Origin of the sequence: Streptomyces sp. NPDC052020 (genome assembly GCF_040680575.1) — a bacterium.
GTDB lineage: Bacteria > Actinomycetota > Actinomycetes > Streptomycetales > Streptomycetaceae > Streptomyces.
This window is the reverse complement of record NZ_JBFAWY010000043.1, coordinates 1-53,862: the sequence shown is the minus strand read 5'-3', so window position 1 is coordinate 53,862 and position 53,862 is coordinate 1. Positions and strand designations below refer to the sequence as shown.

General features: G+C 71.6%; 48 protein-coding genes and 4 pseudogenes. 29 read left to right on the top strand and 23 right to left on the bottom strand.

Translation table 11 applies throughout. The features are described 5' to 3' along the window. From AB0L74_RS30455 to AB0L74_RS30440, 4 genes and pseudogenes are all read left to right on the top strand, one after another. A pseudogene (locus AB0L74_RS30455) lies at window positions 1-242 on the top strand (AMP-dependent synthetase); the annotation flags it as partial. Next, a pseudogene (locus AB0L74_RS30450) lies at window positions 239-952 on the top strand (AMP-binding protein); the annotation flags it as partial. The pseudogenes AB0L74_RS30455 and AB0L74_RS30450, both read left to right, overlap by 4 nt. 122 nt (window positions 953-1,074) lie before the next feature. Beyond that, window positions 1,075-1,506: pseudogene (locus AB0L74_RS30445) on the top strand (protein kinase); the annotation flags it as partial. A gap of 380 nt (window positions 1,507-1,886) precedes the next feature. Beyond that, window positions 1,887-2,150, top strand: a complete 264-nt coding sequence (locus AB0L74_RS30440) for a hypothetical protein (RefSeq protein WP_365659414.1) — start codon at window positions 1,887-1,889, stop codon at window positions 2,148-2,150. Here the strand turns inward: AB0L74_RS30440 and AB0L74_RS30435 are convergent, their stop codons facing one another. The 6 genes from AB0L74_RS30435 to AB0L74_RS30410 form a co-directional block, all read right to left on the bottom strand. After that, window positions 2,151-2,297 (bottom strand): hypothetical protein, encoded by a 147-nt coding sequence (locus AB0L74_RS30435; RefSeq protein ID WP_365659412.1) that lies wholly within the window; start codon window positions 2,295-2,297, stop codon window positions 2,151-2,153. A 133-nt stretch (window positions 2,298-2,430) separates the two neighbouring features. Further along, entirely contained in the window at window positions 2,431-2,646 is a 216-nt protein-coding gene (locus AB0L74_RS30430) for a hypothetical protein (RefSeq protein ID WP_365659409.1), read from the bottom strand. A gap of 299 nt (window positions 2,647-2,945) precedes the next feature. Next, window positions 2,946-3,779, bottom strand: coding sequence for a helix-turn-helix transcriptional regulator (locus AB0L74_RS30425; protein ID WP_365659406.1), 834 nt, complete (start codon window positions 3,777-3,779; stop codon window positions 2,946-2,948). Continuing rightward, window positions 3,776-4,291 carry a DUF6879 family protein gene (locus AB0L74_RS30420; protein ID WP_365659403.1) on the bottom strand — a complete coding sequence of 172 codons (516 nt, stop codon included), beginning with the start codon at window positions 4,289-4,291 and terminating at the stop codon, window positions 3,776-3,778. The genes AB0L74_RS30425 and AB0L74_RS30420 overlap by 4 nt, the downstream gene beginning before the upstream one ends. Beyond that, window positions 4,275-4,481 (bottom strand): hypothetical protein, encoded by a 207-nt coding sequence (locus AB0L74_RS30415; protein WP_326755621.1) that lies wholly within the window; start codon window positions 4,479-4,481, stop codon window positions 4,275-4,277. The genes AB0L74_RS30420 and AB0L74_RS30415 overlap by 17 nt, the downstream gene beginning before the upstream one ends. Window positions 4,482-4,909: 428 nt before the next feature. Continuing rightward, window positions 4,910-5,641, bottom strand: a complete 732-nt coding sequence (locus AB0L74_RS30410) for a restriction endonuclease (protein ID WP_365659399.1) — start codon at window positions 5,639-5,641, stop codon at window positions 4,910-4,912. 178 nt (window positions 5,642-5,819) lie between these two features. Here AB0L74_RS30410 and AB0L74_RS30405 point away from each other — a divergent pair, with 178 nt between their 5' ends. The 5 genes from AB0L74_RS30405 (at window position 5,820) to AB0L74_RS30385 (ending at window position 9,394) form a co-directional block, all read left to right on the top strand. Beyond that, window positions 5,820-6,134 carry a hypothetical protein gene (locus AB0L74_RS30405; RefSeq protein WP_365659396.1) on the top strand — a complete coding sequence of 105 codons (315 nt, stop codon included), beginning with the start codon at window positions 5,820-5,822 and terminating at the stop codon, window positions 6,132-6,134. Between the two features lie 64 nt (window positions 6,135-6,198). Then, window positions 6,199-6,759, top strand: coding sequence for a helix-turn-helix domain-containing protein (locus AB0L74_RS30400; protein WP_365659393.1), 561 nt, complete (start codon window positions 6,199-6,201; stop codon window positions 6,757-6,759). A 226-nt stretch (window positions 6,760-6,985) separates the two neighbouring features. Next, on the top strand, window positions 6,986-7,450 hold the full coding sequence (locus AB0L74_RS30395; RefSeq protein WP_365659390.1) for a hypothetical protein: 465 nt from the start codon (window positions 6,986-6,988) through the stop codon (window positions 7,448-7,450). 596 nt (window positions 7,451-8,046) lie between these two features. Then, window positions 8,047-8,643 carry a hypothetical protein gene (locus tag AB0L74_RS30390; protein ID WP_365659387.1) on the top strand — a complete coding sequence of 199 codons (597 nt, stop codon included), beginning with the start codon at window positions 8,047-8,049 and terminating at the stop codon, window positions 8,641-8,643. Between the two features lie 82 nt (window positions 8,644-8,725). Then, a complete protein-coding gene (locus AB0L74_RS30385) occupies window positions 8,726-9,394 on the top strand; it encodes a hypothetical protein (protein WP_365659384.1) in 669 nt (222 codons plus the stop codon). A gap of 336 nt (window positions 9,395-9,730) precedes the next feature. Here AB0L74_RS30385 and AB0L74_RS30380 read toward each other — a convergent pair whose 3' ends face one another. Continuing rightward, entirely contained in the window at window positions 9,731-11,152 is a 1,422-nt protein-coding gene (locus AB0L74_RS30380) for a recombinase family protein (RefSeq protein ID WP_365659381.1), read from the bottom strand. A gap of 33 nt (window positions 11,153-11,185) precedes the next feature. Between AB0L74_RS30380 and AB0L74_RS30375 the strand changes: the two are divergent. After that, window positions 11,186-12,106: pseudogene (locus tag AB0L74_RS30375) on the top strand (AMP-binding protein); the annotation flags it as partial. A 354-nt stretch (window positions 12,107-12,460) separates the two neighbouring features. Beyond that, entirely contained in the window at window positions 12,461-14,245 is a 1,785-nt protein-coding gene (gcl, locus tag AB0L74_RS30370; protein WP_365659379.1) for a glyoxylate carboligase, read from the top strand. A 192-nt stretch (window positions 14,246-14,437) separates the two neighbouring features. Here the strand turns inward: gcl and AB0L74_RS30365 are convergent, their stop codons facing one another. The 4 genes from AB0L74_RS30365 to AB0L74_RS30350 form a co-directional block, all read right to left on the bottom strand. Then, window positions 14,438-15,091: a TIGR04222 domain-containing membrane protein gene (locus tag AB0L74_RS30365; RefSeq protein WP_365659376.1), complete on the bottom strand. Its 654-nt coding sequence runs from the start codon at window positions 15,089-15,091 to the stop codon at window positions 14,438-14,440. A 577-nt stretch (window positions 15,092-15,668) separates the two neighbouring features. After that, window positions 15,669-17,132, bottom strand: coding sequence for a catalase (locus AB0L74_RS30360; RefSeq protein WP_365659373.1), 1,464 nt, complete (start codon window positions 17,130-17,132; stop codon window positions 15,669-15,671). A gap of 208 nt (window positions 17,133-17,340) precedes the next feature. Further along, complete coding sequence (locus AB0L74_RS30355; protein ID WP_365659371.1) at window positions 17,341-18,234, bottom strand: 2-hydroxy-3-oxopropionate reductase; 894 nt, start codon at window positions 18,232-18,234, stop codon at window positions 17,341-17,343. Between the two features lie 38 nt (window positions 18,235-18,272). Further along, entirely contained in the window at window positions 18,273-19,112 is an 840-nt protein-coding gene (locus AB0L74_RS30350) for a TIM barrel protein (RefSeq protein ID WP_365659368.1), read from the bottom strand. 136 nt (window positions 19,113-19,248) lie between these two features. Between AB0L74_RS30350 and AB0L74_RS30345 the strand changes: the two genes are divergently transcribed. From AB0L74_RS30345 to AB0L74_RS30290, 12 genes are all read left to right on the top strand, one after another. Continuing rightward, entirely contained in the window at window positions 19,249-19,500 is a 252-nt protein-coding gene (locus AB0L74_RS30345; protein ID WP_164393097.1) for a hypothetical protein, read from the top strand. After that, window positions 19,497-19,865: a helix-turn-helix domain-containing protein gene (locus AB0L74_RS30340; RefSeq protein WP_365659364.1), complete on the top strand. Its 369-nt coding sequence runs from the start codon at window positions 19,497-19,499 to the stop codon at window positions 19,863-19,865. Before AB0L74_RS30345 ends, AB0L74_RS30340 begins: the two co-directional genes overlap by 4 nt. Before the next feature lie 234 nt (window positions 19,866-20,099). Beyond that, on the top strand, window positions 20,100-20,618 hold the full coding sequence (gene uraD / locus AB0L74_RS30335; protein WP_365659361.1) for a 2-oxo-4-hydroxy-4-carboxy-5-ureidoimidazoline decarboxylase: 519 nt from the start codon (window positions 20,100-20,102) through the stop codon (window positions 20,616-20,618). Next, on the top strand, window positions 20,615-21,004 hold the full coding sequence (gene uraH / locus AB0L74_RS30330; protein ID WP_365659358.1) for a hydroxyisourate hydrolase: 390 nt from the start codon (window positions 20,615-20,617) through the stop codon (window positions 21,002-21,004). Before uraD ends, uraH begins: the two co-directional genes overlap by 4 nt. Window positions 21,005-21,008: 4 nt before the next feature. After that, on the top strand, window positions 21,009-21,932 hold the full coding sequence (gene pucL / locus AB0L74_RS30325) for a factor-independent urate hydroxylase (RefSeq protein ID WP_365659355.1): 924 nt from the start codon (window positions 21,009-21,011) through the stop codon (window positions 21,930-21,932). Between the two features lie 63 nt (window positions 21,933-21,995). Beyond that, window positions 21,996-23,405: a nucleobase:cation symporter-2 family protein gene (locus AB0L74_RS30320; protein ID WP_365659352.1), complete on the top strand. Its 1,410-nt coding sequence runs from the start codon at window positions 21,996-21,998 to the stop codon at window positions 23,403-23,405. A gap of 68 nt (window positions 23,406-23,473) precedes the next feature. Further along, on the top strand, window positions 23,474-24,859 hold the full coding sequence (locus AB0L74_RS30315) for an 8-oxoguanine deaminase (protein WP_365659350.1): 1,386 nt from the start codon (window positions 23,474-23,476) through the stop codon (window positions 24,857-24,859). A gap of 277 nt (window positions 24,860-25,136) precedes the next feature. Then, complete coding sequence (locus AB0L74_RS30310; RefSeq protein WP_365659347.1) at window positions 25,137-26,519, top strand: nucleobase:cation symporter-2 family protein; 1,383 nt, start codon at window positions 25,137-25,139, stop codon at window positions 26,517-26,519. Between the two features lie 1,263 nt (window positions 26,520-27,782). Further along, window positions 27,783-28,295 carry a hypothetical protein gene (locus tag AB0L74_RS30305; RefSeq protein WP_365659344.1) on the top strand — a complete coding sequence of 171 codons (513 nt, stop codon included), beginning with the start codon at window positions 27,783-27,785 and terminating at the stop codon, window positions 28,293-28,295. An 80-nt stretch (window positions 28,296-28,375) separates the two neighbouring features. Next, window positions 28,376-29,224 carry a DUF4097 family beta strand repeat-containing protein gene (locus AB0L74_RS30300; protein WP_365659341.1) on the top strand — a complete coding sequence of 283 codons (849 nt, stop codon included), beginning with the start codon at window positions 28,376-28,378 and terminating at the stop codon, window positions 29,222-29,224. Between the two features lie 66 nt (window positions 29,225-29,290). After that, window positions 29,291-30,271, top strand: coding sequence for an ATP-binding cassette domain-containing protein (locus AB0L74_RS30295; protein WP_365659338.1), 981 nt, complete (start codon window positions 29,291-29,293; stop codon window positions 30,269-30,271). After that, window positions 30,268-31,059 (top strand): ABC transporter permease, encoded by a 792-nt coding sequence (locus AB0L74_RS30290; protein WP_365659335.1) that lies wholly within the window; start codon window positions 30,268-30,270, stop codon window positions 31,057-31,059. The genes AB0L74_RS30295 and AB0L74_RS30290 overlap by 4 nt, the downstream gene beginning before the upstream one ends. Window positions 31,060-31,130: 71 nt before the next feature. Here AB0L74_RS30290 and AB0L74_RS30285 read toward each other — a convergent pair whose 3' ends face one another. The 4 genes from AB0L74_RS30285 to AB0L74_RS30270 form a co-directional block, all read right to left on the bottom strand. Then, window positions 31,131-31,760 carry a hypothetical protein gene (locus AB0L74_RS30285; RefSeq protein ID WP_365659332.1) on the bottom strand — a complete coding sequence of 210 codons (630 nt, stop codon included), beginning with the start codon at window positions 31,758-31,760 and terminating at the stop codon, window positions 31,131-31,133. Window positions 31,761-31,816: 56 nt separating this feature from the next. After that, window positions 31,817-32,416, bottom strand: coding sequence for a histidine phosphatase family protein (locus tag AB0L74_RS30280; protein WP_365659329.1), 600 nt, complete (start codon window positions 32,414-32,416; stop codon window positions 31,817-31,819). A 138-nt stretch (window positions 32,417-32,554) separates the two neighbouring features. Next, complete coding sequence (locus AB0L74_RS30275; protein WP_365659326.1) at window positions 32,555-33,406, bottom strand: maleylpyruvate isomerase family mycothiol-dependent enzyme; 852 nt, start codon at window positions 33,404-33,406, stop codon at window positions 32,555-32,557. An 83-nt stretch (window positions 33,407-33,489) separates the two neighbouring features. Beyond that, window positions 33,490-34,698 carry a pyridoxal phosphate-dependent aminotransferase gene (locus AB0L74_RS30270; RefSeq protein WP_365659323.1) on the bottom strand — a complete coding sequence of 403 codons (1,209 nt, stop codon included), beginning with the start codon at window positions 34,696-34,698 and terminating at the stop codon, window positions 33,490-33,492. Between the two features lie 87 nt (window positions 34,699-34,785). Between AB0L74_RS30270 and AB0L74_RS30265 the strand changes: the two genes are divergently transcribed. Continuing rightward, window positions 34,786-35,424 (top strand): helix-turn-helix domain-containing protein, encoded by a 639-nt coding sequence (locus AB0L74_RS30265; protein WP_365659320.1) that lies wholly within the window; start codon window positions 34,786-34,788, stop codon window positions 35,422-35,424. Between the two features lie 76 nt (window positions 35,425-35,500). On the opposite strand, the gene AB0L74_RS30260 is transcribed toward AB0L74_RS30265, so the two are convergent. The 3 genes from AB0L74_RS30260 to AB0L74_RS30250 are packed head-to-tail and all read right to left on the bottom strand — an operon-like array spanning window position 35,501 to window position 39,123. Further along, on the bottom strand, window positions 35,501-36,289 hold the full coding sequence (locus AB0L74_RS30260; protein ID WP_365659317.1) for a hypothetical protein: 789 nt from the start codon (window positions 36,287-36,289) through the stop codon (window positions 35,501-35,503). Next, the gene (locus AB0L74_RS30255; protein WP_365659314.1) at window positions 36,289-37,563 is read right to left on the bottom strand and encodes a VWA domain-containing protein; all 1,275 of its coding nucleotides are present in this window, start codon (window positions 37,561-37,563) and stop codon (window positions 36,289-36,291) included. Before AB0L74_RS30255 ends, AB0L74_RS30260 begins: the two co-directional genes overlap by 1 nt. A 45-nt stretch (window positions 37,564-37,608) precedes the next feature. Next, window positions 37,609-39,123 (bottom strand): IucA/IucC family protein, encoded by a 1,515-nt coding sequence (locus AB0L74_RS30250; protein ID WP_365659311.1) that lies wholly within the window; start codon window positions 39,121-39,123, stop codon window positions 37,609-37,611. A 96-nt stretch (window positions 39,124-39,219) separates the two neighbouring features. Here AB0L74_RS30250 and AB0L74_RS30245 point away from each other — a divergent pair, with 96 nt between their 5' ends. Both AB0L74_RS30245 and AB0L74_RS30240 read left to right on the top strand, forming a co-directional pair. Continuing rightward, a complete protein-coding gene (locus AB0L74_RS30245) occupies window positions 39,220-40,794 on the top strand; it encodes an IucA/IucC family protein (protein WP_365659308.1) in 1,575 nt (524 codons plus the stop codon). A gap of 182 nt (window positions 40,795-40,976) precedes the next feature. Further along, window positions 40,977-41,816 (top strand): RNA polymerase sigma factor SigF, encoded by an 840-nt coding sequence (locus AB0L74_RS30240; protein WP_365659305.1) that lies wholly within the window; start codon window positions 40,977-40,979, stop codon window positions 41,814-41,816. 81 nt (window positions 41,817-41,897) lie between these two features. Here AB0L74_RS30240 and AB0L74_RS30235 read toward each other — a convergent pair whose 3' ends face one another. From AB0L74_RS30235 to AB0L74_RS30220, 4 genes are all read right to left on the bottom strand, one after another. Further along, on the bottom strand, window positions 41,898-43,067 hold the full coding sequence (locus AB0L74_RS30235) for a PP2C family protein-serine/threonine phosphatase (protein ID WP_365659303.1): 1,170 nt from the start codon (window positions 43,065-43,067) through the stop codon (window positions 41,898-41,900). A 204-nt stretch (window positions 43,068-43,271) separates the two neighbouring features. Next, complete coding sequence (locus AB0L74_RS30230) at window positions 43,272-44,030, bottom strand: alpha/beta fold hydrolase (RefSeq protein WP_365659300.1); 759 nt, start codon at window positions 44,028-44,030, stop codon at window positions 43,272-43,274. 249 nt (window positions 44,031-44,279) lie between these two features. Next, window positions 44,280-46,826 (bottom strand): FtsX-like permease family protein, encoded by a 2,547-nt coding sequence (locus tag AB0L74_RS30225; protein ID WP_365659297.1) that lies wholly within the window; start codon window positions 46,824-46,826, stop codon window positions 44,280-44,282. Next, entirely contained in the window at window positions 46,826-47,629 is an 804-nt protein-coding gene (locus tag AB0L74_RS30220) for an ABC transporter ATP-binding protein (protein ID WP_365659294.1), read from the bottom strand. The genes AB0L74_RS30225 and AB0L74_RS30220 overlap by 1 nt, the downstream gene beginning before the upstream one ends. Window positions 47,630-47,838: 209 nt before the next feature. On the opposite strand from AB0L74_RS30220, the gene AB0L74_RS30215 reads away from it, so the two are divergent. From AB0L74_RS30215 to AB0L74_RS30205, 3 genes are read left to right on the top strand one after another with little or no spacing between them, the layout of a single operon-like run. Next, window positions 47,839-49,125: a sensor histidine kinase gene (locus AB0L74_RS30215; RefSeq protein ID WP_365659291.1), complete on the top strand. Its 1,287-nt coding sequence runs from the start codon at window positions 47,839-47,841 to the stop codon at window positions 49,123-49,125. Further along, window positions 49,113-49,802, top strand: coding sequence for a response regulator transcription factor (locus tag AB0L74_RS30210; RefSeq protein WP_365659288.1), 690 nt, complete (start codon window positions 49,113-49,115; stop codon window positions 49,800-49,802). The genes AB0L74_RS30215 and AB0L74_RS30210 overlap by 13 nt, the downstream gene beginning before the upstream one ends. Beyond that, window positions 49,799-51,427 (top strand): MFS transporter, encoded by a 1,629-nt coding sequence (locus AB0L74_RS30205; RefSeq protein WP_365659285.1) that lies wholly within the window; start codon window positions 49,799-49,801, stop codon window positions 51,425-51,427. The genes AB0L74_RS30210 and AB0L74_RS30205 overlap by 4 nt, the downstream gene beginning before the upstream one ends. A gap of 87 nt (window positions 51,428-51,514) precedes the next feature. On the opposite strand, the gene AB0L74_RS30200 is transcribed toward AB0L74_RS30205, so the two are convergent. After that, the coding region (locus tag AB0L74_RS30200) for a type I polyketide synthase (RefSeq protein WP_365659282.1) at window positions 51,515-53,862 on the bottom strand (2,348 nt) is incomplete at its 5' end.

The window sequence follows — 53,862 nt, the reverse complement described above, 5'->3', positions numbered from 1 at the left end:
AGCTGCGCCTGGCGGTGCCGAAGGCGTATGTCGTGCTCGCGGAGGGCTGGGAGCCGGGTCCGGACACCGCCAAGGCGCTGTTCCAGCACTCCCGTAAGGTCCTCGCCCCCTACAAGCGCATCCGGCGCCTGGAGTTCGGTGAGCTGCCCAAGACCATCTCGGGCAAGATCCGCCGGATCGAGCTGCGCGAGGCGACCGCCGCCGGCTCCGACCGGGAGTACCGCGAGGAGGACTTCCGGTGACCCCGGAACCGTCGTACGCCCACGGCACCGGCACGAGGCCGCTGCTCGGCGACACCATCGGCGCCAACCTCGACCGGACGATCGCCGCCCACCCCGGCCGCGAGGCCCTGGTCGACCTGCCTTCCGGGCGGCGCTGGACCTACGCCGAGTTCGGCGCGGCGGTCGACGAGGTGGCGCGCGGGCTGCTGGCGTGGGGCGTGGCCAAGGGCGACCGGGTCGGCATCTGGGCGGTCAACTGCCCGGAGTGGGTGCTGGTGCAGTACGCCACCGCCCGCATCGGCGCCATCCTGGTGAACGTCAACCCGGCCTACCGCGCGCACGAGCTGGAGTACGTGCTCAGGCAGTCCGGTGTCCGCGTGCTGGTCTCCTCGCTCGCGCACAAGGGCAGCGACTACCGGTCGCTGGTGGAGCGGGTACGGGGCCGCTGCCCCCGGCTGCGGGAGGCCGTCTACATCGGCGACGCGACCTGGGACGCCCTGACGGAGGCCGCGTCCTCGGTCCCGGCCGAGCGGCTCGTCGCCGCGCAGGCCGAGCTGAGCTGCGACGACCCGGTCAACATCCAGTACACCTCCGGCACCACCGGCTTCCCCAAGGGCGCCACCCTCTCCCACCACAACATCCTCAACAACGGCTACTGGGTGGCCCGGACGCTCGGGTACACGGAGCGGGACCGGGTGTGCCTGCCCGTCCCGTTCTACCACTGCTTCGGCTGTTATAACTTCAGGGTACATGCTCCTGGCCAGTCCCCGCACGGCAATCCTCCTTCACTGTAAGCTGGTTGGGGGGTGATTCCATGTCGCTCCAGGAGAACCTCCGCAACCATCGGCGCCGCGAGGGATGGACGCACGGCGACGTACAGCCGGCACACTTCATCGTCGGGCGGGACGAGACGCACCTGATCGACCTCGCACTGGCCCACGGGGGCTGGGTGCCGGAAGGGCGGGACTTCCCGTACCGCGGCTGCCTGGTCCACTACGAGGCGCCCGAGATCTCCGCCTCCGCGCTGGCGACCGGGGAGGCCGAGCCGTCCCCGGAGTCCGACATCTACGGCCTCGGCGCCACCTTCCTGACGTCGGGGACGGGGTGGCGGGCCATCGAGTACCCCGATGATGCTCCGCGCGCCGTACAGCGCCAGGCGGTCGTGGACGGGAAGCGCCGGCAGGTGTCCATGCCGGGCAAGCTTGGCGACCTGGTCGACGACATGCTGAGCTACAACTCGGCCGACCGGCCCACGATCGACGAAGTCGTGGCCGCACTGAGCTGAGCACTCACCAACACTGCGGAACCCCCTGGTCAGTTGGCCGGGGGCTTTGCTGTTTGTGATCACGGCGAAGCTGTGCGTATCCTTCTGGGCAGGAAAGTGACAGAAGCCCCGTCCAGTGACGGGGCTTCAGGGGTCCGGAAGTTGTCCAGCCGGGCCGAGAGCGAGAGATCTCGTCGGGTGAAAACGAGGTCTCTCAAAAAGGCACAACAACTTACAGCTACACCTGAGTTGTGTTTGGTGTTTGGACAGATGCCGACGTAACTCGACCGACTCTTCTGGAGGTTGCATCCCGCAAGGGGTGCGCCGGGGGAGTGCCATCACAAGTGGTGGCCGGTCGAGACGTCGTCGCGCGCTTCGCCGGTCACGGAAAGGAAGACCGGTTGAGCGCCAACAAGAAGGTGCTGAACAGCCTCGGATACGTCGGCCTGATCTCCGTGATCGTCGGCATGGGGCGGTACATCATGCTCGCGAACCTCGGGGAGCCCCAGCATGAGTGCTTCGATGCTGCTTGCGCTGCCTTCATGGCTGCCGCGACGCTCGGACTGCTGGCCCTCACCCTGTTCACCTTCGCCGCCAGGCGGGGCCCCGGCGACGGGCAGGCGCCCCCGAACTCCAACGGTCCGGGGGCGCCGACTTCCTCGTAGTTACCGCACCGGGCAGGCTCCCGTGCTGCACTCCTCGTCCGTGGAGTCCTCGACCGAGGTCACCTCGTACTCGGCGAACTGCTCGGACGTCAGGCGCTCGTACGGGGCCTGCTCGCGGGTGCCGTCCGGTCGGTGTGGGTCATGCACTCGACGTCGACCGCGGCGCCGTCTGTAGACGGCTTCGCCTTCCAGTCGCACGTCATGCACTCGGCCTCGAACGTCATGCAGGTGTCTGACTGCTGCGTGATCCGGTGCTTCACGAAGCGCATGACGGAACGGGTCACTGCGCGCCCTCTCGGGCTTTCATCGCCTCGGCCACCCGCTCGGCCACGTCCGCGGGCACCATGCCTACGTGTACGTACGCCTTGCCCTTGTGGGTAACGACGGGACGCAGCGTCCCCCAGACGCTCTCTCGGACGCCGAGGGCGGCGAGGGCCGCCCGCAGTGCCTCGGTCGCTTGAACGGCCGTAGCTCGGCCGTCTCGCCACGCCTGCATGTCCATCACTCGACCCCGTGGTCGTCTCGCAGGTGTGTACGGAGCACGACGTTCGCGTCCGACACCTTCGAGTAGTCCCCGACCGATCGGGCGTTGGTTCGTGTAACGGCGTGGCCGAGGCACTCCCGACAGCTTGCTACGGGTTCCGGCTCCCGGTGCGGGGCCATCAGGTGCACCGGCCCCGTGATCGTCGTCTTCGGTGTACTCATTCCGTACGGCCTCCCGGACTTCGTATCTGCCGAAGCATGATCCCGCGGAATGCGCACCGCTCCTCGGTTCATGCGCGTTGTCGACTGGAGTCATGCACGGCAGGCAGCCGACCACTCGGCGAGCCTCGCCCGAAGTTCCTCACCGAACAGTGCGCATTCCTCGTACCCCCCGAATTCTTTCAAGTAGGTCTGCACGTCTCGACCGTCACGCAGTACGAGACTGCCCGCCGAAGTTTCGATGGTAACCAACGATGCGTCGTAAATCGTGAAGGTATTCAGCGGCGCCCGAGGAGTTACCGTCCCCACGGGAATCACACCGATGCGCACATTCGGAAGGTAGGACAGGGAAGACAAGCGGTCCATCTGTTCGGCCAAGGCCAACGGCGAAACGACAGGCCAGCGAACGGCCTGCTCGGTCAGTAGAAACGTGAACTGTTTCGACACGTCGTAGAGAATGGCTTGCCGTTCCAGCTTTCCCGCGACTGCCTTACTCGTATCGGCCGGGGAGTGGGCGAGGCTCGCCCTCACGTATTCCGGCGTGGCGAGGAGACCGGTAATCATCGAGAGCAGGAAGTAGCGCATGTGCGTCGAGGACGCTTCAAGCCCTTTCAGCTCAGCCTGTCGCGTTCCGAGCCCCTTACGTCGAAGCTCCCGCAGGTTCCGCCATTCCGTGTTGGCCATCCTGGCGAGCGCGGACGCCTCGGCGACCAGTTCGGGCGGCGCCTCCAACGCTCTGAGGATCGCCTCCACGTCGACCAGGGACGGCCGTGTCCGGCTGTTCTCGATCCGGCTCACCTTGGACTGAGACATGTTGCCGCGCGCGGCGAGCCGATCCCCTGAGAGACCGGCTCGCTTGCGTAGCTCTCGAAGCAGTGAGGCAAGTTCTGGGCCGGACTCGCCGAGCTGCTCGGCTTCGAACGTCACCCCTTCACGTACTCCAAGAACGGGACCGACTCGGCAACGGCGATGCGCTGGTATTCGATGAAGTCGGCCGGCTCTCCCTTGAACAGCTCTCGACTCACCTGGGCGCCGTCGCTCTCGTAATGCATGAGAACGACCGTCGAGCGATCGAACATCCAGAAATCTTGGACTCCCGGCAAGGGGTTCTCTCGCTCGGTCACGTCGAGAATTCGGATGTCTTCCCCGGCAAGTACATGCGGGGCGTAGTACCTGGAGAACTCGAATTGCAGATACTCGGAGAGCGGCCGAGTCACGATGTGCACTCGCCCCTTACGCCTCCCCTCACCGCGAAGCCTCTTCAGGTCTTCCGTGTACGGCGACGAGTAGGTGTCTGGGTCCACTCGCTTACCTGCTCGGAAGTCTTCGAGCTCTCCGGCTTCCTGCGGTACGAGGTACTGCGGCAAGGTTTCCAGTCGCCACGCCTCGGACTGGAACCCCCGAAGAGTCGCCTTCCAGTCGTCACCATCCAAGAGCACGAACAGCCTCCCGAAGAACGCTCTCGGGAATCTCCACAAGCCCTTCCCCCTGCGGCGGAGCGAAGGCATTGGAAACGTCACCCTGCACGACGAACGTCCCCCGCTCGGTCCGGTAGACATTCGGGCAGTCGTCTTCGCCGCACTCCCCGTTTCCGTTGCCGGTAAGCCGAGTCAGTTCTTCGCGTGCCATGCGAAACCCCCTTGTCTGTCGGCCCTGTTCGGCCGTTGGACACGACCGTACGAGTGTCATGCCCGGCCGTCCATTCACGTTCGTGGGTATGCACGTTGTTGCATGAACTGGCCAGCGCGGCGCCACCTTACGGGAGCAGTGGGCGCCCCTCCTGCGCGGCCCGGATGTGCTCAGGCTTTAGCGCGTCCTCGCCGTACCGGGCGGTGAACGCCCGCACGCGGCCGAGGGGGAGTCTGGCGGAGGCGGCTCCTCGCGCACCCACTGATCGGACGCTGAATCTCTCCCCGAGTGGTCCGCCTCGGGGAGGGGTTGAGCGAGCCGGCCACGGCTCGCCTGTCGCCAAGGAGCGCCGCGCCCTCGTCGAGGTGGCCGAGCTACTGGCGCCGTGACAGCTCCGCTCAGCCAGCCTCCGTCCTCGCCGTCGCCGACTACAAGAAAGAGTTCGGGATGGAGTGATTCAGCCAGCCTCTGGCTCTCTCGGCCTGGGCTTGGCGGGCCCAGATCTCGTCCCGTTCCTTGTCGGTCAGATCCTCAAGCCCATCCATCATGTACAACCAGTCCTCTGCTGTTGGCTCCTCTCGATGCCACATGTAAAGGTCGATGCTGGGGTGCAGAACCGCGAGAAGGCGCCTGAAGGCGGCCGGGGTTACGCCGCCGAAAACACACAGAACTCCACGGTCGACGCGTAGGTCCAGGAGCTTGCCGATGAACTCCTCGACAGTGCCGATGCTTACGGCCCGCTTGTAGAGCTTGCACTCGAAGGCGATGCGCAGGGTTCCGCCGATGGCTGGCACAGATGCCAGTACGTCAATCTGGCGCTCGATCTTGCTGTGGACACCGACCAACCTCGCGTCGTGCTGGACGGTCGCGTTGGCGTCGAGCTTGCTGACCTGGTCCGCAACCAGCCGTTCGAACGATTGCCAATTGTCGGCGTCGCTGGCCCAGAACGGCATCCGGTTCATCATCAAGTTCCCCACGTCGCAAGAGTAGGTGCAGGGTCTGACAGTGGTCCCAGAGAGTGCCTGTCCCCACCAGCGAACGCCTTTGGGCGTTTGGTCCTGCCGGGCAAGACGCTCGGCTGGCAGATCGCTGGCCGGTGCGAAGTTGACCGGATCGGTCGGCATCATGTAGTCAATCTCTTCCGCCTCTTCGAGGCGCACCGTAGCTCCCGCCGCTCGTCGGCGGTCGAGCTGGACACTCCGTGAGAGTCCGCCATCCCGAAGGGCTGGCAGGGGAAGCCGAGGGCACCCCGAGCGCGAACGGTACGCGCGATCTCCCATCACCACGCCGAGGCGTAGCCGTGCGCTGCCCTCGGCCTCTCGAAGGAGGTCGCAACCCGTGACGTCGACTGGCTACCTGCTCGACCTGACCGTCACTGACTACCACCTGTCCTACTCGCACATCTCCGCCGAGCTCATCGTCGCTCTGCCCGAGGGCTCTGCCGTCTCAGCCGTCCGCATGATGCCGGACGGCTCCTCGCTCCGACTGACGTTCGTTCGCAGCTACGGCGAACGGGAGCTCTGGCACGTCCCCGGACTTCGCGCCCGAGGGATCTCGAACGAAGAGCTCTCCCGAGAGCTCGTCTGCGTCCTGTACCGCCCTACCGCCACCGTGACCACGGAGCGGACACGCCCCTTGGAGGTGGCTCGATGAACAACGGCACGAAGAAGAAGGGAGCCCCCCCTTCAAGGTTCAGTGGGAGCGGCACGTTCTGCGAGTGGCGAAGCTGAAGAACCCGACTCACGCGCTCGTCGGCATGGCTTACATCGGCTACGCCAACCCTGACGGGAGCAACCTACGCCCGCCCGCCATGAAGCGGATCGCCGCAGACCTCGGCCTGTCCGAGCGCACCGTAGAGCGCGCCTTCGAAGGGCTGGAGGCTGCGGGGCTCATCGTGCGACTGAGCCGAGGAATCCCCAGCAAGGCGAGCCACTGGCGCTTCGTCATCCCTGCGGAAGACCCGACAGCCGTGACGGGTGTTGTCGAGGCCGAGAAGGAAGACCCGACAACCCTGACGGAGACACCCGACAGTGGTGACAGGAAGAACCGACAGCCCTGTCAGGAAGACCCGACAGCGGTGACGGCGTACCAAGACAAGTACCAACACACCACCAACACAACTACCAACACAGAGGCGGCCCTCACGGGCCGCATCAACGTTGACGACGTCTGGGCTCAGGTCGAGGCCGAGCACTACGAGCGGGAGCACTACGAAGAGCTCTCGACTCGCCACCTGCTCGAACGCTTCGAGCTCGGGGCGCCTGTCGGCGCCCTCTGACGTAGACCGCGACGGCGAGGTGATCGCCGAGCGCCACACCTTCGCCGTTGCTCTGTTCGCTCTGTGGCGCCCTACCGGGCGCCCCTGACGCATGCCCGCCTACTCACTGGAGGCGCTACCGCGCCCCACTTCCCGAAGACCCTCGCGGCAAGCGACTCCACCTTGCCGTTGCAGCTCTGCTCAAGCGGCGCCCGACAGGGCCCCCATCACAAGGAGGACTTACACAGTGACTACGTACTCCCCGATCATCGCCGCCGATGGAAGCAAGCTCTGTGGCATCGAGTCGTGCGGCCGTCCGCACCGCGTGCGCGGCCTCTGCCTTGCGCACGGTCAGCGCGTCCGCGTGCACGGCCATCCGCAGGCTGACAAGCCGTTGCGCTCCCACGCCTCCCGCAACTGGAAGGGCGAAGACGTCTCGTACATCGGCGCACACAACCGCGTGACCCGAGAGCACGGCAAGGCCGCCGAGTGGAAGTGCGCTTGCGGATGCGGCCGACAGGCCAACGACTGGGCGTACCTCGGGACCGATGCGGCGGCAAAGGTCGACGAGACCGGCCGCCTGTACTCCGTCAGCCCGGACCACTACGCGCCCTTGGCGAAGACGTGTCACCGCGGCTTCAACACCTGGCAGGCGCAGCGCCGTACCGGTGTCCCCATCGGTCTCGTCATCGCCGAAGCGCTGGCCGCGTAACCACCCCCTACCGGAAGGAAGTGATCCCACTGTTCACCGTCTCCCACGTTCACCGCTCCGCCCGCCGTACCGGCGAGCGCCTGTCGGCTCTGCTCGACGCCGACACTGCCCGAGGCGTTGACGTCCGGCTCATCTTTGCCGACGCACACCAAGGCCGAGGGTCGGCCCGTTGGCTCGACGTCGAGCTGTACGCCACGAAGGGGCATGGCTACCCACACGCCGACACGGCCGAGGCTCTCCGCTCCGTGGCGCTCGTCCTGGACTCCGTCACCGGCCACGAAGTACAGGGCTTCGGTTCGGTCGCTGGCGGCGCCCTCACGGGCTCTCACGCCATCCGGGAGGGTCTGGCGCTCTCACTTCGGTTGTGCGCCCAGACGGATGCACCGGGACTCCCCGACTCACGTTTCACTCTCGACAGCCGAGACCGTGCGCCGTAGGGGGCTGCGCACCGAAGCCGCAGACCCACTGAGCACGGGGGCGTGTCCTGGGGAGTGCTCGGGACATACCCGTCGCGTGTCGGCCGGCTCAGTGAGTCTTGGAGCCAAGTCGCGAAAAACCGCTACGAGTTGACCGGCTGACAACGCCACACTTGAGGCATGGACGAACTGTATGTAGTCCGGCATGAGCCGACCTGGCGCGAGGAGCCGGAACCAGACGACGAGTACGACAACGACACGGACCACAAAACCCTGTACGCCCTCTTCGGGCTGGCCATCTACAAGGCCAACGTCCTCGAACACACCCTCGTCAACACTCTCGCCCTGGCCAGAATCATCACGGCGGAGGAGCAGGGGGAACAGCTCATCCGGGACCCTTGGGCGCAGGGCTTCAAGGACATGATGGGCAAGCTCATCAAGCGCGCCGAGCCGCACGTAAGCGCCTACCCGGAAGTGGTAGACGACCTGACCAACAGCCTGAAGCGGCGCAACTTCCTGGTTCATCACTTCTGGCGTGAGCGCATCCAAGAGACGATCGCCGAGGCGAGTCGAGCCAAGATGTGCGCGGACCTGAAGGCCGACTGCCGACTGTTCACTCAGACGGATGAGCGCCTGAGTGAGAGGGTCTTTGACCCCCTGGCGAGGAAGCGGGGAATCACGGCCGAGATGATCGAGGCTGCGTACGCGAAGGAACGCCGCGAGGCGATGAAGCGCTACGAGCCCGACTCGTTCACGGCCGAAGACGATTCGGGCTGACCTGCTTGTTCACACGCCCCTGGCCAAGCTGAAATTGCCCTGAAGTTCCTGGGAGGCAACGGTGATGATGTAGCTTCCGGCCATGAACACTCTGGCGGGGGACTGGTGGGAATCCGGCTCGTGGTGGCAGCTCGTCGTCACGATCGCTGCGAGCATCGCGGTGGGCATTCTCGGAGCCTGGGCGGCGCTCAGGTCCAGCAACCCAAAGCGTCAACTCACCTGGCGAGTGCGATCCAACACCCCGCTCATGAGCGTACCCGGAAACCCCCAGGGGTCTGAGCTCGCCGTCACCTTCTTCGGTGCGCCGCTGGCATCACCGCGCATCGTTGAACTCGTCATTGCCAACTCAGGTCGGCGTGACATCACCGCCCCCATGTTCCATGACGCTCAACCACTGCGGTTCGACTTTGGCGCCCCCGTCTGCACCATCCTGGATGTGACGACATCCCCCGCCGGAAGCATCCGCCCCACGTTCGACACCGCTGGCTGGCACATCGTGGGCGATGACACATCGGGAGAATGTTGGGTTGACGTCCTCCCCACGTTGCTCAGCAAGGGGCAGGAAGTCGTACTTTCTGTACTCGTCGACGGCGATGAAAAGCCAGTGGACTTGGTCAGGTTCCCGCTGGTCGATGTCACTCCAGTCTCCGAAGCGCCGGGGGAACGGTCGCGAGCGCTCGCCGAGGCACTCAGCCGAACGTCGATCTACCTCGGGCCGATCCGCATCAGGGTGCGCTCTGATCGACCCTGAAACCGTGGCGCAAGGGCGGGCGGTAAGACGCAGCGGTGCGGAAACCACGGCTCAGGGGATCACCCCCCCGACCGACGTCCGACCGAGCGGGCAGGCGCCCGGGCGGCTGAGGACGCAGCACGCGGCCCGCTCGCGAACGATCACGCAGCCTCGGGCCCCAGTCCTCGGCCGCTCGCTCCCTCGACGACAACGACGCGGACGACCGGGCACTCCTCGACGAGCTGATGCCCATCACGTACAACGCCTTCAACCGCAACGGTCGCGTCGCCCCCTGACGCCAGGCAGAGGGAAGCCCCGGTACCCCCGAAGGGGGGTACCGGGGCCTCGTCGTATCCGCTACTCGCTCACGTCCCGCCACCCGATGGTGACGTGGTCATCGACAGACATGGAGGACATGTGCCGGCCCTTGGCCGGGTTCAGGGTGACGATGCAGCAGAAGTCCACCCACGCACGACGCGTCGGCAGAGGCAGACTCGGCCACCCCTCGATCAAGCCCGCGACCCCCTTCACCGGGTCGAGCGGAGGGATGCCGGCCGAGCTCGCCATCTCCGACTCGATCTCTTCGAGCTTCTTCTGGAGCGCCGTCGACCCTGCGGTCATCTGAGACAGGCTGATCGAGCCCTCTGCGTAGGCCAGAGCCAGCCCGTCGAGGCGGTTCCGCAGTTCCTGTGCCTGACTCTGGAGCTGAGCCCCTGAGCGGCCATCCTGGGCGTTCTGAGTCTCCAGGATCTGACCCAGGAAGTCGGGGAACATGAGGCGGGCCAGAGTCGCCTTGCTCGCACGGTCGTCGGCGATGCTCCGCGGAGTGCGCGTGTGCGTAGCCGTGCAGCCGTACACCGGGACGCCCCGGTAGCCGCGACCGTTGACCGTGTCCGTGCAGCCGTCGTACCCGCACTGCCCGATGCCGGCGAGCAGCGTGCCCGGCGTCCGGCCGGTCCGCTTGCCTCCCGAGAATCGCTCCGGGCTGTTGAGGATGGCGACGACCGAGTAGTGCACCTCGGGGTCGAGGATCGGAGGCCACTGGGCCTCGCCCATCACCTCGCCGTAGTACGTGGACATCCCGGCGTAGCGCGGGGACGTGAGTACCTTCTTCACGCCCCGCAGCGTCCACCCCTTGGCGCCCGTGACCTTGCTGCGGGGTGACTGGAGCTTGGCCTCGTCCCACTTGCGGGCGACCGCCGACAGAGACTCCCCGGCGAGGATCATCTGTGCGCCCTCGACGATGGCCGCAGCCTCGTCGGCGACGAGCGTCATGTGGTCGTCTGCGTACCCGAAGGGGCGGATGCCGGCGGTGTACGGGCGGCCCTGCTGGGCGGCCTGCTGGTTGGCGAGCTTCTGGCGCGCGGCCTTCTGCTCACCCTCGTAGGTGGCCCAGGCGGTCACCGTGCGGGCGACAGCTCGGCCGGCCGGCGTGGACAGGTCGAGGTGTCCGGCCTCGACCGCGTAGACATTGACGCCCAGCTCGATGACGCGCTCCAGGTCCCGCGTGACGCGGATGAGGCGGTCAGTGTGCCAGCACACGATCGCCTGCGGGTTGCTCTGGAGCATGGCTTCGAAGTCGGGCCGGACGACGTTCTTCTTCGTGGCGCTCAGGTCGTTGTCGACCCAGACGTGTCGGACCTTGAGCCCGAGCTGTGCGGCGAGCGTCCGGCAGCGCTTCTCCTGCCGCTGGACGCCGTACTCGTCGCCAGTGAGATCCTGGCTGATGCGGACGTAGATGTCGCACTCGCCATCCTGCCCTGCCCCGCGATTTTGCATGAAGGACATGGTACCCCCAAGGTGTACCGCTCGTTCGGCATGGTGATGGGTAACCTCGGGGCCACCTCCCACGGTGCCTGCATCGTCATCCCGGCCCCCTCCTTCGACCCGAGGGCCACCCTGGAGGCCGTGCGGCGCGAGCGGTGCACCTCCCTGTACGGCGTCCCCACCATGTTCCTCGCCGAGCTCGACCTGTCCGGCTTCGCGGCCTACGACCTGTCCTCCCTGCGCACCGGCATCATGGCGGGCTCGCCCTGCCCGGTGGAGGTCATGAAACGGGTGGTCGCCGAGATGAACATGGCGGAGGTCTCCATCTGCTACGGCATGACCGAGACCTCCCCGGTGTCCCTCCAGACCCGCCGGGAGGACGACCTCGAACACCGCACCGCGACCGTCGGCCGGGTGCTGCCCCACATCGAGGTGAAGGTCATCGACCCGGCCACCGGCGTCACCCTGCCGCGCGGCACCGCCGGAGAGCTGTGCACCCGCGGCTACAGCGTGATGCTCGGCTACTGGGACGAGCCGGAGAAGACCGCCGAGGCCGTGGACGCCGGCCGCTGGATGCACACCGGGGACCTCGCGGTGATGCGCGAGGACGGGTACGTCGAGATCGCCGGCCGTATCAAGGACATGATCATCCGGGGCGGGGAGAACGTCTACCCGCGCGAGATCGAGGAGTTCCTCCACACCCACCCGAAGATCGCGGACGTACAGGTCGTCGGCGTGCCGCACGAACGGTACGGCGAGGAGGTGCTCGCCTGCGTCGTCCCGCGCGATGCGGACGACCCGCTCACGCTGGAGGAGCTGCGGTCCTTCTGCGCGGACCGGCTCGCCCACTACAAGATCCCGAGCCGTCTGGAGCTCGTCGCCTCCTTCCCGATGACCGTGTCGGGGAAGGTGCGCAAGGTGGAACTGCGGGAGCGGTACGGCGCCCCGGACGCGCCGCGGGCGTGAAGCGGACGGGGAGCCGTCGCGGAGACGCGGACAGGGTGTGAACACAAGCCGGCGCCCAAGGCGCCGGCTTCGTCCGTCCGGACACTGCCGGGGCGGACCCGGTGCCCGCGAAAAGCCCCGCGGCCGGGCCCGGACGGGCGCGCGGTGCCCGGAGTCCGTCCGGCGCCCGGCGCCCGGTTCTCCGCATCACCGGCTTGTCCTTCTCTTGACGGCCTTCGACGGCGCCCCTACATTTACTTCCAGATCGTAGAAGTTAAGTTCCACGATGTGGAATTCCATAAGGAATCGCTACGGAATTGCTCACCGCGGGGCGCGACGGGAGTGCGAATCCGGCAGCCGAAGCAGGAGTACTCGATGGCTCGTATGACCGCTGCCCGCGCGGCAGTTGAGATTCTCAAGCGCGAGGGCGTCACCGACGCGTTCGGTGTCCCGGGCGCGGCGATCAACCCCTTCTACGCGGCGCTCAAGGCCTCCGGCGGCATCACCCACACCCTCGCCCGCCACGTCGAGGGCGCCTCCCACATGGCCGAGGGCTACACCCGAACCCACCCCGGCAACATCGGCGTGTGCATCGGCACCTCCGGTCCGGCCGGCACCGACATGATCACGGGTCTGTACTCCGCGACCGGCGACTCGATCCCGATCCTGTGCATCACCGGCCAGGCGCCGACCGCGGTGATCCACAAGGAGGACTTCCAGGCCGTCGACATCGCCTCCATCGCCAAGCCGGTGACCAAGATGGCGGTCACCGTCCTGGAGGCCGCGCAGGTCCCCGGCGTCTTCCAGCAGGCGTTCCACCTCATGCGCTCCGGACGCCCCGGCCCGGTCCTGATCGACCTGCCGATCGACGTCCAGCTCACCGAGATCGAGTTCGACCCGGAGACCTACGAGCCGCTGCCGGTCTACAAGCCGGCCGCGACCCGCGCCCAGGTCGAGAAGGCGATCGGGATGCTCAACGCCTCCGAGCGCCCGCTGATCGTGGCCGGCGGCGGCGTCATCAACGCCGACGCCGCGGACCTGCTGGTGGAGTTCGCCGAGCTGACCGGCACCCCCGTCGTGCCGACCCTCATGGGCTGGGGCGTCCTGCCCGACGACCACGAGCTGAACGCCGGCATGGTCGGCCTGCAGACCTCGCACCGCTACGGCAACGCGACCTTCCTGGAGTCCGACTTCGTCCTCGGCATCGGCAACCGCTGGGCCAACCGCCACACCGGCAAGCTGGACGTCTACACCGCCGGGCGGAAGTTCGTCCACGTCGACGTCGAGCCCACCCAGATCGGCAAGATCTTCGCCCCGGACTACGGCATCGCCTCCGACGCCAAGGCGGCGCTGGAGCTGTTCGTCGAGGTCGCCAAGGAGCTGAAGGCGGCCGGCAAGCTGCCCGACCGCTCCGAGTGGGCCGCCGCCGCTCAGGAGAAGAAGGCCACGCTCCAGCGCCGTACGCACTTCGACAACATCCCGATCAAGCCGCAGCGCGTGTACGAGGAGATGAACAAGGCGTTCGGGCCCGAGACCCGCTACGTCTCCACCATCGGCCTCTCCCAGATCGCCGGCGCCCAGATGCTGCACGTCTACCGGCCGCGGCACTGGATCAACTGCGGTCAGGCGGGCCCGCTCGGCTGGACCGTCCCCGCCGCGCTCGGCGTCGCCAAGGCCGACCCGGACGCGCAGGTCGTGGCGCTCTCCGGCGACTACGACTTCCAGTTCATGATCGAGGAACTGGCCGTGGGCGCCCAGCACAAGATCCCCTACGTCCACGTCCTGGTGAACAACTCCTACCTGGGCCTCATCCGGCAGGCGCAGCGGGCGTTCGACATCGACTTCCAGGTCAAGCTGGAGTTCGAGAACATCAACTCGCCCGAGCTCGGCGTCTACGGCGTCGACCACGTCAAGGTCGCCGAGGGCCTGGGCTGCAAGGCGATCCGGGTGACCGACCCGGCCGAGCTGGGCTCCGCCTTCGAGCAGGCCAAGAAGCTCGCCGCCGAGTACCGGGTGCCGGTCGTCGTCGAGGCGATCCTGGAGCGGGTCACCAACATCTCCATGTCGGGCACCAACGACATCAGCAACGTCGTGGAGTTCGAGGAGCTGGCGACCGAGCCGGGGCACGCCCCGACCGCCGTCAAGACGCTGAAGGTCTGACCGGCCACCGCGAATCCGCGAACACCGGTCCGCCGGACCGGTGAACCGGACGGACGGAGCGCCGGACGGCACGGACTGCGGACGACGCCGCCGTACGACCCGAAGGGCGGCCCCCTCGCAGGAGGGGGCCGCCCTTTCGCGTGTGCGGGGTCAGACCCCAGCCGGCCGCGTCACCAACCTCACAGGGCAGAACTAGTCCCCGCCGCCGGATCCGCCTCCCCCTCCGTCGCCGCACCAGTGCGGGACGAGGGTGCCGTCGCCCGGGGCGATGTTGCGCGGGGAGTGCCTCAGCATCCCCTTGCCGCCCACCTCGATCCGCTCGGTCAGCCCCGCCCGCAGGGCGAAGCGCGGTACCAGCACCCGCAGGGCCGCCGTCCCGTGCAGCGCCACGGCGAGCAGCTTGGCGTCCTCCGACAGGCCGTGCCGGGAGGCGGGCGGCGCGTGCCGTTCGGTGAGGTCCCGCAGCAGGCGGCGGGCGGCGCGGGTCGGGGCGGGCAGCACGGTCCGCAGCAGCCCCGCCGACGCCAGGCCGGTGCGCAGCTCGGCCACCGCCAGGCGGACCGCCGGGTGCGCGGTGATCTCCCGCGGCCCGGCCGGTTCGCCGAGCCCGTCCCGTTCGTCCAGGCAGTGGAGCACGGCGCGCTCCAGCGGCGGGAGCGGACGCGGGGACCGTTGCGCCGTTACGGCGTCCGTACCCGTCCTGCGGACCGTGCCCGGCAGCCCGGCCCCGACCGCGCCCCGCAGATGCAGGGCGACCACGGCGACCGCGACGGCGGCCGGCGGTCCGCCCCGCAGCAGCGCGACCTCATACGGCGTCAGCCGCGGCGTCGTGTCCCCGTCGTCCATGACAGCACCCCCGTCCCCCGTGGCACACGGGGCCCGCCGCCCCCGTGCCGGCGGGTCCCGTGTGCCGGGTATGTGCCCGCTGCCGGGGGCGGTCCATGCCTGCCGGGGCCGGTTTCAGAGGTTGGTTTGAGGGTGCCGTAGCGCGCCTACGGCGGCTGCCGTAGGCGCGGGCGCGCGCGGGGAGTTGCGGAACACGCGAAGGAGCGCCGGATGCGGGACCGTCCGCATCCGGCGCTCCTGGCCGGTGAGGGTTGTGCTCGCGCGCGGGTGCGCACGCTGGCCGTCCGACGGCGCGAGACTGGGCGCGACAGGACATTCGCGCCGCCGGACGGAGTCTGGCGGGGCCCCTGGGCGGGGCGGGTGGCGGGACCGCGGCGGCTGCGACGGGACCGGGTCTCCTCCCCTCAGGTCGAAGGAGGAGACACCGGGCCCTTCACCACCGCACTGGCTCGCAGGCCGCCGCGGTCCTCGTCCTGCCCGCGGTACACCGGTCGGCCACCCCTCATCCGGGCCGCCGGTGCCGCGGGCCACGCGTACGGACCCGGCCTCCCCGCCGGGATCCGTACGCGAGCCGGTGTCAGTCCTCGCGCAGGGCGCGGACCGCCTCCTCCACGCGCTTGCCGTACTCGGTGTCGGCGGCGTGGAAGTGGGCCAGGTTCTTCTCGATCACGTCGTCGCGGGAGACCTGCGACAGGCCGCCGGCGATGTTGGCGACCAGACGCTGCTTCTCCTCCTCCGACATCAGGCGGTACAGCTCGCCGGCCTGGAAGAAGTCGTCGTCCTTGGTGTGCTGCGGAGCCGCGTGGGTACCGGTGTGACCGGAGACGGCGAGCGGGGCCGACAGCGGGCGGCCGGTCTCGACCGGGCCGTCGTAGGAGTTGGGCTCGTAGTTCTTGGCGTACCGGCCCTGGGAGTTGGACGCCATGAGACCGTCGCGGCCGTAGTTGGCGGCGCCGCCGGGCACGGCCTTGGGGGCGTTCACCGCGAGCTGGGTGTGGTTGACGCCCAGGCGGTAGCGGTGGGCGTCCGCGTAGGCGAACAGACGGCCCTGGAGCATCTTGTCGGGGGAGGGGCCGATGCCCGGAACGAAGTTGTTCGGGGAGAACGCGGCCTGCTCGACCTCGGCGAAGACGTTGTCCGGGTTGCGGTCCAGCACCAGGCGGCCCACGCGCTTGAGCGGGTAGTCCTTGTGCGGCCACACCTTGGTCAGGTCGAACGGGTTGAAGCGGTAGTCGGCCGCCTCGGCCGCCGGCATGAGCTGGACGTAGAGGGTCCAGGACGGGTGCACCCCGCGCTCGATGGCCTGGAGCAGGTCCGTCTGGTGGGAGTTGGGGTCCTTGCCCGCGATCTCCTGGGCCTGCTCGGTGGACAGGCAGCGGATGCCCTGGTTCGTCTTGAAGTGGTACTTGACGAAGAAGGCCTCGCCCTTGCTGTTCGTCCACTGGTAGGTGTGCGAGCCGTAGCCGTTCATGTGGCGGTACGACGCCGGGATGCCGCGGTCGCCCATCAGCCAGGTCACCTGGTGGGTGGCCTCGGGGGAGTGCGCCCAGAAGTCCCAGACGTTGTCCGGCTCCTGCTTGCCGGTGAACGGGTCGCGCTTCTGCGAGTGGATGAAGTCGGGGAACTTGATCGGGTCCTTGATGAAGAAGACCGGGGTGTTGTTCCCGACCAGGTCGTAGTTGCCTTCCTGGGTGTAGAACTTCACCGCGAAGCCGCGCGGGTCGCGGACCGCGTCGGCGCCGCCGAGGTTGTCGGCCACGGTCGAGAAGCGCACGAAGACCTCGGTGCGCTTGCCCACCGTGTCCAGGAAGTCGGCGTGGGTGTAGTCGGTGACGTCGTCGGTCACCTCGAAGTGGCCGTAGGCGCCGGAGCCACGGGCGTGCACCACGCGCTCCGGGATGCGCTCGCGGTTGAACCGCGCGAGCTTCTCCAGGAGGTGCTGGTCCTGGAGCAGGAGCGGGCCGCCGACGCCGGCGGTGGCGGAGTTCTGGTTGTCGGCGACCGGGGCGCCGGACTCTGTCGTGAGCACGCGCTGCGACATCGTGGACCTTCCGTGCGAGGGGTCAGCGGAAACCTGTTTCCGCTTCGTGGAGCGTAAGTTTGAGCGTTCAGTACGTCAACAGTTTGTTGAATACGGTTCTGCGCCGGTGGAGCCGGCCGGGAGCCGGTTCCGGGTGGCGCCGCCGCCTGGGCGCGACAGGACAGGTGTCAGCGGCGGCGCCACCCGGAGATCTGGGGGTGCCGCGGCGTCAGACCTGGGCGCCGGACAGGCGCTCCACGGCCCGCAGGAGGGCCGAGTGGTCCAGGCCGCCGTCGCCCTGGGCGCGCAGGGAGGCGACCAGCTGGGCGACCACGGCGCCGACCGGCAGGGCGGCGCCGACGTTGCGGGCGGCGTCGGTGACGATGCCCATGTCCTTGTGGTGCAGGTCGATGCGGAAGCCCGGCTTGAAGTCGCGGTTGAGGAAGTTGTCCTTCTTCCGCGTCAGCACGGTGGAGCCGGCCAGGCCGCCGTTGAGGACGTCCAGCGCCGCGGCGAGGTCCACGCCGGACTTCTCCAGGAAGACCACGGCCTCGGCGCACACCTGGATGTTGACGGCGACGATGAGCTGGTTGGCGGCCTTGACCGTCTGGCCGCTGCCGTGCGGACCGCACAGCACGATGGTCTTGCCCAGCGCCTCGAAGACCGGCTTGGCCTCGTCGAAGTCGGCCCGCTCGCCGCCGACCATGATGGACAGCACGGCCTCGATGGCGCCGGCCTCGCCGCCGGACACCGGCGCGTCGAGCACCCGGATGCCCTTGTCCTTGGCGTTCTTCGCCAGGTCGACCGAGGTCTGCGGCGTGATCGAGGACATGTCGATCAGCAGCGCGCCGGACTTCGCGTTCTCCAGGATGCCGTCCGCGCCGTAGGCGATCGCCTCGACCTGCGGGGACGCGGGCACCATCGTGATGACCACGTCGGCGTCGCGCACGGCCTCGGCGATCGAGCCGGCCGCGGTGCCGCCGGCGGCGGCCAGGCGGTCCAGCTTCTCCTTCTCCAGGGTGTAGCCGGTGACCTGGTAGCCCGCCTTGATCAGGTTCTCGGACATGGGGGAGCCCATGATGCCGAGGCCGATCCAGGCGATCTTGGGGAGATTGGTGCTCATGCGGGTGCCTCTCTAACTGCTCTTGGTGTCCGAGGTGTTCAGCGGGCCGCGCGGGCCTCGCGGGGCAGCCAGTCGAAGGCCTCCGCGCTGGGGCGGTCGCCCGGCTTGTACTCCAGGCCGACCCACCCGTCGTAACCGGCCTTCGCCAGCCGGCCCAGGAGGTCCTCCAGCGGCAGCGAGCCCGTGCCCGGCGCTCCGCGGCCCGGGTTGTCGGCGATCTGCACATGGCCGGTCTTCGCGGCGAACCGCTCGATCACCTCGGGCAGGTCCTCACCGTTCATGGACAGGTGGTAAAGGTCCATCAGGAACCGCGCGTTGCCGAGGCCGGTCGCCTCGTTGACCTTGTCGACGATCCCCACCGCGGCCGGCGCCGACACCAGCGGGTACAGCGGCGACTCGGGCTTGTTCAGGGCCTCGATCAGGAGGACGGCGCCGATCCGGTCGGCCGCGCGGGCCGCGAGGACCAGGTTCTCCAGCGCGAGCGCGTCCTGCTCGGCCGGGTCCACGCCCTCGACGCGGTTGCCGTACAGCGCGTTGAGCGCCGTGCAGCCCAGCGACTGGGCGAAATCGGCGGCCACGTCGATGTTGGCGCGGAACCTCTCCGACTCCTCGCCCGGGATCGACAGGGCGCCGCGGTCGGGGCCCGGGAGCTGCCCGGCGTAGAAGTTCAGGCCCGTGAGCCGCACGCCCGCGTCCTCGATCGCCTTCTTCAGGGCGTCGAGCTCGGACTGCTCGGGGGTGGGCGCGTCGATCCAGGGCCACCACAGCTCGACCGCGGTGAAGCCGGCCGCGGCGGCGGCCGCGGGGCGCTCCAGGAGCGGGAGTTCCGTGAAGAGGATCGACAGGTTGACGTTGAAGCGCTGGTCTGCGAATCCCATCGGGGCCGCGCTCCCTTCCGTTGTCGAGTTTCCGTAGTACGGAAGTTTGTTTCTGCGTAATGGAAGATTGCCGGTGGGGTGTCCGCCTTGTCAAGAGGGGTCGGCGGAAACGGTCACCGCGCGTTAGGTTGAGCGGGTGCGATTGAGAGTGGAGTTCACGACCGAGCCCTTCGACCTCGACGAGGCGCCACCGCACGCCGTGGTGGCCCGCGAGGTCGTCGAGGCCGCCGAGCTGGAGGCGGTGGACGTCGGCCCGTTCGGCAACACCGCCGAGGGCCGCGCCGACGCGGTGCTCACCGCCGTGGACGCGCTGCTGCGCAAGACGCTTGAGGCGGGCGCCACCCGGATCTCGCTCCAGGTCAACGTGGTCGGGGAGGGCGAGCGGTGACCGGCCCCGCGGAGGAGCCGTTCATCGCGGCCGTCAAGCCGCTGGTCGACGCGATCGGCGGCGAGATGCTCCCGCCGGACGAGGCCGGCCAGGACGACGTCGTGCTGTCCTGGGAAGGGGCCGACGTCGTCGCCGTACGCCTGCCGCAACTCGCCGACTCCCTGGATCACATCCTGGCCGCGCTGGAGCGCAGACAGGGCAGACCGCTGGCCGAACTGGACCGCAAGGCCAAGCAGGAGGTCGTACGGATGCTGGAGGCGCGCGGCGCCTTCTCGGTGCGGCACGGCGTCGAGACCGTCGCGAGCGCGCTGGGCGTCAGCCGCTTCACCGTCTACAACTATCTCAACCGCGAGAAGGGCACCTGACCGGGGTCCCCGTTCCTCGCCGAAAGCCGCCGTCCCGGCCCCCCGGGGCGGCGGTTTCGCGCATACCGGAGCACCCAGGACGAGCCGCCCAACAGGGCCCGGGACAGGGCCTGATGTACCCCCCGGTGGCCGCTCCTATTTGTTACGCCGAATTTTCAACAAACTGTTGACGTCGTGTTTCGGAGGGCGTTAGCTATCGGCACGCCCGTTCAGCACAAGGCCACGGAGGCTCCCGTGACGTCCACTTCCACGCCGCCGGGCCTGGCCCGATTCAACGCTCTCGATCAGGACACGGCCCTCGCCGCGCTCCTCGAGGCGTGCGCTTCCACGGCGTGGGCCCGGCGGCTGCTCGCCGCCCGCCCCTACGCCGCCACCGAGGACCTCTTCGCCGCCAGCGACGCCGCCATGGCCGAGCTGACGGCCGGGGACCTCGAGGAGGCGATGGCCGGCCACCCGCCGATCGGCCGCCCCAAGCCCGGTGACCCCACGTCGGCCCGGGAACAGCGCGGCATGGCCGGCGCCTCCGACGAGCTCAAGTCGGAGATGCTCGAACTGAACCTGGCCTACCAGGAGAAGTTCGGCCATGTGTTCCTGATCTGCGCCACCGGCCGGACCGGTGAGCAGATGCGGGACGCGCTGAAGGAACGGATCGGCAACGCGCCGGAGCAGGAGCGGGAGATCGTCCGCGCCGAGCTGGGCAAGATCAACCGTATCCGGCTGACCCGACTGGTCGAAGAGGACGCCCCAGTATGAGCACCAGCACCACCGCATCCGTGTCCACGCACATCCTGGACACCAGTGTCGGCCGCCCCGCCGAGGGCGTCGCCATCCGCCTCGCCGCCCGCGCCGGCCGCGACGCGGACTGGCGGGACCTCGGGGGTTCCGCGACCGACGCGGACGGGCGGTGCAAGGACCTCCCGGCCCTGCCGGAAGGCACGACCCACGTACGGCTCGACTTCGCCGTCGAGGCGTACTTCGAGAACAAGCAAGCCGATGCGCAGCAGGACGCCCCCGCGACTCGGGACAGCGGCACGTTCTTCCCAGAGGTAGTCATCACCTTCGCCGTCAAGCCCGGCGAGCACTACCACGTACCGCTGCTGCTCAACCCGTTCGGCTACTCCGTTTACCGAGGGAGCTAGCTAAATGCCCACGATCCTGGGACAGAACCAGTACGGCAAGGCCGAGAACCGAGTCGTCAAGATCACGCGGGACGGCGCCACCCATCACATCAAGGACCTGAACGTCTCCGTCGCCCTGTCCGGCGACATGGACGAGGTCCACTACTCCGGTTCCAACGCCAACGTCCTGCCGACCGACACCACCAAGAACACGGTGTTCGCGTTCGCCAAGGAGTACGGCATCGAGTCGGCCGAGCAGTTCGGCATCCACCTCGCCCGGCACTTCGTCACCTCGCAGGAGCCGATCCACCGCGCCCGGATCCGCATCGAGGAGTACGCCTGGGAGCGGATCGAGACCTCGGACGCCAACTCCAAGTTCATCGGCGCCGACGAGGTCAAGCACTCCTTCGTCCGCAAGGGCCAGGAGACCCGCCTCACCCAGATCACCTTCGACGGTGAGAAGTGGGAGGTCATCTCGGGTCTGAAGGACCTGATCGTGATGAACTCGACCAACTCCGAGTTCTGGGGCTACGTCAAGGACAAGTACACCACCCTCCAGGAGGCGTACGACCGCATCCTGGCCACCCAGGTCTCCGGCCGCTGGCGGTTCAACTGGACCGACGACGAGCAGAAGATGCCCAACTGGGAGAAGTCCTACGAGCAGACCAAGAAGCACATGCTCCAGGCCTTCGCCGAGACCTACTCCCTGTCGCTGCAGCAGACGCTGTACCAGATGGGCTCGCGCATCATCAACAACCGCAGCGAGATCGACGAGGTCCGTTTCTCGCTGCCGAACAAGCACCACTTCCTCGTGGACCTTGAGCCCTTCGGGCTGAAGAACGACAACGAGGTCTACTTCGCCGCCGACCGTCCCTACGGCCTGATCGAGGCCACCATTCTGCGGGACGGCTGTGAGGCCCGTATCCCGGTCGACATGACCAACCTCTGACGCGGGACGCGCGCCCCCGGTCCTGCCACCGGACCGGGGGCGCGCCACACCGGAGGGAACACCATGGCACAGCCTGCAAAGGGGCCGGCAAAAGCCCCCTGTTCCACCCTGCCGGAGCACATCGAGGACGCCGTCACGTCCGTGCATCCGGTGGATGAGAAGCTCCACCCCTCGCGGCTCGTCCCCGCCGCGCTCCAGCACATCGCCGCAATGTACGCAGGCGTTGTCACTCCTCCGCTCATCATCGGCCAGGCATGCGGCCTCGATCTCGCGGCCCGCACCCGGCTGATCGCCGCGAGCCTGCTCATCGCGGGCATCGCGACCCTGATCCAGACCATCGGCGTCAAGGGTGTCGTCGGCAACCGCCTGCCCTTCGTCAACGCGGCCTCCTCCGCGGGCATCGCCCCGATCCTCGCCATCGCCGAGACCAACGACCAGGGCAGCCAACTCCCCGCCATCTACGGCGCCGTCATGGTCGCCGGCGTCTTCTGCCTCGCCATCGGCCCGTTCTTCGGACGGCTGCTGCGCTTCTTCCCGCCCCTGGTCACCGGCGTGGTGATCACGCTCATCGGCGTCACCCTGATGCCGGTACCCGTGGGCTGGGCGCAGGGCGGCGACAAGGCCGCGGCCGACTTCGGCTCCATGGGCAACCTCGCGCTCGCCGGGTTCACCCTGGTCGTCATCCTGCTGATGCAGCGCTTCGGCAAGGGCTTCCTCAAGCAGGTCGCCCTGCTGTTCGGCCTGCTCATCGGCACCCTGGCCGCGATCCCGTTCGGCATGGCCGACTTCAGCGCCATCACCTCCGCGCCGGTCGCCGCGCTGCCCGCGCCCTTCGCCTTCGGCGCGCCCGTCTTCCAGCCCGCGGCGATCCTCTCCCTGTGCATCGTGATGCTGGTGCTGATGACCGAGTCCTCGGCCGGCATGCTCGCCCTGGGCGAGATCTGCGACCGCCGGGCCGACGCCAAGACCATCACCCGGGGGCTGCGCACCGACGGCCTCGCCACCCTGATCGGCCCCGTCTTCGGCGGCTTCCCCACCTCCGCCTTCGCCCAGAACGTCGGCGTGGTCTCGCTGACCCGGGTACGCAGCCGCTACGTGGTCGCCGTCGCCGGCGCCACCCTGCTGATCCTCGGCGCCTTCCCCGTCCTCGGCGCGGTGGTCTCCCTGGTTCCCATGCCGGTCCTCGGCGGCGCGGGCATCGTGCTGTTCGGCTCGATCGCCGTCAGCGGCATCCGCACCCTGTCGGAGGCCGGGCTGGACGACAGCTCCAACATCATCCTGGTGGCCGTGGCGCTCGGCGCCGGCATCATCCCGCTGGCCGCGCCCACGTTCTACGCCGAGTTCCCGGCCTGGGCGCAGACCGTGCTCGGCTCCGGCATCAGCGCCGGTGCGCTCGTCGCCGTCGCACTGAACCTGTTCTTCCATCATCTCGGCACCCGGGGCCGCACGGCTCCGGCACTCAAATCCTCCTAGGGTCCTGCCGTGCCCTCCCCGTGGGTCCTCCCCACCCACGGGCCGCCACTGAAGACAAGGGAAGCAGCATGGCACCATCGGCAGCCCAGCGGGTCGTGATCGAGAACTGCGCGATCGCGACCGTGGACGCGGGCGACACGGAGTACGCCTCGGGGTATCTGGTCCTGGCCGGCGACAGGATCGAGTCCGTCGGCCCGGGCAAGGCCCCCGAGGGCCTGGAGAACGTGGTGCGCCGGATCGACGCGACCGGCCATCTGGCCACGCCCGGTCTCGTCAACACCCACCACCACTTCTACCAGTGGATCACGCGGGGACTGGCCACCGACCACAACCTGTTCGACTGGCTGGTGGCGCTGTACCCGACGTGGGCCCGCATCGACGAGCCGATGGTGTACGCGGCGGCCCAGGGGTCGCTCGCCGTGATGGCCCGCGGCGGTGTCACCACCGCCATGGACCACCACTACGTCTACCCGCGGGGCAGCGGCGACCTGTCCGGCGCGATCATCCGCGCCGCCCGCGAGACGGGCGTCCGCTTCACCCTGGCCCGCGGCTCCATGGACCGGGGAGAGTCGGACGGCGGTCTGCCGCCGGACTTCGCCGTGGAGAGCCTGGAGGACGCGCTCGCCGGCACCGAGGCCACCGTCGAGGAGCACCACGACGCCTCCTTCGACGCCATGACCCAGGTCGCCGTCGCGCCCTGCTCGCCCTTCTCCGTCTCCACCGAACTGCTCCGCCAGGGCGCCGAACTGGCCCGCCGGCTGGGCGTACGCCTGCACACCCACGGCTCGGAGACCGTGGAGGAGGAGAAGTTCTGCCACGAGCTGTTCGGCATGGGCCCGACGGACTACTTCGAGTCCACCGGCTGGCTGGGCGAGGACGTGTGGATGGCGCACTGCGTCCACATGAACGACTCCGACATCGCCGCCTTCGCCCGCACCAAGACCGGCGTCGCCCACTGCCCGTCCTCCAACGCGCGGCTGGCGGCGGGCATAGCGCGCGTGCCCGACATGCTCGCCGCCGGGGTCCCGGTCGGCCTCGGCGTCGACGGCACCGCCTCCAACGAGTCCGGTGAACTCCACACCGAACTGCGCAACGCCCTGCTGATCAACCGCCTCGGAGCCCACCGCGAGGCCGCGCTCAACGCCCGTCAGGCGCTGCGTCTGGGCACCTACGGCGGCGCCCAGGTCCTGGGCCGGGCCGACCAGATCGGCTCCCTGGAGGCGGGCAAGCTCGCCGACCTGGTGCTGTGGAGGATGGACACGCTCGCCCACGCCTCCATGGCCGACCCGGTCACCGCGCTGGTCTTCGGCGCCGCCGCCCCGGTCACGGCCTCCTTCGTGAACGGGCGCCAGATCGTCGAGGACGGCAGGCTGCTCACCGTCGACGAGGACGCCATCGCCCGCTCCACGCGCGACGAGGCGCGGCGCCTGGCGCGCGTCGCGGCACAGGGCTGAACCCGTACCGAGGTACGGCACTTGGTCTCCGGCCGGGAGGGACGGCTCCCGGCCGGCAGCCGTGGACCCGAGCGGGGTCCGCGGCGGCCGTCTCCGGGGCGCGCGTGGACGCGCGCGCCCCGGCGCGGTTCCCCGTTCTCCCGAACGGCCCCGTCCCGGTCCCTCCCCACACCTCGGCTCCGCTCGTCGAGCGCGGAGGAACCCCCCATGACCACCCGCACCACCTCCATGACACCCACGTCGACGGAGACGTGTAACCGACCGGAGGAGAGCCGCCGTGGCCGACCACCCAGTTGACGAGAAACTCCCACCAGTGAAGATGGCGACCACGGGCCTGCAGCACGTGGCCGCCATGTACGCGGGAGTCGTCGCCCCACCCCTGATCGTCGGCGCGGCCGTGGGCCTCTCCGGCGTCGAACTGACGTTCCTCACCGGTGCGTGCCTGTTCACCGCGGGCCTCGCCACCCTGTTGCAGACCCTCGGCATCTGGAAGATCGGCGCCCGGCTGCCCTTCGTCAACGGCGTCACCTTCGCCGGTGTCGCCCCCATGACCGCGATCGTCGTCGCCACCGAGGACAAGTCCGACGCGCTGCCGATCATCTTCGGCGCGGTCATCGTCGCCGGCCTCCTCGGCTTCCTCGCCGCTCCCTTCTTCAGCAAGGCGATCCGTTTCTTCCCGCCGGTCGTCACCGGCACCGTCATCACCCTGATCGGCGTCTCGCTGCTGCCCGTCGCCTTCGGCTGGGCCCAGGGCTCCAGCCCCGCGGCGGACGACTTCGGCTCGGCCACCAACCTGGGCCTGGCGGCCATCACCCTGGTCATCGTCCTGCTCCTGCGCCGCTTCACCCGCGGCTTCGTCAAGCAGATCGCCGTCCTGCTGGGCCTGGTGGCGGGCACGCTCGTCGCGATCCCCTTCGGGGTCACCGACTTCGGCCCCGTCGCCGACGCCGACATCGTCGGCTTCCCCACCCCGTTCCACTTCGGCGCGCCCCAGTTCCAGCTCGCCGCGATCGTGTCCATGTGCGTCGTCATGGTCGTCTCGATGACCGAGTCCACCGCCGACATGCTGGCCCTCGGGGAGATCGTCGAACGCCCGGCCGACGAGAAGACCATCGCCGCCGGCCTGCGCGCCGACACCCTCGGCTCGGCGCTCAGCCCGCTCTTCAACGGCTTCATGTGCAGCGCCTTCGCGCAGAACATCGGGCTGGTGGCGATGACCCGCATCCGCAGCAGGTTCGTCGTCGCGGCCGGCGGCGGCTTCCTGATCCTGATGGGCCTGTGCCCGATCGCCGCCTCGCTCATCGCCGTCGTACCGCGCCCGGTGCTCGGCGGCGCGGGCGTGGTCCTGTTCGGCTCGGTCGCGGCCAGCGGCATCCAGACCCTGGTGCGGGCCGGCCTGGACAAGGACAACAACGTCCTGATCGTGGCGGTCTCCCTGGCCGTCGGCATCATCCCGATCACCGCGCCGGAGTTCTACCACTCCTTCCCGGAGACCGCGAAGATCATCCTGGACTCGGGCATATCGACCGGCTGCGTGGCCGCCGTGCTGCTCAACCTGGTCTTCAACCACCTGGGCAAGGGACGGGACGCGCAGGACGTGACCCATCCGATGGAGGCGGGGGAGGAGATCAAGGGGGCACGGCCGGCGTCCGCGCACTGAGCCGCACCGAGGAGGCCGGGTCAGCGCCCGGCCTCCTCGCCTCGGCCACCGCCTCCCGGCAACGGGCGCCGATTCCTCGGCGAGCACCGCGGCTGGTCGGGATGGCCGGATACCGGTGCGACGGCCTCGTCGGGGCGGGCGACGGCGTCCGCGCAGCGGCCCCGGGCGCACAGCCGTCGGGCCCGCCGCGGATGGACGGGCCACAGCGGCACGCCGCTCTCCGGACCGGAGGCCACCGCTGCCTCCCGCGCCAGGTCCAAACGCTCCTCCGCCTCCGCGGAACGGTCTTGCCGGATCACGTGGCCGGCGAGCCCGGGACGGAGTCCGACGGCCACGGACCCGGCGTCGCGGCGTGAGGGCGGCAGCGTGTCGAGCACCGTTCCCCTCGCAGCGCCCGGCGCCGCCCGCACAGAGCGGCGAGAAGGCGGTCACCGCCGGGAATCTCGTCCTCCCCGCTCCTCCCCGCTCAGATACGTCTCCAGCAGTGCGCCGAGCACGTCGACGGCGGACCGATGGGCCCCTGGCGGACGAGCAGGTCCACCAGGCACAGGCTCAGGTCCCGGTAGGGCGGCCGCGCTGGGCCCCCTCCCGCTTCAGACGCCTCAGCGCCGACCGGTGCGGCCGCTCGGCCCCCGCGAGCGGGTTCGCGTGGTCGAGGGCGTGACCGACCTGGTGCAGCGGGTCCATGACGTACTCGGCCGTCTCCCGCCTGTTCCGCCTAGCGCGCCCCGTGCCACGGCGTCCCACGGGGCGCCGTCGCGGCCCGCGCCCCGCGCGACGGCGCCCCGTGGCCCGTCGTCGCGGACGGCGAAGGAACGCACGCCGGCGAAGCGGACCATTTGCTCGCGGCGTTCGCCGCCCGCCAGGCGCGCCGCGCGTTTGCTGCCGCGCCTTCGGCTGATCCGTTCCCGTCCGCTGACCGGTGCGAACGCCGTGCACATCCTGGTGGCCGCCACGATGTACGGCCTCCCGTTCATCGGCGCGCTCCGGACACCGGCGCCGGTGACCGCGGGCGCCGGCATACGGGGGAGCGCCTCGGCGGCAGGACACCTGTCGCGCTCTTACATGGCACCGCATGGCGCCACCTGGTGCCATTCGGTGCCATTTCCTGCTCTCGGCGGCGCGTAGAGGTGTGTGGTGCCACCCTGCCGCAGAGAACTTCTTTGGTGTTTTCGCAGGTCAAGGCGGCCTTCTTTAGGCCCACTCCCCGCGTAGCGCCATCCGGCCTTGCCTGTGATGCCACTGTGGTGCCATTATGGCGTCATGGATCTCACGCCGTACGTCGACACCCTCCGCCGTGAACTCGCGGTGGCCGCAGAGGCAGGCGGGGACGAAGCCCGCGAGCTGGCCGAGCGGCTCACCGCTCCCCTGGAGTCGGCGGCCCGGCTGACCATGCTCCACGTGCTCTCCGCCGCGATGGACGAGATCACCCGTGAGCTCGCCCCCGGCTCGGTCGACGTACGGCTGCGCGGGCTCGACCCCGACTTCGTGGTGACACCCCCGCCCGCCGACGGCGGCGCCCCCGCGGAACCGGCCGCGCCCGTCGAACCGGCCCCGGCCCCGGCCGACGGTGACGAGGGCGGCACCGCCCGCGTCAACCTGCGACTGCCGGCCCACCTCAAGGCCCGCGCCGAGGAGGCGGCGAGCCGCGAGGGCCTGTCGGTCAACGCGTGGCTGGTGCGCGCCGTCTCGGTCGCGGTCGACGGCGGCACCCGGCCGCGTACGCAGGAGAAGACCCGCGCCCTCGGACAGGGCTTCACGGGCTGGGTGCGCTGACCGCGCCCGCCCGCACCACTTCACCCACACCGCGTCCCACCGGCGGGGACGACCCGAAGACTCATGAGGACGGGACAGCCATGCCTTCTTTCGACACCCCCGCACCGATCTCGGCCACGGCGCACGTGGAGGCCGGTTCCATCCAGTTCACCGCGACCGACCGCCCCGACACCGTCGTGGAGGTGCGGCCCCGCAACCCGGAGAAGGACGTGGACGTACGGGCGGCCGCCCAGACCGAGGTCACCTGCGTCGGCGGCGCCCTGACCGTCAGGACGCCCAAAGGCGGCCTGCTCGGCCTCGGCCGTACCGGCACCGTCGACGTGACGGTCGAGCTGCCCACGGGTTCGCGCGTCGACGTCAGCGGCGCCTGGGCCCACGTGCTCGGCGAGGGGAGGCTCGGCGAGGTCCGCGTGAAGACATCGACCGGCGACGTCCGTTTCGACGAGACCGGCCCGCTGCGCCTGAAGGCGTCGCACGGTTCGATCGCGGTGGACCGCGTCGAGGGCGCGGCGGAGATCACCACCAGCTCCGGCGGTCTGCGCGTCGGCTTCGTCGACGGCCCCGCCGTCCTGAAGAACTCGCACGGCGCGACGACCGTCGGCGCCGTGACCGGAGAGCTGCGGGTGAACGGCGCCCACGGCGACATCGACATCGCGCGCGCCGGGGACTCCGTCACCGCCACCACCGCCCACGGCGCCCTGCGCGTGGGTGAAGTGATCCGCGGCACCGTCCAGTTGGAGACCGCCTACGGCACCATCGAGGTCGGCGTCCGCGCGGGCACCGCCGCCTGGCTCGATGTCCACGCCGGCTCCGGACAGGTACGCAACACGCTCGCCGCCTCCGAGGCCCCGCGGGAGACCGAGGACATCGTCAAGATCCGCGCTCGCACCCGGTACGGCAACGTCGACGTCCGTCGCGCCAGGGCCTGAGCGCCGCACGCGTCCGCGAAGCCGCCTCCACCCCAGTCGCTCCGCCCATTCGAACGGGAGGGCTCCATGCCTTCGTCTGTCATGCCCATGTCCACGCCGGATGGCGGTAGCCCGTCGCCGGCCGCCGTCTCCGCCGTCGGCCTGCGCAAGTCGTACGGCGACAAGACCGTTCTCGACGGCATCGATCTGCACATCCCGGCCGGGTCCGTGTTCGCGCTGCTCGGCCCGAACGGCGCCGGCAAGACCACCGCCGTCAAGATCCTTTCCACCCTCGTCACCGCCGACGCCGGCGACATCCGCATCGGCGGCCACGACCTGGCCGCCGACCCGCGGGCGGTGCGTGCCGCGATCGGGGTCACCGGGCAGTTCTCCGCCGTCGACGGACTGATCACCGGCGAGGAGAACATGCTCCTCATGGCGGACCTGCGCCACCTGTCCAAGCGCGAGGGACGGCGGGTGGCCGCCGAACTGCTGGAGCGCTTCGACCTGACCGGGGCCGCGAAGAAGCCCGCCTCCACCTACTCCGGCGGCATGAAGCGCCGCCTGGACATCGCCATGACCCTGGTCGGCGACCCGCACATCATCTTCCTCGACGAGCCGACCACCGGCCTCGACCCCCGCTCTCGCCACACCATGTGGGGCATCGTCCGCGAGCTCGTCACCGGCGGGGTGACCGTCTTCCTCACCACCCAGTACCTGGAGGAGGCCGACCAGCTCGCCGACCGCATCGCCGTCCTCAACGACGGAAAGATCGCCGCCGAGGGCACCGCCGACGCACTCAAGCGCCTCATCCCCGGCGGACACGTCCGGCTCCGCTTCACCCGCCCGGCCGCCTACCGGGCCGCCGCCTCCGCCCTGCGTGAGGCCACCCGGGACGACGACGCGCTGACCCTCCAGATCCCCTCCGACGGCAGCCAGCGCGAGCTGCGCTCCCTACTCGACTGGCTGGACTCCGCCGGCGTCGAGGCGGACCAACTGACCGTGCACACCCCCGACCTCGACGACGTCTTCTTCGCCCTCACCCAGCCCAAGGAGGCCCTGCGATGAGCAGCCCCACCTTCGCCCTGCGCGACTCGGCCACGATGCTGCGCCGCAACCTCCTGCACGCCCGGCGCTACCCGTCCCTGACGCTGAACCTGCTGCTCACGCCGGTCATGCTGTTGCTGCTGTTCGTCTACGTCTTCGGCGACGTGATGAGCGCGGGCATCGGGGAGGGCGGCGCGGACCGCTCCGACTACATCGCCTACCTCGTCCCCGGCCTGCTGCTGATGACCATCGGCTCCACCACGATCGGCACCGCTGTGTCCGTCTCCATGGACATGACCGAGGGCATCGTCGCCCGCTTCCGCACCATGGCCATCCACCGCGGCTCGGTCCTCGTCGGGCACGTCGTCGGCAGCGTGGCGCAGTGCCTGATGAGCGTGGTCCTCGTCGGCGCCGTCGGGGCGGCCATCGGTTTCCGTTCCGTCGGCGCCACCGCCCTGGAGTGGCTCGCGGCCTTCGGGCTCCTGGTCCTGTTCACCCTGGCGCTCACCTGGATCGCCGTCGGGATGGGCCTGGTCGGTCCGAACCCCGAGGCGGCCAGCAACAACGCCGTGCCACTGATCTTCCTCCCGCTCATCTCCAGCGCCTTCGTCCCGGTGGACTCCATGCCCGGCTGGTTCCAGCCGATCGCCGAGTACCAGCCCTTCACCCCCGCCATCGAGACCCTGCGCGGCCTGCTGCTCGGCACCGGGATCGGCCACAACGGCTGGCTGGCCGTGGTCTGGTGCCTCGGGCTGGCCATGCTCGGCTACTTCTGGTCCACGTCGCTGTTCAACCGCGACCCGAAGTAGCGGCGGCAGGACCCGCCGGTCATCCGACAGCCCTGGCTCGCGGCTCGCCCACTCCGGGGTGAACGCGCCCGTCACACCTTGCGCGGGGACGCCAGCAGGTAACGGGCCCTGGTGCGCGGCTCCGTGTGCTCACCGACCTGCCATCCCGCCCGCTCCAAGGTGACCGCGCAGGCCCGCAGGGCCGCTCCGTCGGGCTCGTGCACGGCCACGGCCTCCGGCTGCGGGGTCGCGCGGACCCGGTAGCCGGCGCCGTCCGGTCCGGCCGGGCGATGGCCGCCTGCCTCCAGGGCGAGGGCGGCGGCCCGCACCAGATGCGATCGCTCCCAGCCGCACGGCCGGTCCGTCGCCCCGTCGGCGTTGGTCATCCGGCGCAGCTCCAGCAGCCCCTCCCAGGCGCCGCGCACCTCACGCGCCCGGGCCGGGCCGGTGTCCGGCGGCTCCTCCTCACCGCCGGCCCGCGCGGTGAAGACTCCGGTGGCGGGCGGTGCGGGGGCGGGCTCGGGCGGTCCCTCCGCCCCGGCTTCCCGTACGCGATGCCCGGCCGGCGTCAGGAAGTGGTCGTGCGGCGGCCGGGGGTGCCGGAAGGCCAGACCCCGCCGCACCAGCGCCGCGAGCTGCGCCGGCGTCCCCCTCAGCCGCCCGGTGACCGGATCGGCGGCCTCGATGACCCGCCGCTGGGCGGCTGTCGGCGGTCGTGTCACGGCGTACTCCCTCCCCGCTGAACGGCCCCGGCGCCCGGACCCGTTCGCTTCGCAGGCTACGCCGGGGGTCTGACATTCCATCCCGAGATCACCGGCCGCCCGTGCTCCGTGCCCAGCCGGCACAGTGTGCCCGTCGCGAGCTGGAACAGGGCTCCGGCCGACGGCGGCAGCCCGAGCCAGCGGGCGGTGAGCACCCGCAGGAAGTGGCCGTGCGCCACGAGCACCACACAGCCCTCGGTGTTGGTGAGCGCGGCGTCCGCCTTGGCCAGCATCCGGTCGGCCCGCTCCCCGACCTGCTCCGGGGTCTCCCCGGGGTGGTCCGGCGGTCCGGGCGCGACCCCGTCGGTGAACAGGAACCAGTCCGGCCGGGTCCGCTGGATCTCGACGGTGGTGACGCCCTCGTACCCGCCGTAGTCCCACTCCCGCAGATCGGCGTCGACCCGTACCGCGTCCAGCCCGATCAGCTCGGCCGTCTCCCGCGCCCGCTGGAGCGGGCTGACGAACGCCGCCCCGATGCGGTGCGAGCGCACCAGCGGCACCAGCCGCCGCGCCTCCTCGCGGCCGTGCTCGGTCAGCGGAACGTCCGTCCACCCGGTGTGCCGCCCGGACCGCGACCATTCGGTCTCGCCGTGCCGGACGAGGAAAAGATCACCCATGCCGCACAGGCTAGTGCCGCGGCACCGGAGGCCCGGCGCTCCGCCCGCGCCACCCATACGTGTCCGGGTCCCGGTCCGCCTCGGCGTCCGGCCCCGTCGGCCCGGATGAGGGCCGCCGTCGCCGGGACGGGGGGTGGCTCAGTGGACGATGGACACGATCCGGCACGCGGCGCCGGCGAGCCGGCGGTCCCCCTCGACGCGGGCGCGCGCGAGGGCGGTGGCGGGATCGATGTCGCGCGTGCACAGCCGCCAGGCGGTCTCCGCGTCCAGCGCCACGGACGCGGCCGGCCGGCCGCCGGGCGGTTCGGCCAGCGACCAGCGGCCGGTGGCGGCGGTCGCGGTCCAGCTGCCGCCGGCCGGCCCCTGGACGGTCACTCGGATCCGGGTTCCGGCGGGTGCCGCCGTATGCCGCAGGGTATGGGGCAGGGCCCGCATGAAGGTGTCCAGGACCAGGGAGAGGACGGACGGTTCCGGGTCGGTTCCGAGACCGGCGGCGTGGCGGATCTGCTGCCGGTGTGTCCAGTACTCGGTGCACTCCCGGGCGGTGTCCAGCCATCCGGGCGCCGGGTCGGCTCCCGCCCAGGACACGCCGAGTGCGGGCGCGTGCGGGTCGGCGCGGGCGAATCGGGCGGCCAGCCGGGCCCCGGCCGCCTCCAGGGCGCCGATGAGCGCGGCGGGGCTGTCCGAGGCGCGCAGGTCGACCCACTCCTGGTTGGTGCGGTGGATGAACGCCTCCAGCGTCTCACCGGGCGCGAAGACACGCCGGTATCCGCCCGGGGCGTCACCGAGACGGCCGTGGTAGTCGCCGAGGATGTGGGCGGCGACGTCGCGCACGCTCCAGCGCCCGGCCGCCGTCCTGTTCCAGTCGGTGGGCCGCAGGGCGCGCAGGGTGCCGAGCAGTGCCCGAAGTTCCGGGCCGAACAACGGGCGGGCGTCGACCGGGTCGCCCAGCCAGGACATGTCGGGCAGGCCGTGGGGCGCGGGGCTCATGGTCACAGCGTGCCCGCCGGGCGCCCCGCCGCGCCACGGAATACTCCGCGGTGGTCCGCCGCGGGCCGCGGCGCGCGGGGCGGCTACTGCCGGTATCCGCCGAGGAACCGCCCGATCCGCCCGATCGCCGCCTCCAGGTCGTCCGCGTGGGGCAGCGTCAGGATGCGGAAGTGGTCCGGGGAGGGCCAGTTGAAGCCCGTGCCCTGGACGACCTGGATCTTCTCCCGCAGCAGCAGGTCCAGGACGAACTTCTCGTCGTCGTGGATCTCGTACACCGTGGGGTCGAGGCGCGGGAAGGCGTACAGGGCGCCCTTCGGCTTCACGCACGACACGCCCGGGATCTCGTTGAGCCGCTCCCAGGCCACGTCGCGCTGCTCGCGCAGCCGGCCGCCCGGCGCGGTCAGCTCGCGGATGGACTGGCGGCCCCCAAGCGCGGCCTGGATGGCGTACTGGGCGGGCGCGTTGGCGCACAGGCGCATGGAGGCCAGCATGGTCAGGCCCTCCAGATAGTCCTTCGCGTGCTGCTTGGGGCCGGTGACGACCAGCCAGCCGGAGCGGAAACCCGCCACCCGGTACGTCTTCGACAGGCCGCAGAAGGTGAGGACCACCAGATCGGGGGCGAGGGCGGCGGCCGAGTGGTGGACGGCGTCGTCGTAGAGGATCTGGTCGTAGATCTCGTCGGCGAAGACCATCAGGCCGTGGCGGCGGGCGAGGTCGAGGATGCCCTCGACGATCTCCTTGGGGTAGACCGCGCCGGTCGGGTTGTTCGGGTTGATGATCACGACCGCCTTGGTGCGGTCGGTGATCTTCGACTCCATGTCGGCGAGGTCCGGGTTCCACTCGGCCTGCTCGTCGCACAGGTAGTGGACCGCCTTGCCGCCCGCGAGGGTCGTCACCGCCGTCCACAGGGGGAAGTCGGGGGCGGGGATCAGGATCTCGTCTCCGTCCTCGACCAGGGCCTGTACGGCCATGGTGACCAGCTCCGAGACGCCGTTGCCGAGGAAGACGTCGTCGACGTCGACCTCCAGGCCGAGCGTCTGGTAGCGCTGGGCGACGGCCCGGCGGGCGGAGAGGACGCCGCGCGAGTCGGTGTAGCCGTGGGCCCGCGGCAGCATGCGGATCATGTCCTGGAGGATCTCCTCCGGCGCCTCGAAGCCGAAGGCGGCCGGATTGCCGGTGTTGAGGCGCAGGACGCTGTGGCCCGCCTCCTCCAGCGCGTTGGCGTGCTCTATCACCGGGCCGCGGATCTCGTAGCAGACCTCGCTGAGCTTGTTCGACTGCCGGAACTCCATGAGCGGCTTTCCCTCCGGTATCTGGTGTTGCTTGGTTTTACCAAGTGGGCACTTGGAAAGTCCAACAACTTGTCTAGACTGCGTCGCATGTCACCCCGCACTCGCCGAAGTTACGACCAGTACTGCTCCGTCGCCCGCGCCCTCGACCTCGTCGGCGACCGCTGGACCCTGCTGATCGTCCGTGAACTGCTGGCCGGCCCGCGGCGCTACACCGACCTGCACGCGGATCTGCCCGGCGTCAGTACGGACGTCCTGGCCTCGCGGCTGAAGGACATGGAGCGCGACGGGCTGACGACCCGCCGCCGGCTGCCGCCGCCCGGCGCCGTCTATGTCTACGAACTCACCGGCAGGGGGCGGCAGTTGCTGCCCGTGCTCCAGGCGCTGGGGAGCTGGGGCGCGGCCGAGCTGGGAGAGCGGCGGCCCACGGACGCGGTGCGGGCGCACTGGTTCGCGCTGCCGCTGCTGCGGGCCTTGGCGGGGGAGGGCGAGGGGGTGGTCGAAGTCGGCCTGGAGGAAGGGGACTTCCACCTCCACGCGGGGGCCGTGGAGGGGCCCGTCTACGGCGACGGGCCGGCCCCCGGGGAGCCCGATGCCCGGCTGGTCCTCGACGCCGGGACGTGTGCGGCGGTCGGCCGCGGCGAGGTGAGCGTGGCGGAGGCCGTACGGGAGGGCCGTGTCGAGGTGACGGGCGAGGGACCGCTGGCCAAGGCGCTCCGGGAGGGGTGAGAGACGGCCGGAGGGTCCGCCGCGGGGGAGGGCGGACCCTCCGGTTGCGGATCCCGGCGAGGTGCCGGACGGGGTGTCAGGCCCCCGGCGGCACCCGGGAGGGCCGCCCCGGACCGCGCGTCAGTGCGTACCCGGCGACCCCCGCCAGCGCGGCCAGCACGCCGCCCGCCGCGGTCCACACCCAGCGGTCGGACCACCAGCCCGACGACCAGCCGTCGTCGGGCTCCAGCCCGAACAGCACCGCCGAGTCGTCACCGCCCCGGTCGCTCGCCGCGACGCCCGGCACCAGCGGCTCGGCCAGCGAACCGTCCACCGCCGCCGGTCCGCCGATGTGCTCGGCGTCGACCCGGACCTCGGCGCCCACCGGCAGCCCCCGGTCGGACGCCGGCAGGCCCACGGCCGTGAGGCGGACGTAGTAGGTGCCCGGCAGCGGGTCGTTGGCCCACGGCTCCGCCCAGGCGCGCACCGTGCGCAGGACGCACGCCAGCTCCACGGAGGACGCGCCCGCCGCCGCGGTGCGCGTCTGCGCGCCGTACTGGCAGGACTGCCGGCGGCGCAGACCGTCGTACACGTCGATCCGCCAGGTCTCGGCGGCGTGTGTCCCGGGCAGCCTCACCGTGGCCCGCACGGTGGGGCGCTGCCCGGTGTCGGCCGGGAACGACCAGTACAGGTAGTCACCGGCCGAACCGCTCGCCGTGGCCCGCTGCCCCTGCTCGATCTCGGCCGCCGTCCGGAAGGACGTGCCCGCCCAGGCCGGGGCGCCGGCGCCGTCCGACGGGCCGGGGGAGGGGGTGTCGGCCGCCGCGGGGGCGGCCGCGAGCCCGAGCGTCAGCAGCGCGGCGCCCAGGGCGCGAAGGGTACGCATCAGTTGGTCCTCCAGACCGCGATCCGCCAGCGCGACAGCCAGCCCCACACCAGACCGCCGAGGAACCCGGCGAGGACGAGCACGCCGAGCAGCCACCAGCCGCGCCCGAGGCCGAAGGCGGCCACGTCACCCGCCCGGTCCGGGCCGTCGACGACGTCGACCGTCAGCTCCAGCGGCAGCCCGGGCGCGGACTTCACCCCGGAGGCCGCCGCGAAGGAGTGGGTGACCTGGAGGCAGACGGTCTCGGCGGCCGGCTTGCCGGCGTCGGCGTCCTCCCGCTCGGGCTTCGGGTAGCGCAGGCCCGTCGAGATCATGTCCGTACGCCCGCTGTCCGCGGCCTCGCCGCGCACGATCTCGCGGCCGCGCGATGTCACCGCCCGCAGCAGCACCCCGTAGTTCGGGGCGACGGCCCGGTCGGCGGCCACGCTCACCGAGGCGCGCAGCTCCTGGCCCGGCAGGACGTCCACGCGGTACCAGCGCCGCTGCCCGAACTCCTCCCGGTCGGTGTACAGACCGGACGTCAGTACGGGCGCCTTCGCGCAGGTGTCCGCGCCGGTGGTCGCCACCGGCGTCACCACCGGGTCGGCCGCCCGGTCCACCAGCTGGCCGACCCGGTCGGCCAGTTCGTCGGTGTGCTCGACCGACGTGTACGTCCCGCCGGTCGCCTCCGCGATGCAGCCGAGTTGCTGCCGCATCTTCGCGTTGGGGACCAGGCCGAGCGTGTCGATGGTCAGGCCGATGCCCTTGGCGGCGATCTCGCGGGCCACCTCGCACGGGTCGAGCGGGGCGCAGGTGTCCTCGCCGTCGCTGATCAGCACGATCCGCTTGGAGCCGGAGCCGCCGTCGAGGTCGTCGGCCGCCTTCAGCAGCGCGGGGCCGATCGGCGTCCAGCCGGTCGGCACCAGCGTCGCCACGGCCGTCTTGGCCTCGGTGCGGTCCAGCGGGCCGACCGGGTACAGCCGGGCGGTGTCCTCGCAGCCCGTCCTGCGGTCGTCGCCCGCGTAGTCGGCGCCCAGCGTGCGGATCCCCAGTCGCACCTCCTCGGGCGTCGCGTCGAGCACCTCGTTGAACGCCTGCTTCGCCGCGGCCATCCGGGAGCCGCCGTCGATGTCCCGCGCCCGCATCGAACCGCTGACGTCGAGCACCAGATTCACCTTCGGGGCGTCCTCCCCCGCGGGTTCACCGGCCACCGCCCCGGCCGGGAAGGCGAGCCCGGCCGTCAGCGCGGCGAGCAGCGCGCTCACGCCTGCCGCGAGCCGTTTACTTATGATCATCGGCGGATCTTACGGAGCGCCGGCGCCGCGCTCCAAAACGGACCGTCACCAGGGGGAGTCACCCAGCGGGTTGGGCAGCTCGCCCCACAGGTCCCCGGCCGCCCCGGGCGACAGCCGCATCAGCGTCAGCGCCTTCACCGGCAGCGGTTCGCCGAGGAGCGCCCGGAGGTCCGGGGTGCGCGGCAGATCCCGTACGGCCGTCTCCAGGGCGTCCCGCAGCGCCGCCCCCGACCCGGCCGCGGCGGCCAGCGCCCCGCCCACCAGCGAACCGAACAGCTTGCGGCGCAGCGCCCGTTCGTCGTCCGTGACGATCCGCTCGGGCAGGCCGTCCGTAGCGATCCCGTGCCGGGCCAGACGCGCCGGGCCGACGCGGATGTCGGCCAGGTCGCGGTAGACCAGCCGCCGCGGCGCGCCCGACGGGTCCAGCACCACCAGCAGGTTCTGCCCGTGCGCCTCCAGGGCCACGCCCAGCTCCAGCAGGCGCAGCCCGGCGGTGAGGGCCAGCCGCGTGAACCCGGCCAGCCAGGCGGGGGAGCCGGGCAGCCCGGTGGCGGCGAGCGCCGCCACCGGCACCACGTGCTCGCCCGGCGCCGCGTACGCCGCCGGCGACTCGCGCACCACCGCCGCCAGGTCGGGCGAGCCGTCCGTGACGGCGCCCCGCGTACGGGTGACGCGCAGCAGCCCGTCCGTGCGCGCCGCCAGCTCCTCCCCGAACGCCGACAGGGCCGCGGAGGCCGCGACGGAGGCGACGGAGATGTCCCGCACCGAGGAGGTCAGCCGGGCGCTCAGCGCCGTCTTGACGTGCGGCCCGCCGGGCACGGCGAGGGTGCGCAGGGACATCAGCGGGTGCGCGGCCAGCCGGGCCCCGCCCCGCCGCTTCAGCACATGCGCCGCCTGCCACGGATGCACCGGGACGAGCACCCGCCCCGCGTCCCGCAGCCGCGGCGGCCACGCGCCGGCCACCAGGCACCGCGCCGCCGGGACCGGCACCAGCTCCAGCTCCACCACCGGCCGGTGCTCGGGTCCGTAAGCGAGCTGCTCGGCCACCGAGAACCCCGGGCGGGAGCGGCAGCCGGGATGGAACGGGTGCCCGTCGACGACCCGCTGCTCCCACTCCCAGTCGTGCCGCGGCCACCCCCGCCCGCCCGCCGGGCCGTCCGGCTGCCCGGCCCGGGCCAGCGCCGACGAGGCCACGCTGTGCCCGAGTTCGGCGGCGAAGGCCGGGCCGTGCGGTACGGCGAGGTCCCGCACCAGCGCCGCCGGGTCGGCGTACGCGGCGCCGTCGAGACGGACGGCGGTGACGTAGGCGTCGGTGCGGTAGGGATCGGCGGCCGGGCCGTCCAGCCGGCGCCCGTCCCGCAGCCGCAGCACCAGCGACCCCCGGCCCGGTTCCCGGCGCTCGACCCAGGGCAGCGGCTCGTAGGCGAGCGCACGCCACAGCCGGGACAGCACGGCGGCGCGGGCGCCGGGCAGCGCGGCCGTGTACCGGGACAGCAGCCCGGGCCGTACGGCGGCCAGCTCCTCGGCGACCTCGGCCTCGGCGGTGAGGGGACGGTGCACGGGCGGACTCCTCGGGTACGAACAGGGCGTCATGACGCCAGGGACGACGCCAGACATACTGACCGTCCTGGCCCATGGACAGACCGTAGGGAACGAGTGGATCGCGTGGATCTCCTGCCCCCGCCCGCCGGCGACGACCCCCCGGCCCGGCGCGCCGCCCCGGCGGGTGGCGGCGCCGCCCGGGGCCGCGGTGGCGACGCCGCGGAGCGCGCCGACGCCTACGCCGCCGCGCCGCTGCTCAACTGCCTGCTGCGGGAAGTGGCCGAGCCGCTCCCCGGCCGGGCCCGCGGCGAGCGGCGGGTGTACCGGCTGCCCGGCAGTGGCCGGCTGCTGCGGGTGCGGGCCGGGCGGCGGCCCGCCGAGCCGGAGGCGTACGCGGCGGGCCGCTGGCACCGCCTGGGCCACGCCGAGCTGGTCAAGCTCACGGCCGAGGAACTGACCCGGCACACCGGCCTGCCCAACCACGAACTGCCCACCGAGATGACCGACAGCCGGGACGCGGTCGCCGCGCTGCTGGCCGCCCGGGATCTCGCCACCCCGCCCGGCGACCCCTACCTCGTCTCCGAGCAGTGCCTCCTCACCGGCCACCCCCACCACCCCGCCCCCAAGGCGCGCGGCGGCGGGCCGCACGCCGGCTGGCTGCCGTACGCGCCCGAGGCGCACGCCCGGTTCCCGCTGACCCTGCTCGGCGTGCGCGAGGACACGGTCGCCGAGGAGGGCGACACCGCGGCCCTGGACGCCCTCGGCACGGCCCCGCCGGGCTACCGGCTGCTGCCCGCGCACCCCTGGCAGCTCGACCTGGCCGGTCCCGCGCTCGCCCCCGCCTTCGCCGACGGACGTCTCCTGCGGCTGGGCCGCACCCCCTTCCCGGTCTGGCCGACGGCCGCGATCCGCACGGTGTACGCCCCCGAGCGGGACGTGTTCTGGAAGTTCAGCCTCGATGTGCGCATCACCAACGACATCCGTCGGCTGTGGCGCCACGACCTGCTGAGGCTGCGCCGCACCGACGCCGCGGCGACCGCCGCCTTCGCCGCGATCGGGCCGCCGGCGGTCTGGCTCGGCGACCGCGGCTACCGCACCGCGGACTTCGCCTTCGAGGAACTGGCCGTCGTCGTCCGCGACGGGCTGCGCGACCGGCTGACGCCCGGGGCGACCCCGCTGCTCGCCGCCGGCCTGGTGGAGGGCTTCGCGGGCAGTCCGCTGGAGCACGCGGCGAACCCCGGCGCCTGGTGGGAGGCGTACCTCGCCGCGGTCGTACCGCCGGTCCTGGCGGCCTTCGCCGGTCACGGCGTCGTCCTGGAGGCCCACGCGCAGAACACGCTCGTCGCCGTGGACCGGACCGGCACCCCCGCGCAGGCGCTGTTCCGGGACGCCGAGGGCGTCAAACTGCTCACCGACACCCCGCGCGCGGCCGGCTGGGAGCGGCTGGTGTACTGCCTGGTCGTCAACCATCTGTACGAGATCGCCGCCGCCCTGGCCGAGCACCACCCGGGATTCGACCCCTGGCCCGCCGCCCGCCGCGAGCTGGCCCGGCACGAGGTGGCCGAGATCCCCGCGCTGCTGTCCTCGCCCACCCTGCCCGGCAAGACCAACCTGCTGCTGCGCTGGACGGGCGCGGACGGCGCCGCCGCCCGCTACCGGCCGCTGCCCAACCCGCTGGCCGGTGTCTGACCCGAACCACTGGCGCCGGTCCGCACGAGCGGCTCACCGACCGCGGCGCCGGCCCCGGCGGCGGACGGCGGGACCCATTGCTTCCGCTTGCCAGGAGTGCTTCCGCCGGGCCTGGGTATGCGCCCTGACGCCGACGCACAGGTGCCGGCGATGCACGGGCTGGACACAGGGAAGGGCATGACATGACGGTCGCGGAGAAGGCGGACGCGCACATAACCGAACTGCCGGAGGTCGTCTCCCCCTCGGAGGTGGCCCCGCAGGACGCCCGTGAACTGTCGCGGCTGTTCTTCGACCGGCTGGCCGTGCTCGAAGAGGGCACCGCCGAGTACCAGTACGCCCGCAACACGCTGATCGAGATGAATCTCTCCCTCGTCCGCTTCGCGGCCGCCCGCTTCCGCAGCCGCGGGCCGGGGGAGATGGAGGACATCGTCCAGGTCGGCACGATCGGCCTGATCAAGGCCATCGACCGGTTCGACATCGCCCGCGAAGTGGAGTTCACCTCCTTCGCGGTGCCCTACATCGTCGGCGAGATCAAGCGCTTCTTCCGCGACACCTCCTGGGCCGTGCACGTCCCCCGCCGGCTTCAGGAGGCCCGGGTCCAGCTGGCCAGGGCGACCGAGGAACTGCGCAGCCGGCTGGGCCGCACCCCCACCGTCAGGGAACTGTCCCAGCTGATGTGCCTGAGCGAGGAGGAGGTCAACGAGGCGATGCTGGCCTCCAACGGGTACAACTCCTCCTCCCTGGACGCGGCCATCGGCTCCGGCGAGGACGGCGAGACGGCGCTCGCGGACTTCATCGGCGCCGAGGACGCGACGCTGGAGCTGGTGGAGGACTTCCACACCCTGGCGCCGCTCATCGCCGAGCTGGACGAGCGGGACCGGCGCATCGTGCACATGCGGTTCGTCGAGGAACTGACCCAGGCCCAGATCGGCGAGCGCCTCGGGGTCTCCCAGATGCACGTGTCCCGTCTGCTGTCCCGCACCCTGACCCGCCTGCGCGCGGGCATGCTCACCACCGACTGACCGCCACAGCCCCCGGGGGCAGGGGCAGGGACCGGCCGCGAGCGGGGTGCGCGGCGGCGGGCGGGCCCGCGGCCCCGCCGGTCAGCGCCGGGGACCGTGCCAGTCCAGGATGAGGACGGTGGCGTCGTCCTTGAGATCGCCCCGGCAGGCATCGAGTACCGCGGTCGTCAGGGCGCGGACGGCCTCCCGGGGATGCGCGTCGCGGGTGTCGCGGACGACGGAGGCCAGATCGACGGCCGCGGCCCCGCGTTCCTGCATGCCGTCGGTGAGCAGGACCAGGCGGTCGCCGGGGGACAGCTGAAGCTCCTGGAGCCGGTAGGAGGTCGGCGCCGCGACGCCGAACGGCAGGTTGACGGCGAGCTTGACCTCCTCGGCCCTGGCGGCGTCCTTCCGCAGGCGCAGCGGCCGGGGATGTCCCGCGTTGACCAGTTCGCAGGTGCCCGTGTCGAGACGGACGCACAGCAGTTGCCCGGTGGCCAGCCCACGGCTGTGGGCCAGCAGGGCCTGGTGGGCGCGGTGGGCCTGCTGGAGCGCGTCGCAGCCACTGCGGCGGGCGCCGCGCAGCGCGCCCATCACCAGCGTGGCCAGCAGGGCGGAGTCGGTGTCGTGGCCCATGGCGTCGGTGATGGACAGGTGCAGGGTGTCCCCGTCGAGGGTGTAGTCGTAGGTGTCGCCGCCGATGTCGTCGGCCGGGACCAGTCCCGCGGCAAGGGTGAACTGGGGGGCCTCGCAGCAGGATGCCGAAGGGAGCAGCTGGTGCTGGATCTCGGCGGCCAGGCTGGTCCGGGTGGTGCGCCGGCCCGCGTGGTACAGGTCGGTGAAGCGGCGGTCCGTGACGATGAGGTAAGCCAGTACGTGGGCCGCGTCGCCGATGTTTCCGAGCACGGTGTCGTCGGCGTACTGCACCGTCACCTCCAGCACCCCGATGCAGTCGCCGCGATTGGTCACCGGCGAGATCACGCGCTTGCCGCCCTGGCCGTCCGGTTCCACCCGCTGGCGCTGGGTGCGGAGCACCGTGTCGTAGACGCTGCCGCGCACGTCGATCCGCTCCGTGGCGTCCGCCCGGCCGCCTTCGGCGGGCGCGTTCAGGCGCAGCAGCCGCTGCCCCACGAGATCGGCGAACAGGAACGACACACGCGTCGCCCCGAAGCGCTTGCGCAGATCCCGCGCGATCACGCCGACGGACTCCCCGGGCGGCGCGGCCTCCGCGGCGGCCAGCAGCTCGCCCAGTTCCAGATCTCTTCCTGCCATGGCAACCTCCCATCCGACGTCGCCACTTATTCCCCGGGTTCCGCCGTCCTCACCTGGGGAAGAAGCCCCGTCGTCCGGTCCACGGGGCGGGCCGGGGCGGGGGAGGGAAACCGCCGTCGCCCCGCCAAGGCGGATGCCGACGAGCGCGGGCCCCCGGCGCCGACTCGGCGCCGGGGGCCCGGGGGGCTCCACGTACCGGCCCTGTCAGCCGGTCAGGGCCGTGACATGGTCCCGGATCGCCGCGGTCACCGCCGCGGCGTGCTGGTTCAGGTAGAAGTGGCCGCCGGAGAACGTCCTCAACTCGAAGCCGCCCGAGGTGTGCTCGGCCCAGCCGTGGGCCTCCTCGACGCTCGCCACCGGGTCGTTGTCGCCGAGGAGGACGAGCAGCGGGCAGGGCAGGGGCGGGCCGGGGCGGTAGCGGTACGTCTCCACGGCCTCGTAGTCGGCGCGGATCACCGGCAGCAGCAGGGACCGCATCTCGGGGTCCTCGAAGACGCGGACGTCGCTGCCGCCGAGCCTGGCCATCTCGGCCACGATGCCCTGGTCGTCGCGCCGGTGCACGCTCTCGTCGCGGAAGCTGGTGGGCGAGCGGCGGCCGGAGACGATGACGGTGAGCGGCGGCGCGCCCTCGTCCACCAGCCGCCGCGCCACCTCGGCGGCGACCAGCGCGCCCATGCTGTGGCCGAAGAGGGCCAGCGGACGGTCCGCCCAGGGACGGATCGCCGCGGTCGCCTGCCGCGCCAGTTCCTCCACCGAGCGCACGACGGGCTCCGCCCTGCGTTCCTGGCGCCCCGGGTACTGGACGGCCAGCACCTCGATGCCCGGGCTCAGCGCCGCGGAGACGGGGTGGAAGTAGGTCGCGGCGCCGCCCGCGTGCGGGAAGCAGACGAGCCGGGCGCCGGCCTCCGCGGACGGGTGGAAGCGCTGAATCCACGCGCTCTTCTCCTGAACCCTGCTCGTCACCTGGGGCCCCTCACACATGGTTGGCGTACCGGAGCGGGACCTCGCCCGCCGGGCAAGCCTCTCAACGGACGCCTCCCGGCCCAACCCCTAGCTGGGGTGCCTAGGGGGTGTCCGGGGAGCGAGAAGGGTCCCACCGCCTGTTCAGGCGGTGGGACCCGGTGGGATGCCCCGCGGGGGATTCGGGGCATCCGGTTCAGGGGTGGCCCGGTGGCGTGCCCGGTGGTCCGGGAAGGGACACCGGGCCCGTCGTCACGCGGCCGCGGTCGCCGCCTCCACCGGGCGGGAACCGGTGGCCCGCCAGGTCGGCAGCAGGGTCGCCGCGGCGGTGATCACGACGGCGCCGGCCACGACCGTGAAGTAGATCCACAGCGGTACGGACGGGACCAGCTCGTCCAGCTTGGCGAGGCTGTAGGGGAAGAAGGTGATGGTCGCGGCGACCGTGCCGAGGAACACCCCGACGATCGAGGTGAGCACGCTCTCCAGGCCCATCATCGCCATGACCTGCTTCCTGGTGAAGCCGGTGAGCTGCTGGAGCCCGAACTCCCGGCGGCGGCGGGCGGTGGCCGCGACCAGGGTGTTGATCACGGAGATCGCGGTGTAGCCGACGATCAGCCCCACCACCAGGTAGTTGATGGTGGCCAGCTGCTGCTGGCCCCCGGTGCGCCCGGCGGTCAGCGCGCCGCTGTCCGACACCTCGACGCCCGGCTGGTCCTTGACGAGCGCGGTCACCGCGGCCGTCACCTCGGCCGGGTCGGTCCCCGCGTCGTGGTGCACCAGGATCTGCTGGGCGACCCCGTCGGTGGTGTGCGCCGCCAGCAGCGGGGCGGGCAGCAGCAGCGCCGTCGCGTCGCCCTCCGGCTGGTAGGTGGCCACCACCTTCACCGTGACCGGGGTGCCGTCGCCGAGCCGGAGGGTGACGGTTTCGCCGACCTCGCGGCCCAGGGACTCGGCGTGCTCGACCGGCAGCGCCACGCTGTCGCCGCGCAGGTCGGACAGCGACCCGGTGGCGGCCCCCACCGTGAGGTTCTTCGCGTCGTCGACGCCCTGCAACGGCCAGCCGTCACCGGTCTGCCGGGCGTCCTCGGGACTCTGCACGAAGCCGGTGCTGGTCACGTAGGAGGAGGCCGCCTCGACGCCCGGCACCTGCCGCACCCGCTCCAGGGTGCCGGGAGCGAACCCGCCGGCCCTGGCGGTCAGCACGTCGTCCGTGCGCAGCACCCCGTTGTGCGCGGCCCGGTTGGAGGCGTCCTCGATCTGCTGCATGTACAGGGTGCCGGTGGCGACGCCGGTCAGCAGGATGATCGGGGTGATGGTCGAGGCCAGACGGATGGTGTGGGCGCGGGCGTTGAGCACCGCCATGTACCCGGTGAGTCCGGTCAGCGCGCGCACCGGGCCCTGCAACAGCCACACGATCGCCTTGGTGAAGCCGGGGGCGAGCAGGGCCAGGCCGATGGCCCACATGATGCAGGCCGGGCCCGCCGTACTGGCGGTCAGGTCACCCTCCATCATCGTCACGGTCATGACGGCCATGCCGGCGCCGCCGACGAGGAAGAGCACCGACAGCACGATCCGGGTACGGGTCAGCCAGCGGCCCTCGGCGGCGCTGCTCGCCAGGGCGTCGGTGGCCCGGGTCGCGGCGATCTTGCGGGCGGTGATGTACGCCGCGCCGACCGACGCCAGCAGCGAGGCCACCACGGCGACGACCGCGGGCGCCAGGCCCTGCCGGAACTCGACGGCGCCCGAGATGATCCCGGCGTCGACCAGCTTGTCGAAGAGGAGGCCGCTGAGCAGCGCGCCCGGCAGGCAGCCGAGCACCGAGGCCAGGACGGAGATCACCAGCGTCTCGCTGAGGATCATGCGGCGCAGCTGGGACGGGGTGGTGCCGATCGCCTTCAGCAGGGCCATCTCACGCTGCCGCTGCTGCACCGTCAGACCCAGCGTCGAGGACGCCCCGAACATGGCGACCAGGACCGCCCAGCCGCCGAAGATCGCGGAGAGCATGATGAGGTTCTGCTGGCTGGCGGCGGCCTGCGGGAACTCCGCGAGCCCCCGGTTGTCGCCGGCCAGCGTCACGGCGGCGCCGTCCAGGGCCTTGTCGATCCGGTCGCGCAGCTCGGCGGTGTCGGTGCCCGGCGCGGGCAGCACCCCGATCGCGTCCACGGTGTCGTCGCCGCGCAGCGCCGCGGCCTGCTCGTCGCTGAAGAACACCGCGGGCTGGGACGCCGTACGTCCGCCGGACTGCTCGACGATGCCGGTGAGCCGGTATTCCCGGGTGCGGCCGTCGGCGACGACGCGCACCCGGTCGCCCACGCCTGCGCCGGCCCGCTCGGCGAGATGGGTGTCGAGCACCACGTCACCCGGCGCGCCGGGCCGGGCCCCGGCGGTGAGGGTGTAGGGGGCGAGCTGGGCGGAGGTCCAGCCGTGGCCGAGCTGACGGTGCTCGTCGCCGGTGGCGCTGCCGGACAGGGAGGTGACCGGACGGCCGTCGCGGACGACGGCCACCGGGAAGGAGGCGTCGGTGACCGCCCGCTCCACCCCGGGCACGCCCTCGACCGTGCGCACCTGCGCCTGGTCGAGCCGCACCCGCTCGGCGAGCTGGGAGCCGTCGTAGTCCTGGTCGCCCGCCACCACGATGGGGGCCGCGGCGAGCCGCTGGGCCGGCACCGCGTCGCGGACGCCGCTTTCCATGAGCCCGCCGCAGGCCATGATGAGGGCCGCGCCGAAGAACATGGCGATGAAGGTGGCCACGAATCCGCCGAGGCGGAACCGCAGCGTGTGCAGTGCCAGGGACAACATCAGTACGTGCCTCCGGCCGCGGTGGACTGCCGGCCGCGCGTGGCGGGTACCTCGTCCGCCCACGCGCCCAGACGGGTCATGCGCTCGGCGACCGCCTCGGCCGTCGGGTTGTAGAAGTCCCCGACGAACCGGCCGTCGGCCAGGAAGACCACCCGGTCCGCGTAGGACGCGGCCACCGGGTCGTGCGTCACCATGACGATGGTCTGCCGCAGCGCCCGCACGGACTCCTGCATCAGCAGCAGCACCTCGCGGGCGGTACGGGTGTCGAGGGCGCCGGTCGGCTCGTCGGCGAAGACCACCGCGGGCCCGGTCACCAGGGCGCGGGCGATCGCCACACGCTGCTGCTGGCCGCCGGACAGCTGGGCGGGCCGGTTGTTCCTGCGGTTGCCGAGCCCCACCCGCTCGATGATCTCCGCCACCCGCTTGCGGTCGGGACGCCGCCCCGCGAGCTTCAGCGGCAGGGTGACGTTCTGCACCACGGACAGGGCGGGCAGCAGGTTGAACGCCTGGAAGATGAAGCCGATGCGCTCGCGCCGCATCTTCGCCAGTGTCGTCTCGTCGTAGTCACCGAGATCCTCGCCGTCCAGCAGGACGGTGCCCGAGGTCGGCCGGTCGAGTCCCGCCGCGCAGTGCAGGAAGGTGCTCTTGCCCGAGCCGGACGGACCCATCACGGCGGTGAAACTGCCGCGCTGGAAACCCAGGCTGACGCCGTTGAGGGCCGTCACCGAGTTGGCGCCCTGGCCGTACACCTTGTGGACGGCTTCGAGCCGTACCGTGTCGTCTACAGCGATGGTGGTGTCCATTCACACTCCCTGAACCTGTCGCGTGGTGGCCGCGATCACGTTGTCCACGCTAGGGACGGGCAGGGGTGCGGGCCGATGGGTCTTCTTCCACAACCGGGGTGGAGAAATCCCTACCCCCCACCGGGACCGATCCCCACCGCCCGGCCGGTGCCGGCGTGCGATCCTTCAATCGACGCGGGCGGCCGTGGAGCACAGGGAGGCTGGGGCACTTGAACAGGGTTGGGACCGCACGGTTACCGAAACGGCGCGGGCTCGCGGAGCGGCTGCGCTGGTGCGTGCGGGGGCTGCTGGTCGCCGTACTCTCCCAGGCCGGGAGCGTGGTCCTGCTGACCGTCACGCTCACCACCTTCGCCGCCATGGCCATCGGCATAGGGTTCCTCGTCCTGCCGGTCGTCATGACCGCCGTGCGCGGTCTGGCCAACTTCCACCGGCGCACCGCCCGGGAATGGACGGGCGAGGCCATCGACACCCCCTACCGGCGGACCACCGTCGACGGCGCCTATGACACCGCGGGCACCTTCGACCACTGCCGCCGGCTGCTGTCCGACCCCGCCACCTGGCGGGACATCCTGTGGATGGCGCTCGACGCCCCCGTGGGCCTGGTGCTCGGGCTGCTGCCGGTGTCCTTCGTGGCCTACGGCCTCAACGGCATGTTCGTCACGCCGTTCCTCTGGCAGAGCATGGGCCCGCACTGGGGATTCGGCGCGATCTGGTTCATCACCGACCAGGGCGACGCCAACCTCGCCATCCCGCAGGGCTTCCTCTTCGTGGTGACCGGCCTGCTGATCGCGCCGGCGCTGGGGCGGGTGTACATCCGCTTCAACCGCGCCCTGCTCGCGCCCACCCGCAACGCCCGCCTCGCCCTGCGCGTGGAGCAGCTGACCGAGACCAGGTCCGAAGCGGTGGAGGCGCAGGCCGCCGAGCTGCGCCGGATCGAGCGGGACCTGCACGACGGGGCGCAGGCCCGTCTCGTGTCCCTCGGCATGAAGCTCGGACTCGCCGACACGCAACTGGAGACCAACCCCGAGCTGGTGCGCCAACTCCTCGCCGAAGCGATGGAGTCCAGCAGCCAGGCCCTCAGCGAACTGCGCGACCTGGTGCGCGGCATCCACCCACCGGTGCTCGCCGAGCGCGGGCTCGACGGCGCCGTCCGAGCGCTCGCGGTGGCGCTGGCCATCCCCGTCGAGGTCTGCATCGACCTGCCCAGACGGCCCCAGCCGCCGATCGAGTCCGCCGCCTACTTCGTGATCGCCGAGGCGCTCGCCAACGTCACCAAGCACAGCGGCGCGAACCGCGTGAGCATCCGGCTCTGGTACGCCGACGGCCGCCTGCGCGCCGAGGTCGGCGACAACGGGCGCGGCGGCGCCACGGCCGAGGGCGGCAGCGGTCTGCGCGGCCTCCAGCGCCGTCTGGCGTCCTTCGACGGAACACTCGACATCAGCAGCCCGATGGGCGGACCGACCCTAGTGACCATGGAGATCCCGTGCGAGTTGTGATCGCGGAGGACCTGGCCCTGCTGCGGGAGGGACTGGTACAACTCCTGACCGCACACGACTTCGAGGTGATCGAGGCGGTGGACAACGGCCCGGCGATGCTGCGGGCGCTGCTCACCCACCGGCCCGACGTCGCCATCGTCGACGTGCGGCTGCCCCCCACCTTCACCGACGAGGGGCTCCAGGCCGCCGTCCAGGCCCGCGCGCAGGTGCCGGGCCTGCCCGTCCTGGTGCTGTCCCAGCACGTGGAGCAGATGTACGCGCGGGAACTGCTGTCCGACCAGAACGGCGGCGTCGGCTATCTGCTCAAGGACCGCGTCTTCGACGTGCGCCGCTTCGTCGACATGGTCAAACAGGTCGCCTCCGGGGGGACCGTGATGGACCCGAAGGTGGTGTCCGAGCTGATGACCAAGCACGACACCGAGACCAGCCCGGTGCACGGCCTGACCGAGCGGGAGCGCGAGGTGCTCGGCCTGATGGCCGAGGGCCGCTCCAACGCGGCCATCGCCGCGCGGATGTTCGTCTCCGAGAAGGCGGTCAGCAAGCACACCAACAGCATCTTCTCCAAGCTGGGCCTCGCCGTGTCCGGGGACGACAACCGCCGTGTGCTGGCGGTACTCGCCTACCTGAACGCCGAGGCGCAGCACCCGTCGGCGAAGCAGGAGCGGAGCACCCCATGAGCCACGCCGCGGCGGCGCCCGTCCAGGCGCCCTCCAGGGCCGGACGGAAGCAGTGGACGGGACTGGCCGTCCTCATCATCGCGGTCCTGCTGGTCTCGCTCGACATGCAGGTCCTGTCCTACGCACTGCCGTTCCTCAGCGCCGAGCTGGACCCCAGCAGCGCGCAGCTCCTGTGGATCGTCAACATCTACCCGTTCGTCCTCGCCGGACTGCTCCTGACGATGGGCGCGCTCGGCGACCGGATAGGCCACAAGCGGCTGCTCATGAGCGGTGCCGTCGTCTTCGGCGCGGCCTCCGTGGTGGCCAGCCTCGCCTCCGGCCCCGCGATGCTGATCGCGAGCCGCGCCCTGCTCGGGCTCGGCGGCGCCACCCTGATGCCGTCCACCCTGTCGCTGATCCGCACCATGTTCCGCGACGACGGGCAGCGCAGGATCGCCATCGCCGTGTGGACCGGGGCGTTCGCCGGCGGGGCCATCCTCGGCCCGCTCCTCGGCGGTGTGCTCCTCGAACACTTCTGGTGGGGCTCGGTCTTCCTGGTCAACCTGCCGGTGATGGTGCTGCTGCTGATCCTCGGATCGCTGCTGCTGCCGGAGTTCAAGGCCGCTGAGCCCGCCAGGTTCGACCTGTTCAGCGCCGCCCTGTCACTGGCCGCCGTGCTGCCCGCCGTCTACGGCATCCAGCGCATCGCCGAGGACGGGCCGGGCGCCGTGCCCGTGGCCGCGATCGCCGCGGGCCTCGCCGTCGGCTGGTACTTCCTGCGGCGCCAGCGCGCGCTCGCCGAACCCCTCCTGGACGTACGCCTCTTCCGCGACCGGGCGTTCAGCGCCTCCGTCGCCACCAGCGTGCTCGCCATCTTCTCCCTGGTCGGCTCGGGCCTCTTCACCGCCCAGTACCTCCAGATGGTGCTCGGCTTCAGCCCGCTGCGGGCGGGCCTGTGGGCGCTGCCCGCCGCCGGTGCCGCACTGGTCAGTTCCGGGCTCGCCCCCGTGCTGGCGCGCTTCGTGCGTCCGGGCGTGGTGGTGACCTGCGGCCTGGTGGTCGGGGCGCTCGGGTACGGGGTGCTCGCCCAGATGCACGCCGACTCCGGCGTCGGGATGCTCGTGACCGGCATCGTCGTCATGTCGGCCGGCATCACCCTTGTCATGACCATAACCTCCGACCTGGTGATCGCCACGGCCCCGCCGGACCGCGCCGGGTCCGTCTCGGGTCTCTCCCAGACCGCCACCGAGTTCGGCGGCGCCTTCGGTGTCGCCATCCTCGGCTCCATCGGCACCGCGGTGTACCGCGACGACATCGCCGGGCGGGTACCGGCGGACCTGCCGCGAGAAGCGGTGCGCTCCGCGCGGGACACCCTCGGCGGCGCCGTGGAGGCATCCCGCCACCTGCCCGCCCGCACCGGCGACGAACTGCTCACCGCGGCCCGGGAGGCGTTCGCCCACGGCCTGCGCGCCGCCTCCTGGACCGCGGCCGGGCTGCTGCTCCTGATGGCGGTGGTCTCCCTGGTGCTGCTGCGGCACACGCGAGGGGCGTCCCCGGAGCCGTCCGCCGCGCCCGCTACGACGGGCGCGGCGGGCGCGGCGGACGCGGACGGCGACGAGGCCCCGGCGGTGCCCGGGCGGAGCTGAGCCGGGTACGTGACGACGGAGGCCGGCCACCGTGGAAACGGTGGCCGGCCTCCGTCGTCTGCCGGGCGGTGGCGCGTCCGGCGGGGGTCAGCCGGCGTCCAGCTCGCCGTCGAGGATGTCGAACAGCTCGTCCGCCGAGACCGACTCCAGCTCCGCCCGGTCGTCCTCGACCGTGCGCTCGTCGGCCGGCCGGGCCACCTCGCTCCACTGCGCCGCCAGCGCCCGCAGCCGGGCCGCGACGCGGGAGTGCTCGGCCACGTCGGGCGTGACCACGCTCATCGCGGCCTCCAAGCCGACCAGTTCGGCCTCCAGGGCCGCCAGGGGCGACGCCGCCGCGGCCCCGCCCTCCACCAGCTCGGCCCGCAGGTGACGGGCCGCGGCGAGCGGGGTCGGGTGGTCGTAGATCAGGGTGGACGGCAGCCGGAGCCCGCTCACGCCGCCCAGCCGGTTGCGCAGTTCGAGCGCCGTCAGCGAGTCGAAGCCCAGCTCCACGAAGCCGCGCACCGGATCGACGTCCGTGGCCCGGGCGTGTCCCAGCACCTCCGCCGTGTGCGCGCGCACCAGGTCCAGCAGGGCGCGCTCCTGCTCCGGCGGCGTCATCCGCGCCAGCCGGTCCGCCAGTTCGCCGCCCCGGGACCCGTCACCCGTACCGTCACCGCCCCGGACCACGGCCCTGCGGGCGGGCGCCCCGGGCAGCGCGCGCAGCATCGCGGGCACGCCCTCGCCACCCTGGCCGGCCGCGACGCGGGCGACGTCGAGCGCCATGGGAAGCAGCACCGCGCGGTCCGGGACGCCCCCGGCGAGCGCCGCGTCGAACAGCGCCAGGCCCTCGTCCTCCGCCAGCGCCCGCATCCCGGAGCGGCCCATCCGACGGACGTCGGCCTCGGCGAGCCGGCCGCCCATTCCCGTGCCGGCGGTCCACAGCCCCCAGGCCAGCGAGAGCCCGGCCAGGCCCTGGGCCCGCCGGTGCTGTGCCAGGGCGTCGAGGAAGGCATTGGCCGCCGCGTAGTTGGACTGCCCTGCGGCGCCGAGGGTTCCCGCCGCGGACGAGTACACCACGAACGCGGCGAGGTCCGCGTCCGCCGTCGACCGGTGCAGGTTCAGCGCCGCGTCGACCTTGGGCCGCAGCACGGTGTCGAACCGCTCGGGCGTCTGCGCGGCCAGCGTCGCGTCGTCGAGCACCCCCGCGGTGTGGATGACACCGGTCAGGGGGTGCGCGTCCGGTATCCCGGCGAGCGCGGCCCGCAGCGCGTCCTCGTCGGCCGCGTCGCAGGCCACGATGTCGACGCGCGCGCCCGACTCGGCGAGCTCCGCCGCGAGTTCGCCGGCTCCCTCGGCGGCCGGGCCGCGGCGGCTGAGCAGCAGAAGGTGCCGTACGCCGTGCTCCGCGACGAGGTGACGCGCGACCACCCGGCCGAGGCCGCCGGTGCCGCCGGTGACCAGCACGGTGCCCTCGGGCGCGAGCCGGCCGTCGCGGGGCTCCGGGCCGGTGCGGTCCGCCGCGTCGACGGTGGCGGTGACCCGTACGAGCCGGGGGGCGAGCGCGGTGCCGTCGCGCAGGGCGAGCTCGGGTTCTCCGCCGGTCGCCGCCGCCGCGGCGGGCAGGGACTTCCACGACTCCGGCGTGCCGTCCACGTCCACCAGCGCCACCCGGCCCGGGTGCTCCTCGCGCACGGCCCGCACCAGGCCCCACACCGCGGAGCCCGCGAGGTCGAGCACGTCCTCGGCCCCGTCGCCGGGGCGGGGCGCGGACACGGCCCGCCGGGTGACGACGACGAACCGGGTGTCGCTGAACCGCTCGTCCACGAGCCACCGCTGGAGCAGAGACAGCACCCGCCCGGTCGCGGTCCGCACCGCCGCGGCGGTCCCCGCCGACACCGGGACCGGCTCGGAGCCGGACAGCGACGCGTCGGGTCCCTCGTCACCGTGCAGCACGACGATCGCGGGAATCTCGTTGGGCAGTTGGGCCTCGGCCTCCGCCCACCAGGCGTCCGCCGCGGTGTGCGCGCCGGAGGGCCGCACGGTCAGCAGCTCCGTGGCCGGATCGCTCACCCGCGGGAGCGGTACGGGCGTCCAGTCGACGCCGAACAGCGGCTGCCGGCCGGCTCCGGTGTTCGGCAGCCGCTCGGCGGTGATGGCGCGCAGCACGAGCGACTCCACGGACACCACCGTCTCGCCCCGCGCGTCCGCCGCGAGAACGGACAGCGCGTTCTGTGAGGCACGGGCGATCCGCACCCGCAGCCGGGTCGCCCCGGAGGCGTGCAGGGTCACGCCCCGCCACGCGAAGGGCAGCAGCATGCCCGCTTGCCCGTCGTCGCTCTCCGGGTCCCCGAGGCCGAAGGCGTGGAGGGCGGCGTCGAGGAGGGCGGGGTGGATGCCGAAGGCGTCGGTGTCGGGGTGGGCGTCGTCGGGGAGGGTGACTTCGGCGTAGACGT

What these genes read in the sequence shown, in the direction of transcription:
- AB0L74_RS30415 (WP_326755621.1), bottom strand. Translation starts at nt 4,481, where the DNA reads ATGGCACGCGAAGAACTGACTCGGCTTACCGGCAACGGAAACGGGGAG.
- AB0L74_RS30270 (WP_365659323.1), bottom strand. Translation starts at nt 34,698, where the DNA reads ATGGAGTTCCGGCAGTCGAACAAGCTCAGCGAGGTCTGCTACGAGATC.
- AB0L74_RS30365 (WP_365659376.1), bottom strand. Translation starts at nt 15,091, where the DNA reads ATGGACGACGGGGACACGACGCCGCGGCTGACGCCGTATGAGGTCGCG.
- gcl (WP_365659379.1), top strand. Translation starts at nt 12,461, where the DNA reads ATGGCTCGTATGACCGCTGCCCGCGCGGCAGTTGAGATTCTCAAGCGC.
- AB0L74_RS30320 (WP_365659352.1), top strand. Translation starts at nt 21,996, where the DNA reads ATGGCACAGCCTGCAAAGGGGCCGGCAAAAGCCCCCTGTTCCACCCTG.
- AB0L74_RS30240 (WP_365659305.1), top strand. Translation starts at nt 40,977, where the DNA reads ATGACGGTCGCGGAGAAGGCGGACGCGCACATAACCGAACTGCCGGAG.
- AB0L74_RS30220 (WP_365659294.1), bottom strand. Translation starts at nt 47,629, where the DNA reads ATGGACACCACCATCGCTGTAGACGACACGGTACGGCTCGAAGCCGTC.
- AB0L74_RS30380 (WP_365659381.1), bottom strand. Translation starts at nt 11,152, where the DNA reads ATGCAAAATCGCGGGGCAGGGCAGGATGGCGAGTGCGACATCTACGTC.
- AB0L74_RS30260 (WP_365659317.1), bottom strand. Translation starts at nt 36,289, where the DNA reads ATGCGTACCCTTCGCGCCCTGGGCGCCGCGCTGCTGACGCTCGGGCTC.
- AB0L74_RS30235 (WP_365659303.1), bottom strand. Translation starts at nt 43,067, where the DNA reads ATGGCAGGAAGAGATCTGGAACTGGGCGAGCTGCTGGCCGCCGCGGAG.
- AB0L74_RS30205 (WP_365659285.1), top strand. Translation starts at nt 49,799, where the DNA reads ATGAGCCACGCCGCGGCGGCGCCCGTCCAGGCGCCCTCCAGGGCCGGA.
- AB0L74_RS30275 (WP_365659326.1), bottom strand. Translation starts at nt 33,406, where the DNA reads ATGAGCCCCGCGCCCCACGGCCTGCCCGACATGTCCTGGCTGGGCGAC.
- AB0L74_RS30355 (WP_365659371.1), bottom strand. Translation starts at nt 18,234, where the DNA reads ATGAGCACCAATCTCCCCAAGATCGCCTGGATCGGCCTCGGCATCATG.
- pucL (WP_365659355.1), top strand. Translation starts at nt 21,009, where the DNA reads ATGCCCACGATCCTGGGACAGAACCAGTACGGCAAGGCCGAGAACCGA.
- uraH (WP_365659358.1), top strand. Translation starts at nt 20,615, where the DNA reads ATGAGCACCAGCACCACCGCATCCGTGTCCACGCACATCCTGGACACC.
- AB0L74_RS30430 (WP_365659409.1), bottom strand. Translation starts at nt 2,646, where the DNA reads ATGCAGGCGTGGCGAGACGGCCGAGCTACGGCCGTTCAAGCGACCGAG.
- AB0L74_RS30305 (WP_365659344.1), top strand. Translation starts at nt 27,783, where the DNA reads ATGGATCTCACGCCGTACGTCGACACCCTCCGCCGTGAACTCGCGGTG.
- AB0L74_RS30225 (WP_365659297.1), bottom strand. Translation starts at nt 46,826, where the DNA reads ATGTTGTCCCTGGCACTGCACACGCTGCGGTTCCGCCTCGGCGGATTC.
- AB0L74_RS30280 (WP_365659329.1), bottom strand. Translation starts at nt 32,416, where the DNA reads ATGGGTGATCTTTTCCTCGTCCGGCACGGCGAGACCGAATGGTCGCGG.
- AB0L74_RS30360 (WP_365659373.1), bottom strand. Translation starts at nt 17,132, where the DNA reads ATGTCGCAGCGCGTGCTCACGACAGAGTCCGGCGCCCCGGTCGCCGAC.
- AB0L74_RS30295 (WP_365659338.1), top strand. Translation starts at nt 29,291, where the DNA reads ATGCCTTCGTCTGTCATGCCCATGTCCACGCCGGATGGCGGTAGCCCG.
- AB0L74_RS30315 (WP_365659350.1), top strand. Translation starts at nt 23,474, where the DNA reads ATGGCACCATCGGCAGCCCAGCGGGTCGTGATCGAGAACTGCGCGATC.
- AB0L74_RS30265 (WP_365659320.1), top strand. Translation starts at nt 34,786, where the DNA reads ATGTCACCCCGCACTCGCCGAAGTTACGACCAGTACTGCTCCGTCGCC.
- AB0L74_RS30255 (WP_365659314.1), bottom strand. Translation starts at nt 37,563, where the DNA reads ATGATCATAAGTAAACGGCTCGCGGCAGGCGTGAGCGCGCTGCTCGCC.
- AB0L74_RS30300 (WP_365659341.1), top strand. Translation starts at nt 28,376, where the DNA reads ATGCCTTCTTTCGACACCCCCGCACCGATCTCGGCCACGGCGCACGTG.
- AB0L74_RS30290 (WP_365659335.1), top strand. Translation starts at nt 30,268, where the DNA reads ATGAGCAGCCCCACCTTCGCCCTGCGCGACTCGGCCACGATGCTGCGC.
- AB0L74_RS30350 (WP_365659368.1), bottom strand. Translation starts at nt 19,112, where the DNA reads ATGGGATTCGCAGACCAGCGCTTCAACGTCAACCTGTCGATCCTCTTC.
- AB0L74_RS30385 (WP_365659384.1), top strand. Translation starts at nt 8,726, where the DNA reads ATGAACACTCTGGCGGGGGACTGGTGGGAATCCGGCTCGTGGTGGCAG.
- AB0L74_RS30390 (WP_365659387.1), top strand. Translation starts at nt 8,047, where the DNA reads ATGGACGAACTGTATGTAGTCCGGCATGAGCCGACCTGGCGCGAGGAG.